Genomic DNA, 57671 nt, shown 5'->3' on the forward strand with positions numbered 1-57671 from the left:
TATTACGTGGAACGCCTTTTATTTATCAAGGGCAAGAATTAGGCGCAACAAACTATCCATTTCAAACAATTTCAGAAGTGGATGCCAAAGATACCCTTTCTTTTTATCATCGGCTGCTAGCTGAAAATAAAAGTGAAGCAGAAGCATTGCAGCTTGCCACTTCTTGGAGTCGTGATCATGCTCGTACCCCAATGCAATGGGATGATAGCAAAAACGCTGGCTTTACTACAGGTACACCTTGGCTGAAAGTCAATCCCAATTATGTCAAAATCAATGTTGCGGCTGAAAAGGAAGATCCTGACTCGGTCTTGAATTTTTATCGTCAATTGATTCAAATACGTAGACAAGAGGAGACTTTTGCAACTGGGACCTTTGAATTATTGGCTCAAAATGACCCTGATATTTTTGCATATTTAAGAAAAGGGGAAAAGCAGTTTTTAATTATTACCAATATCAGCCAAAAAACTAGAAAACTAACGTTGCCCAAAAAAATCTGGCAGAAAAATTGGCAGTCCTATATTGCAAACGACAAAACCGCCCCTAAAAAATTAACAAAAGAAATGACATTTGCTCCTTACGATGCTTTGTTATTCGTGGAGCAATCAAATAGCTGATAATTTATAATCTAGCAAAAAAGCGAGCCGACCTTAGTGGGGCTCGCTTTTTTTGCGAATACTAGAACTTTTGCTACACTTAACTTACCAAATTCAGTGGAAGAGGGAAAAGAGAGTGAAAGAAAAATGGGAAAGAAAAGATTTATTTGGTTTAATTGTTTTGCCTTTGGAGTTATTAATCGGCAATAATCTGATAGGGCTGCCTTTTTTTAAGGAGAATCCCTTTTATTTTTTAATAGGGGGAATCAGCGTTAATATCTTAGCCTTTGTCGTGTTGCTCATGTTATATAAATCCACTTTAAAAAAACAATGGCAGCAATATCGCCAGCATTTGTGGCGTAACTTGTTATTGGCGTTGGTTTTGGTTGTTGTCAGTCATTTATTGATTCAATTTATCAGAGGGGCGTTGCCAGAAAATCTGATCAAAATTCCAGCGGATACTGCCGATAGCGGTGTTTTGCAAACTGATTTTAAAGAAAATAGGCAGCTTGTCGCTTTGTTTTTGGCTGCATTGCCTTCGTTTATTGCACCATTTTCTGAAGAGTTGGTTTTTCGCTATTTATTAGTTGGAAAAGCACCTAATCATTTTATTCGTGGCATTATGCTGTTTATTCAAGCTATTTTATTTGGTTTAATACATTACGCAAATTTTAACGGTAATCTCTATGCCACCATTCCTTATATGACGGTAGGTTTTTTCTTTGGTCTAATTTATTTGGTCTATCGCAATATTTGGGGTTCACTAATGGTTCATTGGATTTTTAATACGGTTAATCAAATGATTCCAACCTTGTTTATCATCGTTTTAACTTTATTAGGTATAGCCAACTAAAACATAAAAATAATTGGAGGTAAGGGCTATGTTTCTGGCACTTATCTCTAATTATTTTACGTTCTTAAAAAAGTTGTTTTATTTAAATGAAGACCGTTACTTACATAGGGTCATATGGAGAAAAATTGCGAGTATTTGTAGAATATTTTGTTTTAAAAGCGCTATTGTTTTTGCTAAATTGCTAGTTTCTTTATAATAAAGAAGAGACTTCAATTAATTAAAAAAAGGGATGAGAAAAATGGAAAAAGAAACAAATCAAGGGATGATGGCCGTAATTGCTGCTTTAGTCGCCAATATATTAGTGGCGATTAGTAAATTTGTCGGCTACTTGTTAAGCGGAAGTGCCGCAATGTTAAACGAGAGTATTCATAGTGTCGTCGATTGTAGCAATCAAGCGCTATTGCTAATCGGGGATAAGTGGGCGGCACGTCCGGTCAGCCAGTTGCATCAGTTTGGTGAGGGGCGAGCAAAGTATTTTTTTAGTACCATTGTAGCGATGATGCTTTTCTTTGGTGGTGGTGCTTTAGGTGTGATGGAAGCAATGGAAAAGCTTTTTCATCCGGCTCACGAAGTTGGTAACCAATGGCTTGTGATTATCATTTTAATTTTTGGGATGGCAGTAGAAGGGAGCTCACTACGCATTGCCTTTAAAGAAATTAAGGAATTGAATGAAGAGAAGTTACCGTTATTTCGCTTTTTAAGAGAAAGCCGTCACAGCGAAATTTTAATTATTTTTACCGAAGATTTTTGTGCAGTGATTGGTTTAGTAATAGCTTTAATGGGAACTATTTTAACCATGGTAACCGGCAATGCACTATTTGATGCTTTAAGCGGGTTATTAATCGGTCTATTGTTAATGTTCGCTGCAATTTTTCTAGCACGGGAATTTTATAGTCTAATTATTGGCGAAAGCGTTACTGCTAGTGATTTGAAAAAGATTAAAGCAGCCTTTTCGCGCACAGAAGTAAAACGTCTGATTGATATTAAGACTGTGCATTTGGGGCCAACAGAAATTATGATTGCCGCAAAAATTGACATCGTTGATGAAGCAGAAGCCCATAGTTATAGGGTTGTAAATGAGATCGAGCGCCAAATTCGTCAAAGTCTGCCAGATAAAAAAGCCTATATTTATATCGAAACAGACGAATACGATCCCAACTACGTTAGAAAATAAAAAGAGGCTAAATGAGAATTTTGGCTAAAACTAGCATAAATGCGTCTTGTTTGCTACAATGAAAAAGAATTTTATAACAAGAAAGAAGGATTTAGACAATGATTGCAGCAAGCGACTTACGGGCAGGGATGACATTTGTCCAAGACGGTAAATTGATCAAAGTTTTAGATGCGAGTCATCATAAACCAGGTAAAGGAAACACGGTAATGCGAATGAAACTTCGCGACGTTCGAACTGGTGCGACGTATGACACAACTTTACGTCCTGATGAAAAATTTGAAAAAGCACACATCGATACAAAACCTGTGCAATATTTATATACAATGGATGATACAGCCTTCTTCATGGATTTGGAAACATATGAACAATATGAAATTCCAGTTGAAACAATTGCAGAAGAAATGAAATACTTGTTGGAAAATATGGAAGTTAAAATTCAATTCTTCGGTTCTGAAGTAATTGGGGTGCAATTACCAACAACTGTTCACAACCTTCAATTAAAGGTGCAACTGTAACTGGCTCTGGTAAACCGGCAACAATGGAAACAGGCTTAGTTGTTAACGTACCAGATTTTATTGAAGCCGGTGAAAGCTTAGAAATTAACACGGCTGAAGGTACGTATATCAAACGTGCAAAATAATTGAAATGAAAACCAAGAGGTGCAACTTTTACTCTTGGTTTTTTTGTGCTACTTTTTTAATAGCAAAACTTTTTTTGAAGAGGGGGCATTTGAGTGGATTACATAATTGTAGCTTTTTTTGCGTTTTTTGGTGGCAATGCACGCTATTTATTGGGTTTAAGTTTACCTGTAGTCAATGGCTTTCCACTAGGAACCTTGGTGACCAATTTATTGGGCTGTTTTTTGTTTAGCTGGTTAGTAAAACACATTATGGCCGATCAAGATGTCAACGGCCGGTTAATTCTAGGCGTGGGTACTGGCTTTTTTGGTGCCTTTACAACATTTTCTTCCTTTGCTTTAGATACGGTAAAACTTTTTGAAACAAACGTTTTATTGGCGGGACTTTATTTAACTGTATCCATTTTTGGTGGAATTTTAATGGCCTATCTAGGAGAAAAAGTATGGCGCCCAAAGCCTCATAAGGAGGACTTAGAATGAATATGCTACTGGTTGGTTTGGGAGCTGCGTTAGGTGCTATGGCACGCTTTTTTATTAATCGTTTTTTTGAAAAGCGACCCCATCCTTATCCGTGGGCGACCCAAATTATTAATTTAACAGGTGCTTTTATCTTAGGAGTATTTTCTGGCTTGCATTTAAGTGATGCCGCATATTTGTTTTTGGGAACGGGTATGATGGGCGGGTACACGACTTTTTCTACCTTTAATTTTGAATTATTAACTTTGTGGCAGGCAAAACCTAAATTTTTTTATCGCTATTTTGCTATTTCTTATGGTGGCGGCTTATTTTTAAGCTTTCTGGGGGTTTTCGTAGGAAGTTTGGGACAATAAAATACCCAAAGGATATTTAGTTAAAAGACGGTATTTTGTCTTTGCTAAAGTCCTTTGGGTATTTTCTATTTCATGATTTGATAGACATCTTTTGAAATACGCGAGATAATTTCATAGCCGGTACCTTGTGTCATTACACTAATAACATAAGGTTCTTTTGTATAGACAATGCCACAATCGTGAGCATAGCCGCCGAGATCACCAATTTTATGAGCCACCCGCACTGGCAAATATTTTGGCAAACGCTGACTATCATAGGTTGTATGGGAAAGATAAGTCAGCACCTTGCCTCCTTCAAAATACATAGCTTTTAAAAGACGCGTATTTTCTTTGGCATTAATCACACTAAAACGCGTCCATTTGCGGCCAATGATACTACTAATTTCATTTTTCATTTTTTGACTATATTTATCAGCCCCATAATAGCCTAAGAAATTAGCACCTTGATTATCCGAATGCTTACAAGTCCAGTTCATAATTGTATCTAAAGAATAATAGTTACCAAAACGTTTGGATTGTAAAATGCCAGCCCCGCCCCGCATATAAGATAAAGACATTTTATTGATCGCATCGGTGTAACGATATTTTTTATAAGGATTTAACTTTTTGGCATTGATTTGCTTTTGCGTATAATACAAAGCCGGTAATTTGCCGGTGCTGGCCGCATGAAAATTTTTATTTCCATTTATTTGGGCCACGCTACCGTCGGTTAAACTCATCACATAAATGCCTAAATTTTTATTTTTATATTTACGATTGAGTAATTGTTGCACCTGTTTTAATTTTTGGGCTTTGGAAGTTGCTTGTTTTGTGGCACCAGCATTAATGTATCCTTGCCATTTGCCAGATTGAGTATAAAGACTTAAATAGCGAGCTCCATTTGCGTGCTCGTAGTAGCCTTTAGCAACATACAGACTGCCCATTAGCTTTTGACTTGTATTTTTCTTTTGCCATTTAAAATTTTGCCATAATGGTTGATTTTTGTTGGTTAAAACAACGCTCTTCCCCCACTTTTGATAAATGCCTTGAGGACCGGCGGCTGCTTTTGTGGCGGCACTATTTAAATAGCCAATCCAGTTGCCTTTTTGATTATAAAGTGTGTAATAAGTTGCGCCATTAACATGGCGATAAAGACCGCGAGCCAAAAATGTTTTGCCGTAAAGATTTCTAGTTTTATTGCGATATTTCCAGTTGAAATTTTGATGAATTTGATAATTTTTATTGGTAATAGTAACGTATTTGCCTAATTTTTGGTAAACTCCTTGTCCACCGGGGGCAGTTGTGGTTGCTTTGACATTGGTAAATCCGACTCGTACTTGCTTGCCGCCTTTAAGTTGGTAAAGGCTGTAATAATCATTGCCGTCAAAATGGTGGTATAACTCTTTTACTAAAAAGGACTGCTGATAATATTTTTTAGTCGTTTGTGTGGTACTCTGAATCCAAGATTGCAAAAATGGATAATTTGTAGCGGTTAAGGTTACATATTTTTGCTGTTTAATCGCAGTTCCTGCAATTGAGGTGATATTGGTACTACTGGCTTTAATAAAGCCAACGAAATTTCCTTTATTTGAATATAAATCAAAATATTGCTCACCGTCGGCATGAAGGTAAGTATTGCGACTTTGCCAAGTTTTCAGTGTCAAAGGATTGGTTGACTGTCCATTTTGTAAGGTGTTATCTCCCCAATATGTTGTGGCATTTTTGAAGGTGAGATACTGAATTTTAGGTTGAGGCAATCCCAGTGGACTATCACTTAGGACACCGCTAGTAGCTAAGACATAAAATATGGTTTGACCTTGCAATTTGTAATAGACTTTATCATCAAAAGTGGTGATTTTACTTAAAATTTGGAAAGTCTGCTGGAAATAATTTTTTGTTATTCCTGCTGGTGTTGCTGTGAAATCTGTCCAAAAGTTATCATTTGGCGTTGTAATGGTAAAGTATTTCTTTTCACTGGCTGTTGTATAAAACGCAGGGGCGGTGTTCTTTTTTTGCAGTTGTGCTTCATCTTTTCTGTCTGTTGTTGCGATAGTTTCATTATGTAACGAGGTACTTGTCTCTTTTGTGATGCTAGTGATTGTTTCTGTTACTTCTTCTTGCATACTCGTGTTTGTTGTTGCTGCTAAAGCGCTGGACGAAAAAGAAATCACTAACGCCAAACCAACGAATATCAACCCGACCTTTTTCATAGTTATCCTCCTTTTTTTGTTTCCGCTTTCATTTTTGATGGTACCATAAAAGGGTCCCCCAGCAAAAAGAGAACCCTTTTTTAGACGATTTAGTTAAAGTTGATTTTGCTTTTGATGGGCTTTTAAATAGGCTTCTTTTTGTAGTCGGCTTAACTTTTTAAAGGCAGCTTCAGCTTTAGTTGCACTACTGCGATCAAAAAAGACTTCTGCATGCACCATTTGTAGTGGTCGTCTTTTTTTTAGCCGAGTATACTTGGAACCAACGCCGTCATTATGTTCTTTTAAGCGGCGGGTCAAATCTGTCGTATAGCCGGCATAAAAAGTATTATCTCGGCATAAGAGAACATAAAAATAATGCTTATTGGCCATAAAGCATCGCCTTAATAGTTGGGGTATATTCATTTGTTTTGGAATATACGGTTAGTGGTGGCAAAATTTTAAATCCGTCTTTTTTACCATTTTTTATTCCTTCAACTAAAACAATATTTGCATCTTTATTGGCTTTAGGGTAGACAAATTGAACGCGCTTTGGCGCGATGCGATAGGCCTGCATCAATTCTAAAATTTCTAAAAAACGATCAGGTCGATGGACTAAAGCCAAGCGTCCATTCATCTTTAGCATTTGGCTGGAGACGTCAATGACGTCTTCTAGTGTCGCGTGGATTTCATGGCGGGCAATGGCCAAATGGGGATTAGGATTTTTTTCATTTGTCGCTAGGTTTTTAAAATAAGGAGGATTGCACAAGACCAGTTCTACCGAATCTTTTTTTATAACCGATAAGCTATCTTTTAAATTTAGTTCATAGACTTTTAGCTGTTCTTCCAAATGGTTTAAAGCGATACTGCGTTGTGCCATATCCGCTAAGCGGGGTTGAATTTCGATTTGATCAATTTTGGCATTTGTTTTATGACTGACAAAAAGACCAACCGCCCCGTTGCCAGCACAGAGATCAACAATTTTACCTCGCTTGGGAATATTGGGAAAGTTTGCCAGTAAGACGGCATCGATGGAAAAAGAAAAGACGTCTTTACTTTGAATGATCTTAATTCCTTCTGCGTATAAAGCATCAATACGTTCATTTTTATTTAACACAATTTACACCTGCAATTTTTTTTAATTGAAAATCTCTACTCGTATTATACTCGACTGATAAAGTGGTGCAACTGTTGGTAAAAAAAGCTTGTCAAAAGATACTTTTTTTTGCATACTTAGACCGTGTTGTATTTGAAATAATTTGTGTAAGGGCAAAAATAGAAGGATTACTCCTTACCCATTAAAAACGCAACTTGCAGATAATGAGAGAAATAGAGAGGAAGATCAGATGTTTTTTACCATGATGCGGGGCATTGTCCGCTTTTTATTATTTGTACTAAACGGTAATTCTGAATTTCAAAATAAGATTGCATTACCACAGAATGAAAATTATATTTTAGTTGCACCTCATAGGACTTGGTGGGACCCATTGTACATGGCAGTCGGCGCGAGACCGAAAAAATTCAGTTTTATGGCGAAGGAAGAATTATTCAAAAATCCTATTTTGCGTTTCATTTTAATTCACGCCAATGCTTTTCCAGTTGACCGCAAAAAACCGGGTCCTTCTGCCATTAAAACTCCAGTAAAGTTGTTAAAAAATACTGATCTAAGTTTAATTATGTTCCCTAGTGGTACCCGGCATGCCACTGAGCTAAAAGGGGGCATGGCACTCATTGCTAAAATGGCTAAAGTTAAGATTGTGCCTTGTGTTTACCAAGGACCATTGACCTTTAAAGATTTGCTAAAACGAAAAAAAGTTACCATGCGTTTTGGTGAACCCATTGATATTAGCGATGTGAAAAAAATTGATAAAGAAGGCATGGCGGTGGTGGAAACGCGCATTCAAACGGCCTTTGATCAATTGGATCGCGCCATTGATCCTAATTTTAAATATATTGTTAAATAATTTTTTTACCAGCGTATTTTACGCTGGTTTTTTTATAGTCAAAAATGAAGGAATTATCTCATTTTTAAAGTTTGCACGGGGATTTTAATTGTTCATAAATGAAGTGATGTTGTTGATAAAGTCTTTTTTTTTAGGCATTCTTACAAGCAGTAGCCGTGACTTTTTGAAAAGGGGTTGAAAGTGTTATAATGGTCTGAAGATGCTTTTTTAGAAAGGTTGGAGTACAAATTGCGTTTTTTACACACGGCAGATTGGCATATTGGCAAAAAATTAAACGGTTTTGATCTCTTAAAAGAACAAAGTGCCGCCATTGACCAAATTTTATCGTTGGCTTTAGCAGAAAAAGTTGATGCAGTGGTAGTGGCTGGAGATTTGTATGATCGGGCGGTGCCAGCAGTAGATGCTGTCAATTTATTTAATGAAAAAATTATCGCCTTTAACTTGCAAAATAAATTACCGCTGCTGGCCATATCTGGTAACCATGATAGTCATGAACGCCTAAATTTTGGGACGCCTTGGTTTAGTCATACCGATTTTTATTTACATACAGAGTTGGTGCAAGCTTTTGAACCGGTGGAACTAGCAGATACACAATTTTTTCTTTTGCCATACTTTGAGCCCTTTAATGCGCGCGTTTACTTTCAAGACGATAGCATTAAAACTTTAGCCGAGGCTATCAAAAGCGTAATAGCCGAAATGAAGCGCCGCTTTAAGCCGAATATGCGGCACGTATTAGTTGCGCATTTTTTTGCAGCTGGTAGCAGTAAAAGTGATTCTGAAACAAAAATCATGGTAGGCGGTTTGGATAGTGTACCGGTAGATTTGTTGCAGGATTTTGATTATGTTGCCTTGGGTCACTTGCATAATCATTCTGCGCTTAATCATTTGACAGTACAATACAGTGGTGCACCGTTAAAATATGCGATTTCAGAAGAAAAGCAAACAAAAGGAGTTTATATCGTTGATACCAGCGACTTATCCCGCACATTTTATCCTTTGTCTCCGTTACATGACTTACAAAGGCTTGTGGCCAGTTATGAAGAATTATTGACACCAGCTTTTTATCAAAAAATTGCAAGAGAAGATTTTTTACACATTCAATTAACTGACCGTGGGGTTATCCCTAATTTGATGAATCAATTACGCGTAATCTACCCCAGACTCTTGGGGATTGAGCGAGTAAATCCGCTTGAAAGTAAAGCGCAACTGACCCAACTAAAAAAAAGAGCAGATACGCCGAAAAAAGTCGTTAGCGATTTTTTTGCTGAAATGACCAATGAAGATTTAACTGCCAACCAAGAGAAATGGTTAGCAAAAGGGTTACAAGCAGTAGAAAAATTAACCAAAGAAGATTAAGGACAATTCATTAGATATATATGAAAGTTGTTTTAACAAGGAGGAAACCACCGCGATGCAGCCACGTACTTTACGCATGAAAAATTTTGGTCCATATCTGGATGAAACCGTTGAATTTGGGGCTTTTTTAGACCAGGGCTTATTTTTGGTCAGCGGGAAAACCGGTGCTGGAAAAACAACAATTTTTGATGGAATGACCTTTGCTTTATTCGGTCAAACCTCTGGCAAATTGCGTAGTGGTAAAGAAATGCGTTCCCTTTTTGCGCAGCCGACAGAAGAAACGGAAGTGACGTTTTCTTTTAGCCACGGCGGCTTACTTTACGAAGTGATGCGACGCCCCGAACAAGTGGTAGCTAAAAAGCGGGGGACTGGTACCACTATAAGAGCCGGCAAAACAACGCTGACTATTTATGACGAACTAGGAAACGAAAAGAAACAATACACTAAAAATGTCGATTATGAACTTTATCAACTACTACACTTAACCGCAGACCAGTTTTTCAAAATCATCATGTTACCACAAGGTGAATTTCGTAATTTTCTCGTTGCTTCAAGCACAGATAAAGAACAAGTTTTACGACGCTTGTTTGACACAGAAATTTACCAAAATTTGCAAACTTGGTTAAAAGAACAAGCAGCCGCTAAAAATCAAAGTATTGCAGAAAAACAAACACAAGCCGCAGCTTTAGTCGATAGTTTTAAATGGTTTAAAAATGCTGCTGTTTTTTCGACCTTGACTGAAACCCTAACTGCTTGGCAAGGTGATTTAGAAGAATTAGGCAGGGCGGTCGCCAACCAAACCGAAGTGGTTGCAAACTTAACTGCAAAAAAGAATAAGGCCGAAAAACAGTACTATCAAGCAGAAGAGTTAAAACGCAGCTTTGATGAACTAAAAAAAGTTTTGGAAGAAGAAAGCAACTTAGCTTTAGAAAAAACGGTGATAACACAAAAAAAAGATGAGCAAAATTGGCTCTTGTGGCTCCAACAACACCTGCCGCTGATCAATTCTGTTAAATTGGCTGCAAGTAAAGTCAATCTTCAAGCTGATAAATTAGCCATCGCAAAAAAAGAATCGCAAAAAAATGCAGAAGCACTGGAAATCTGGCAAGAGCAAAGAAAGACTGTAGCAGCGTGGACATCACAGTTAGAGGCAGCGCAAAAGTCGCTTCACAATTTAGAAGTGAAACTTCCCCAAGCCCAACTATTGGAACAACAACGACAAATACTTGCCACAAAAAAAATTACTAGTGAAAAAACGCAAGCTGAGCTGACAATACTGAATCAAGCTATTGCTACTTTACAGCTAAGTCTTAGTCAGCAAGAACAGCTCACAAAAAAAAGCAGCCAGTGGCAAAAAACGATGACTGCCTTAACAAAAATACAGCAAACAGTCCGTGATTATGAAAAATTAATTGAAACAAAAACTTCTCAAAACAAAGAGTTACAGTTGACCAAAAATACAATGACTAAGTTGCAAGTTACGATTCGTAACTTGCAAGCAGAGCTAAAGGATGCAGAAGAAAACTACCGTTTGCAAAAAAGCAATTACGCAAAAGCCATGATTGCCCGATTAAGTTTAGATCTAGTTTCTGGGGAGGCCTGTCCAGTTTGTGGGGCAACTGAGCATCCTATGGTAGCCCAGCATGATTTGACTTTAAAGACGGTTACAGAAAGTGAAGCCTTATTAAATGCAGCTGAAGAAAAAAGAGCAGATTTAGCTGAGGCGCTTGCCCGCAACTATACAAAACAAGAACAATTGACACAAGAAGCAGATAAATTTCAAAAGCTAATCCTCAAAACCCAAGCAGAAATGACCGACTTAAAAGAGCAGATTACTCGTGATTTTACCCTGTTACAGACAATAGGAGAAAAAGAGGATGTATTTACAGCAATCACGCGTTTTTTTGCACAACAAGAACAACTAGGCAATGAGATTCAAAAGGCAAGTGAAACACAAGCTGAAATAGCAGTGAAATTGGCCGAGAAAAATGAAGAACGCCAAACTTTGACAAGTCGCTACCAAAAAGAAGTTAATCAACTAGAACGACTTAAAGGAGAAGTTGAAAGTTTACAAGGTCAAGTTGGTAAAAGTGACGCACCTGTTTTACGTCATCAGATTGAAGTTTTCACAACCGAAATCAAAAAACTAAATGCACAATTGCAAAAAGATCAAACCACAGGTGAAAATTTAAAAGCCGCGGCCAAAAGCTATTACGCACAAATTAAAGAGTTATCAGATTATCATCGCGAGGCGCAACTAGAAGTGGAAAAATTAGACGCACAACTTACAACAAGCTTAGCGTCTTCTCCACGAGAACTTTCTAAAAAGCAGCTGCTAGAGCAATTTGTAGACGAGAAAAAACTACATGAGGTATCAGAAGCAATAAAAACGTACGAAAATAAGCTATTGTTAATAAAAGAGCAAAAACAAAAGCTACAAGAACATTTGAAAGAACAAGAAATGCCGCAACTTGCCCAAATGGCGGTTTCTTATGAAAACGCGCAAGTACAATTGCGTGAAAGCCAACAACGGCTTTTACTTTTAAAAGAACAGCAAAAAGATAACGAGCAATTAGTGGCAAGGTTAAAAACATTGCTTGCTTCCCACGAAAAATCTTTGGCTAAATTGGCAGAAATAGAACAGTTAAGTCAAGTATTGAGTGGGAAAAATACGTATAAAACTAGTTTAGAACGCTATGTTTTACAAGCTTATTTAGCTGAAATTTTAACATTAGCCAATGTTCGCTTAGAACAGTTGACTAATGGTCGTTATCAATTTAGTTTAGCGGAAAAATCAGATGGTGGTCGTGGTCAAAAGGGACTAGATATCGATATATATGATGACAATGCAGGGCAAGTGAGACGCGTTCAAACATTATCAGGTGGTGAAAGCTTTATTGCGGCTTTAGCTTTGGCATTATCTTTAGCCGATGTCATTCAAAATAAGACCGGTGGCATTGCTCTTGATGCTTTGTTTATTGATGAAGGTTTTGGTTCGCTAGATGAAGAAGCGTTAGAAATGGCGTTAGAATCTTTAAGTACACTCGAAACACAAGGAAGGTTAATTGGGATTATTAGTCACGTACCAGCCTTAAAAGAAAAGATTGTAAGGCAGATAAATGTTAAAACTAATGGTGCCGGTCAAAGTAAGATTGCAGTGAAATTAGCTTAACAAATAACAGCTTATGCTGTTTGCAAATATTAGATGGGAGAGATTTGGGTGAAGTGGAGTATTCCTGAAAAAGTGATTGAACGAGGGCGCACATACCTCAATGAAGGAAGAGTACTATCAGTAACGCCGGATCCGGCCAATAAAGTTTGGCATGCTGTTGTATTAGGTAGTGAAGAATATTTGGTGGATTTGGATGCTACTGCCAAAGAAGAAGATTATTGTCAGTGCCCTTACTGGGAAGAACACCATTATTGTAAACATACAGTGGCAGTCGAATTATTTTTGCGTCAACAAGGCAAGACGCGTTTTATGAGCAGTATGGAAGTTCCAGTCAAAAGTAAATTTTCAACAGCAGAAATGTTTACCAACGGTTTTGCCAAATTAAAATTACCAGTAGCAGAAGGGCCGGCAGTACCGTTACGTTTACAGTTTAATATAGAAGCAATTGAGACGAATCCTTATCATAAAGAATTGGCAGTTTTTGGGATTAGTTTAAAGGTTGGCCAGCGGGGTGTTGCCCGCAATTATATTGTAAAAAATATTTATAAATTTCTCCAAGCTTATTCAGAGCATAAAAAAATCCTCATTAATAAACAGCATAGTTTTCTAATTGAACCAGCTGCTTTTAGCCCAGACGTTAATGAAGCATTAGATGTTTTGTGGGGAATGGCACAGACACAACAATTAATGGGGCAAACTGGAATTTTAGTCAATGGCAAATTAGACAAAAAATACTTATTGGTTCCAATTGGTTGGGGCCAAAAATTATTAACGATGCTAGGAAATTTAGGCGGAACATTTTCCTACGATGAAAAGAAACTAAATCCAATTGTCTTTTCTGACGTTACATTACCACTAGAATTTACCGTCAAAAAAGTTGAAGACCAATTCATTTTAGAAATTGAAAAAGACTACGATCAAGTATTTAACTATTATCATTGGGGCGTAATCGATGAACAAATTCACCCATTGTCTAGTTGCCAACAAGAAATTTATTTAACGTTGGATCAGTTATTAAAAAGAATAGAAAAAAAAGAAATTCCTTATGCCAAAAAGGAATTATCGGTTTTATTTAAGCAAGTCTTACCATTATTGCGTCAAATCGGGAATGTTACAATTGCAAAAGAAGTTTATCGCTATATTAGCGATGAAGATTTAGCAATCAGTTTTATCTTGCGCAAGAAAAAAGGTCAGGTTGCAGTTGAATTGCAATTTGCATATGGCAATGCGATCTTCTCCAGCGATGCTACGCATAATGTTGTTGAAGAAAATCAGCCCGAGGTACTAAGGGATTACCAAAAAGAAGATCGTGCACGTCATTTGTTGCAACAACAAGGCTACGTGGAAAATGATACCGGTTTTAGTAAAGATTTGCCGACTGGCAGTGGGCTGTATTATTTTTTCACGCGGGAACTGCCAACTTTACAACAACTAGGTACAGTTAAGCTGGGTAAAAAATTGCGAGAATTGTATTTGGATGCCCATAAGATTGAACCAGAAGTTAAAGTGGACAGTGATGGTTCTTGGTTAGATGTTCACTTTGATATCTCAGGTATTGGTGAAAAAGAAATTGATAATATTTTGCAAAGCTTATTAAATCAAGATGCTTTTTACACACTAACTAATGGGCAGATATTGTCACTGGAAACACCAGAATTTCAAGAAACCAGCGCGATTTTACAAAAATTGCGACAAACAAATAGTCAAGACGGCGTCATAAAAATGCCGTTAAACCAAGGTTTGGTTTTACAAGAGCAGCTAAAAACAGCGAATGTTGCGTTTAGTGATAACTTTACCCAAATGGCCAAAGATTTAACGCATCCTGAAAACTATCCTGTGGCTTTGCCTGAAGGTTTAAATGCGGACTTACGCCCTTATCAAGTAACGGGTTTTCGTTGGTTAAAAATGTTGTCTCATTACCAATTTGGCGGAATTTTGGCCGATGAAATGGGTTTAGGGAAAACATTACAGACCATTGCTTATCTTTTATCAGAAAAGCAAGAAAAAGCTAGTAGGAGAACGTTAATCGTGGCACCGGCTAGTTTAACTTTCAACTGGTTAGCGGAGTTAAAGAAATTTGCCCCAAGTTTGAAAGCAGTGGTGGTGGGTGGCAATAAGCATGAGCGGATGCAGTGTTTAAGTCAACCGGTGGATATTTACATCACCTCTTACGCTAGTTTGCGTCAAGATATTGCCCTTTATCAAGAATTAACTTTAGACCAATTAATCTTAGATGAAGCTCAAATGGTGAAAAACGCGGCTACAAAAACAGCAAAAGCCTTACGCTCTTTAGTTATTCCGAATCGGTTTGCTTTGAGTGGGACCCCAATTGAAAATAATTTAGAAGAATTGTGGTCGTTATTTGAAATGATCATGCCAGGCTTTTTCCCAAGTCAGCAACGTTACCGCCAATTATCAGCCGAACAAATTGCCCAAATGATTAAGCCTTTTGTTTTACGACGGGATAAAGCCACCGTCTTAAAAGACTTACCAGAAAAATTGGAAACCAATTATTACAGTGCCTTAACTGAAGATCAAAAGAAAATTTATTTGGCATATTTACGGCAAATGCGCGAAGAAATCAGTCAAATGGATGCGGCTGCCTTTAAGAAAAATCGAATCAGTATTTTGGCCGGCCTAACGCGCTTGCGGCAAATTTGTTGTGATCCGAAATTATTCATTGACGATTATACCGGAACGTCGGGTAAATTAGAGCAAGTAAAAGATCTAATTCAAGCGGCTCAAGAAAATGGCCGGCGGGTTTTATTGTTCTCGCAATTTACCGGTATGCTGACAATTATTGAAGAAGAGTTAGCTAAATTAGGTTATGATAGTTTTTATTTGCGGGGGAGTACACCACCAAAAAATCGGATTGAAATGGTAGATGCTTTTAACAAAGGGGAGAAGGATGTCTTTTTGATTTCTCTAAAGGCTGGTGGAACTGGCTTGAACTTGACCGGAGCAGATACGGTGATCCTTTACGACTTATGGTGGAATCCGGCTGTAGAAGAACAAGCGGCCGGGCGCGCTCATCGGATTGGTCAAGAAAAAGTAGTTGAAGTGTGGCGCATGATTGCAGAAGGAACTATTGAAGAGCGGATGAATGCCTTGCAACAAGACAAACGTGAATTGTTCCAAAAAGTTATCCAGGGCAATGAAACACAACTCCAACAACTGACAGAAGCAGATATTCGCATGATTTTAAGTGTGGGAGAATAAATGAACGACAGGTAAAATAAAAGGCAGTAGGACCACTAAAAAGTAGTCTTACTGCCTTTTTTATAATAGGAAAAAGGATCAATTTTTTACCAAGCTGAATCGCTTTATGATAAGTTTATCCATGACTAGTTTTTCAAACTAAGCATCGTGATAGGCAGGTAAACTTTCTTGAAATCTTAGCTTAATATGTGAAAGTAAAAGTAGTTTGAACTGCTTTTCATAGCGCTGATTACTCAGCGAAAATTGCCTTAATTGTTGGGGTTAGTTGCGCAAATGAAGTCAGTTTAATATCTTGAACTGCTTGCTCTCCAGCTGGAATTTGACGGTTACGGTGATTAAACCATAAAGATTTCCAGCCAGCGCTTTTAGCGCCAACAACATCATTTTCAAAACTATCTCCGACATATAATGTATTTTCTGCAGTAAGATTAAACTCTTTTTCAGCGAGCTGGAAAATTTCGCGATCAGGTTTTTGAAAACCTGTTGCCTGTGAAATAATGACGTTATCTTCTTTAACCCAGTTTAAAAGATTTAGTTGGATAATTTTTTTGTATTGGTGGTCAGTCGGGCCGTTTGTGATGATACTGATTGGAATATTTTGGGCCTTTAAAAAGTTTAATGTTTCAAAAACAGCATCGTGCATGACGATATTGTCCAACTCTTCTTCATAAATTTTTTGAAATTCTAAAGCTGTGGCCTCTGTGATTTGTGGATAGTCCAAATCCTTCAAAGACTCCATGATGCGTAAGTTACGCATATACGTTAATGTCCATTCCCCTTTGGCAACTTTGCAAAATGTTTCGTCGCTATGAAAACGAAAACGAATGTAAAGGTCGTGCATGTCGTTATCTGTTACTAAAGGAATAATACGGTGGACAGCGTTGCGAAAAGGTTGCTGTTGGTCATAAATTGTGTCATCGACGTCAAAAACAATTGCGTTAATCAAAAAAGGCCATTCCCTTCAAATTTTCTGCAAATTTCATAATATCCTGATTCATTCTAACGAAAAGGATAGCAGTTTTAAAGAGTAAAAAGTTGATTTATAAAGGTTTTCTTTACCTAATTAAGAACAAACCTTTTGATAATAGGCAAAATTATATTACAGTTCTTTTTACTTAAAAAACAATTGTGATAATCACAAAGGAAGGAATTATAAAAAAACGAAGGTCATTTTAGTTAATGCTAAATACTCAAAAATTAAGTTAATTTAAAAGAAATAAGACAAAAAAAATTATTTAAAGGGCAATATCATTTTGTTTCTGAATTTTCTGAAAAAGAGATTTTTTCAAAGAATAATTAAAAAAACTTTTTTTTCAAATGATATTTTCACAATCTCACTACTGATTTTTTGTTAGTAATTTATTACAGATTACCGCTAAAAAAAAGAAAGAAAATAACGCGATTTCTATTTGAGACTATCTTTTTTCAGGTATTTGCAAAAAACAGGGATAAAAAGGGCGATAAATGCCGATAAATTTGTCTAGACAATTTTATTGTTGTGAATGCAACAAAATTTAAAAAACGAAATTACAGAAATTATATAACAAATTTTCTGTTTGTGTTACAGTGTTTTTTTCATTTTTAAACTGTGCTATATATAAGCAAGTAAATGGCATTTAAATTTGATAATTCTAATCTTTCTAACGTGAAAATCGATGAAAACGTATGTAAGTTAGGAATGTGTCATTAAGATAACTTTAATTTTTTAAAACTTTTTTTGAGAAAAGGGTAGTATTTTTTTTTTCAATTAGGTATAATGAACTCAGATGAAATTATAAGTGATGTCACAAAGAGATTACTTATATAATAAAAAAGGAGTGATACACGTTGTTGACACTTTATACTTCCCCTAGCTGTACATCGTGCAGAAAAGCTCGCGCGTGGTTGCAAGAGCACGAAATTCCCTTTGTAGAACGCAACATTTTTTCAGAACCTTTGAATATCACTGAATTAAAAGCGATTTTACAAATGACTGAAGATGGTACCGAAGAAATTATTTCTACTCGGTCAAAAGTCTTCCAAAAATTGAATATTGATTTAGATGAATTACCATTAAAAGAATTGCTAGATTTGGTACAAAACAACCCTGGTTTATTACGTCGTCCAATTATGATCGACGAAAAACGTCTACAAGTTGGTTTTAATGAAGATGAAATCAGACGTTTCTTACCACGCGAAGTACGCCAATTAGAATTACGGCATGCACAATTAATGGCTGGATTATAAAAGTTTTGACTGCTACATATTTTGTGGCAGTCTTTTTTTACGCTATTTTAGCCGTTAGTGAGTTTTAGCGGTTCTAAAAAAAATTTTAAAGACAGCGTTTTTTTGAACTACTTTAAGATTTACTAAATCACGAGGTTTTTCTTTACATTTGATAAGGTTCCGTTACAATGTAGCTATAATGTTAGAAAAGCGAGGTGTAGCTAAGATGGAAATGGAACATATTAACGAAAATACAATTCGTGTTCTCATTAAAAGCGAAGATTTAGCTGCCCGGGGAATTACCTTTTTAGATTTATTAGGTAACCACAATGAAATTGAGAACTTCTTTTATAGTATTTTAGAAGAAGTTGATGTCAACGAAGAATTCAAAGGCAGTGAAGCTGTCACTTTCCAAGTTTTGCCAAAAGGTGATGGTTTGGAATTATTTATCAGTAAGAATATTCCGAATGAAGAATTTAATAATTTGGAACAAATTGCTGACGGCAGTGCTGAAGAGGTGAGTGATTTCTTGAAAAAGCATATTGCAGAACAATTACAAGAAGTCGAAGAGACAGAAGAAGAAACAACGGATATCAAACGCGATTACGTCTTTGAAATGATAGATTTTGAGCAAATGATTCAATTGGCCCATGAATTTGAGGGCGAAGGAATTGTAAGTAATCTTTATGAGTTGAATCATTTTTATTTCTTGGAAATTCGTTTCACAGATGAATACTTATTAAAAAATCAAATTGACGATTACTTAGCGTACTTAAGTGAATTTGCTCGTTTGAGTCAAGTAACGCCAGAAGTGCTAGCCGAACACGGTAAGCTTTTGATGGAACTTGATGCTCTAGGAATTACCCGTCGTTACTTTTGATAAAAAAGATCTGGATTTTTCCAGGTCTTTTTTTGTTGCCCCTAGCTAAATAGTGCGTAAGTTCTTATGGGGGAGATAAATGCTAATTGCCAGAAATAAAGCAGACGAGCTTGTTGCCGCTTTAAAAGCAAAAAAACAAGAAGAATATCATTGTCCCGTGTGTCAAAAGGCCGTCTGTTTAAAACAAGGACAAAAACAGCGCACACACTTTGCGCATCAGAGAGAACACTGCTGCAAAATAGTGACAGAAGGTGAGACAAATGAGCATATTGCCGGCAAAAATTGGTTGCATCAACGACTAGAAAATAGTCAATTAGAAGTTTATTTGCCACAATTAAAACAGCGACCAGACCTGTTAGTTAATAAAACAACCGTAGAATTTCAGTGCTCTGTTTTAGACTTAAGTCATTTAAAAGCTCGTACAAAAAATTATCAGTCTTTTCACTATCAACCCTGGTGGATTGTAGGACAACGGTTTATTCCGCAACAACAGTTGAGTCAGTTGCAAAAAGCTTTCTGTTATTGGCAACAGAAAGCCTATTTATGGCATTTGGATACAGCGGCAAAGCAACTTCGGCTTTATTATTTGGCCAACTGGGATTTTAACCGCGGGTATCAGTGGCAATGTCAAAATGTTGCAGAAAATACGAACTTGACTTCCTATACGTCCCATGTTTCATCTTTAACAAGTAATAAGTTTTATTGGCGTAATGCCGCGTATAAACGTTTTTTGCGCCAACGCTTATTCCAACGCCAGCCGCGCTTTTTACGTTTGCAACATTTTTTTTATCAACGCTATAGCCATATATTGGATTTACCTTTTTGGTGTTATAGTAGCAGTCGTTATCATTTTTTCTTTGAACATGAGCTGTTGTTATTGCGTTTTTTATATTTGCGTAACAACAATTGCCAACAATGGATAAAAGACCTAAGCCAACTCAAATGGCAATGGGATTTTCCCTTAGTTTCGCAAAAAATAATTTTAAAAGAAATCTATTTGGAATGCCAGCGCTTATCTGGTCGGGAAAAAGAAAGTTTTTTGCCACCAAAAAAAGGCAGTTGTGATAGTATAGAAAGTAATCGAAGAGGATAACTTTTCGTTTAAGTAACTATCAGGAGGTTTCAATTATGGCGACAAAACAATTACCAACAAGAGAAAGCTTACCGACAGAACTGACCTGGGATTTAACTCCAATTTTTGCTGACGACCAAGCTTTTGACACAGCCTTTGCTGATTTGAAAGAAGAATTAAAACAAGCGGATAAATACAAAGGAACACTAGCAACGAATGCTACGGCTTTCTTAGCGGCTTTGGAGTTTTGCTTGGCTATTTATCGCAAATTAGAAACGTTATATGTGTACAGTCACTTAAAAAATGATCAAGATACCGCAAATACCACTTATCAAGGATTATATGCGCGGGCTAGCAGTTTATTAGCAGAAGCAAGTGCGGCTATTTCTTGGTTTGAGCCAGAAGTTTTGACACTGTCAGATGATCAGATTTGGTCTTATTTTGAAGAAGAACCAAAATTGGCAGTTTATCGCCATTATGTAGCGCAAATGGTCGACAATCGTGCCCATGTTTTGCCGGCGGACCAAGAAGAATTATTGGCTGGGGCAAGTGAAATTTTTAATGCAGCAGATGATATTTTCTCTGTGTTAAATAATGCAGATCTCGTGTTTCCTACGATTGAAGGCAGTGATGGAGAAAAAATTCAATTGTCCCACGGTGTGTACGGCCAATTAATGGAAGCAACGGATCGCAGCGTGCGAGAAGCTGCTTTTAAAGGATTGTACAGTGTGTATGGCCAATTTCGTAATACGTTTGCCCAAACGTTAAGCTCTCATGTCAAAGGACATAATTTTAAAGCAAAAGCACGAAAATACACGTCAGCTAGAGAAGCTTCTTTAAGTAATAATCATATTCCAGAAAGTGTTTATGATACCTTAGTTGAAGTTGTGAATAAACATTTACCACTACTACATCGTTATGTAGCATTGCGAAAAAAATTACTCGCAACTGATGAATTGCACATGTATGATATGTACACACCTGTTTTAGGAGAAGCGCCAATTCGCTATACTTATGAAGAAGCGGTTGAAAAGGCTAAAGAAGCTTTACATGTGATGGGACCAGAATACAATAAAATCGTAGAACAAGCTTTTTCAAGTCGTTGGATTGACGTGGTTGAAAATAAAGGCAAACGTAGTGGTGCTTATTCTTCCGGTGCTTATGATACAGCTCCTTATATTTTAATGAATTGGCATGATACCTTAGACCAACTATTTACTTTAGTGCACGAAATGGGTCATAGTGTCCACAGCTATTTTACTCGTAATAATCAACCTTTTGTTTACGGGGATTACTCTATTTTCTTAGCAGAAATCGCCTCTACAACCAATGAAAATATTTTGACAGAACATTTGTTAGAGACTGAAAAAGACCCGAAAGTACGGGCATATATCTTAAATCACTATTTAGATGGCTTTAAGGGAACTATTTTCCGCCAAACGCAATTTGCTGAATTTGAGCACTTTATCCATACTGAGGATGCAAAAGGTACGCCTTTAACAAGTGAGTATTTAAATGACTATTACGGGGATTTAAATGCGAAATATTATGGACCTGATGTAACAAAAGATGAAGAGATTAAATTGGAATGGGCGCGAATTCCACATTTTTACTACAACTATTACGTTTATCAATATGCGACGGGCTTTTCTGCCGCTTCTGCCTTGGCGAAGAAAATTTTAACCAAAGAAGAGGGCGCGTTGGAACATTATTTGAATTATTTGAAGGCTGGTAATAGTGATTATCCAATTGAAGTAATGAAAAAAGCCGGTGTGGATATGACAAAAGCTGATTATATTGAAGATGCCATGAAGATGTTTGAAGAACGTTTGAGTGAATTGGAAACATTAGTAGCTCAATTATAAAATAAAAACAGAGCAGACAGTTGCTCAATTGTCTGCTCTGTTTATTTTAAGCAATAAAAAAAGCTGGGACAAACGTCAACCTAACGTTTGTCGCAACTTTTTTTGTTACATTAATTTTAAATGCTTGGTATCGTGAGTAACGCGACGTTCATTTTTACGCTGTAAGTAACCATCAATGTGAAAAATTTGATAATTTTCTTGATCGACTTGGCACAGGCGCGGGATATCAGTTAAGGCGTCTTCGCCTTCTAATAAAACACCATAATCGCGTTCGCAAGCATAATTGTAAACAACTGCAGACGGATGCGTGGTAATTCCCATCTCACGAGCGGTATTTTGATCTTCTTGGAATAATGTTTTGACTAAGTCGCTCTGTCGATCTTCTGTAAACATTTCTACGTCGCCACCAACAGCTTCAACCAATGAAATGACCAGTTCATGATTATATTCTTTGCCATTACAAGCTACTTCTTCTTGCATTTGCATCAAAAATTCTCGTGCTTTCTTTTTGCCTTGCAGTTGGAGTGCTTTGGCATCTAAAGCAGCTGAATAAGTATTTTCAAAAAGTTGATTTCTAGCATGAATGTCGTGTTTTGGTGTACCGCGACGTGTTAAAACAGCATCAATTGTCTGCATATTCACTAAAGGCATCAGCCTGAATTGGATTTTTTGCTCCGATGTTTGTACAAAGTTCCAAAGATGCTTTTCTGATCCTAAACAGATAGCACCCAATGGATTGACAAACAAATAAATTTCAATCACTTAAATCTCCTCCAACAAATTGAGTCGTTTCTGGCTATTTCAACTTAGCAGAAACGTAGAAAAAATGAAAATAAATAGTTTTTAGCTTTGTTTTTTTTTAAGACTCCGACTAATTTTATTTTCCGCTGGAATATAAGAAACTGCCAATGTCTTTAATAATTGCGTGAAAGCTTCTTGTCCTAATTTAGCATCTTTTACTTCTAATTCTAATTCAAAGTCATGGCCTGCTGGTAGATAGAAACTTTCATCTAATGCCAACAAACCAGCGTCAATTTCAAATTCAGCTCGTTTAGTAGTTAGCTGACTGATGATATGTAATTCCTTTAATGTAACATGTAACGTTTTTAATTTTTCTTCAACCGGTCCATTTGCTGGAACTTGTTGTAATGTTAAGTATTTTTGCGCCTCTGCTAGCGTCAACTTTTCCGTGGTTTCTAGTAGACCTTCTTGTTGTGGTGTTTTTAAAGTCACTTCAGCAAAAGAAGGGAGTAAACGAATTCTTAAACCGGCATTGGCATTTTTTAACTTATTGTCAAAGGTATCAAAGTAACAATTTGTCTGTTCTACGACCATCTCATCTGTAACGTGATAGTACGTCATAATGCGCTTGAAGTCAGTTGCGCTTAACATTGTTTTAAATTCGATCTCAGTCGATTGGCTCATAATAATCCCTCACTAGTTTACGTGTTCAGGTGTGAAACTGCAAGCTAAAGCATTGAAAAAATGACAATCCTCTAAGAAAGTAGAAAATAAAAAAGCAGTAAGTGGATTGTAAAAATTCTGAAAATAAGATTTAGAAGATACAAATTTTCTTTTAAAGGGGAACCATTCCGAACTTTTGTTTCGAATGTGCTAGCTTTGTTCACATCTATCAATTCATTGAATTTATATTCTGACATAAAATGACAAGATACGCAATTGATACGATTAAATTGTGTGAATATTTTTTCAATTTGAAGGGATAAAGATTTAAGGCGGTTTGTGGTAAAATATAACTTGTATGTATTAAAGAAAATTGAGGGATAATTATGGATCGAGATTGGGATAAATTTTTAGCACCATATGAACAAACCGTATCAGAATTGAAAGTAAAGTTGCGGGGGATTCGCAAACAATTTCGCGAACAAAATCAACATGTGCCGATTGAATTTGTCACTGGACGAGTTAAACCAGTGGAAAGCATCATCACAAAAAGCCAGATTCGCCATATTCCCATGGAACGTCTGGAAGAAGAGATGTCAGATATCGCGGGGCTTAGAATTATGTGTCAGTTTGTGGAAGATATTCACCAAGTTGTCCAATTACTACGCAACCGCAAAGATATGAAAGTTATTATTGAAAGAGATTATATCACCAATAAAAAAGCTAGCGGGTATCGTTCTTACCATTTGGTCATTGAATATCCTGTCCAGTTAGTAAATGGCGAAAAAATTATTTTGGCAGAAATTCAAATTCGGACATTGGCGATGAATTTTTGGGCGACGATTGAGCATTCTTTGAATTATAAATATCAAGGGGCATTTCCAGAAGAGATGAAAATTCGCCTGCAAAGAGCGGCCGAAGCAGCCTATCAATTAGATGAAGAGATGTCGACGATTCGGGAAGAAATTCAAGAAGCGCAGCGTCTATTTTCCCACGGCAGAGGCAAGTCAGACGATAGTTATTATCAGGCTTCAATTGATCGGGAGGAGACATAATGACCTTAAAAGTGGCCATCGTTTCAAATCATGGTCTGCAATCGGAAAAAACAGAGCGGCAATTACGAAAACTTTTAGCAGAAAATGAAATTGTCATTGATCAACAACGACCAGAAATTGTCATTTCTGTTGGTGGTGATGGTACTTTGCTTTCAGCATTTCATCGTTACAGCCATATTTTAGATAAAGTCAGTTTTCTTGGTGTTCACACTGGTCATTTAGGGTTTTATACGGACTGGCGTGACTATGAAATACCAGAGTTGGTTACGAGCTTGAAAAAAAATCGCGGTGAAAGTATTAGTTATCCGCTGTTAGATATCCGCATTGAATATCAAAACGGTAAAGCTGCCAAACACTTTTTAGCTTTAAATGAGTCGACCATCAAACGCGGGAATCGAACGATGGTAGCAGACGTTTATTTAAAGGGGGAACTTTTTGAACGATTTCGTGGGGATGGTTTATCTATTTCAACGCCAACTGGTTCAACTGCTTATAATAAAAGTGTTGGCGGGGCGGTGTTACATCCCAGTATTAATGCGATCCAACTAGCAGAAATTGCTTCGTTGAATAATCGCGTCTTCCGAACGTTGGGATCTCCGTTAGTTATTGCTGCAGATGAATGGATGGAAATTCGATTGCAAGATAGTAATGATTACATGATTACCGTCGATCAATTAGATATTCAAAAAGATCACATTGCAGCCGTCTATTATAAAATTGCCACAGAACGGATTCATTTTGCTTCATTTCGGCATATGGATTTTTGGCATCGGGTTAAAGACGCTTTTATTGGAGAAGATTAGGCAATTATGAAGTTTACGTATCATTATCAGAAAAACTCAGAGCAGCAGTTAAAATACTTCTTAAAAGAACAAGGCATTTCCAAAGGTTTGCTGGCGAAAATTAAATTCCAAGGGGGCTTGATTTTAGTCAATGATAAACGTGAAAATGTCTTGTATTCTTTGCGCCCTAATGATAGGGTTACTATTGTCGTGCCCGATGAAAAGGAGCATGAAACAATGCTTTTGGATGAGACGCCAATTGCGATTGTTTATGAAGATGAACATTTATTGATTGTCAATAAACCAGCAGGAGTTGCTTCGATTCCGGCGCAATATCATCCTAATGGTACAATGGCCAATCGTGTGAAAAATTATTATAAAATGCAAAATTATAAAGATCAGGTAATTCACGTGGTTACGCGGTTGGATCGTGATACAACTGGCCTGATGTTATTTGCCAAACATGGTTTTGCCCATGCGCAACTCGATCGTCAATTACGTGAAAAGCAAGTGGAAAAAAGATATCAAGCTTTGGTGGCTGGCGCTATTCAAACGTTAGCACCCCATGCAGTAATTGATTTACCGATTGCTAGAGATTTAAGCTCGTTGTTAAAACGTAAAGTAGATGACACCGGACAAAAAGCACAAACAGAATATTGGGTCCAAAAAGAAAACGACCAAATCGCATTAGTGGATATTAAACTTCATACGGGTCGGACGCATCAAATCAGAGTCCATTTTAGTGGGATTTCTTGTCCACTACTAGGTGATGATCTCTATGGTGGGCTTATGACAGCTGGAATTATGCGGCAGGCCCTTCATTGTTACAAACTTTCTTTTAATCATCCTTTTAGTGGTGAAAAATTAACTTTTACATTGGCTTTACCAGAAGATATGGCACAGGTTGCCCAAAATATATAAGAACGCGTGGTGAGTGTGAGTGGATGAAAATTTAGAACTGGAAGAACGTTTTGCTGAATTGAAACAAGCGTTGCTTGAAGACGATATGCAAGGGTTTAGAGAACCTTTCTTAGAAATGCACATATACGAACAGGGGCAGTTCTACCAGTCCCTCACCAGCCAAGAGCGCCATCGGATGTACGGTTATCTGTCACCTAAAGAATTAGCAGACATGTTTGACGTAATCGAAGAAGACGATGAACATATGACAGATTATCTTTCTGAAATGCGTCCGGGCTATGCTGCGGCCATGTTAGCTGAAATGTATACAGATAATGCCGTTGACTTATTAAATACTTTGGATAAAAAAGCTGTCAACAAATATTTAAGCTTGATGGACAAAGAAGACGCAAGTGAAATTAAAGAACTACTGCATTACGAAGATGATACTGCCGGTTCAATTATGACCACAGAGTTTGTCTCAATTGTGGCTAATCAAACGGTTCGTTCGGCGATGTATGTTTTAAAAAACGAAGCCGACGTAGCCGAAACAATTTATTATATTTACGTAGTAGATCAAGAGAATCATTTGGTGGGGGTTATTTCTTTAAGAGATTTAATCGTCAATGAAGATGATACGATGATTCAAGATATTATGAGCGAGCGGGTCATCTCAGTTCATGTGGGAGATGATCAAGAAGATGTCGCTCAAACTTTCCGGGATTATGACTTTTTGGCATTACCAGTCACAGATTATGATGATCATTTATTAGGGATTGTCACAGTCGATGATATTATTGACGTTATCGACGATGAGGCTGCAAGTGACTACTCTGGTTTAGCCGGTGTCAACGTTGAAGAAGTTTCAGAAAATCCTGTCAAGGCTGCTAGTAGACGACTCCCTTGGTTGATTACGTTGCTATTTTTAGGAATGGCGACGGCGACTTTAATTTCTCATTATGAGAAACTTGTAAGTGAAGCGAGTATTTTAGCTGTTTTCATTTCCTTGATTACAGGGACGGCTGGTAATGCTGGGACGCAATCTTTGGCTGTGGCAGTACGGCGACTCGCAATCAATGATGACAAAGAAAGTAGTTTTGTTAAAACAGTTATTAGTGAAGTTTTGACCGGTTTAGTGACCGGGTTCATTACCGGTCTAACCATTTTCATTATTGTTGCGGTTTGGAAACACAATCCAATTTTAGGCTTTGTAATTGGAATGGCTATGATGTGTGCTATTACGGTGGCTAATTTGGCGGGGAGCTTTATTCCAATGTTAATGGACAAACTTGGTTTTGATCCTGCTGTGGCCAGTGGCCCATTTATTACCACCTTGAGTGATTTGACCAGTGTGTTAATTTATTTTAATATTGCGAGTCTTTTCATGCAGTACTTCATTTCTTAATTAAAAAAATAAAATGAGCAATCCATAAAAAAGGCTGTGACAGATTTTTGTCACAGCCTTTTTATCGATAAACGGTGGTCTGAAAATAGCTTCTTTTGTGAAAAGCTGAAACTTCACAAAAAATTTGAGTAACAGCCATTCCAGTAGGGACATGTAATAAAATTGATACAAGTAAGGTGTTTCTAGTCTTTAAAAAAATTATTTTTTACTGCTGCAAGACACAGCGATTGTTGCAGTAGAGCTGTGTCTTACAGCACCTGCTTGGCTCTTGCGGCTGAAACTTTTGTTCCAACATTATTTTGATCGGTAGTTTTTATTGTAAAAAGCGTTGCTTATATTCTTCATATTCTGCTGGGGTAATTAAGCCAGCATCTAGTGCTTTTTTACGTTCTTTCAACTTTTCAAAATTTGTTTCTGTCGTAAGTTGGGATTTAGACAACTTCGCTTTTTCCTGTATTTGTTGGGCACGTTTGGCAGAAGTAATGCCATCCATAATGCCGTCTTGCATATCGCTTTTACTATCTTCTAGCAATTTGGCAATAGCAAAGACCGTTTTTTTCGTCCAAAAAATACTAAAGACTTCGCGAAAACTTTCAATTCGTAAAAAACCCCAAAAAATTCGCGTATTGGGATTAATGGTGTTGATATTATGCAACGGAATACTTTTATAATCGTGGTTAAAAGGAACCCAGCGGGCAAAAATCAGGCGCCCAGCGTCAGTAATAGCATAGGCGTGGAATCCTTTACAGTCAAAGTAACGCACTTTGCCGGTTTGTGTTGCGCGCATTCGTTCTTCAAAGTCTGCGCGGTCTTCACCTTCAAATGGCGTGAAATTTTCATTATCTTCGGGATGATGGCGTCCGATGAAACTTGCAATGACCTCTTCATCTTTACCTAAAGCAGCCTCAATTAAACCAAAGTGTTTTCGTTGGAGCCAGCCGCCGAAAATTGGTGTGATATTTTGGCCTAATTTATGGTTACGGGCATAAGCATACATGGCATCTGCTTTTTTCATGGCATCTCCTTTTAATCGGTTATTTTTACAATTTTAGTTCCGTGAGCTTCATTGACCCCTAAGGCAGTTACAATTTCAGCCACATTTTCAGCGTTAATTCCAGCTCCAGGTAAAATAATCAAGCGGTTCTTGGCATAAGCAATCAATTCTTTTAATCGAGCGATGTTTGCTGAAATTGGCGTACCACTCGGGCCGCCATGGGTTAAAATGCGTGTAACGCCGTGGTCTGCTAACCAATCAATAGCTTCAAACTGACGACTTGGTAAGATGGCATCAAAGGCCATATGAAACGTAATTTGTAGCCCTTCTGCGGTTTCAATTAAAAGTTCCAAAGCTTCTTCATCTAACCAACCACTAGGTGTTAGACAACCAAAAACCACACCGTCTGTTCCTATTTTTTTAGCTTCGATTAAGTCGGTATGCATGATTTTTAGTTCTGTATCATTGTAGATAAAATCACCACCGCGAGGGCGGATCATGGTCATAACGGGAATACCTTTTTCACCGGCATAATTTAATGTTTCTTCAATGACACCTGTACTAGGTGTCGTTCCGCCTACAGCTAAGTTATCACACAGTTCAATGCGTTTTGCTCCTGCGTGAATGGCTCGTGGAATATCAGTGAAATTTTCGGCACAAAATTCTTTAATCATAATAGTCTCCTTTAGTATCTCATTAAAACTGTTAGATAGCTTACTTTCATGTAGTATTTTATCACAGCCTTGTGTTAAAGTAGAGTAACTAAAAAGTACCGCTGATTTCGCCGTATTTAAGGGGAAGTGAGGAAATAAAATGTTAAAAAAAATTGATTGGGGCAAACAATTTGTGACTGCAAATCACCCATTGTTTTTATGTCCTTTGTGTCAAAGTGAAATGGGGGCAGTTAAAGCGGGGCTTGTCTGCCAAAAGGGACATCACTTTGATGTCTCAAAAAAAGGAACGCTATATTTTTTACAAAAAAATATTAGCAGCGGCTATGATCGCCGGTTGTTTACCGCAAGACGTCAGCTGATTCAAGCCGGAATGTATAACGGGCTACTGGAAAAAATTCGAGAATATATACCGGAAAAGTCGACAGTCTTAGATGTAGGCTGTGGCGAAGGTAGTTTTTTTAATAAAATAGCAGCGGGCAAAAACATTACGGGAATTGGCTTTGATATCGCAAAAGATGGTGTCTACATGGCAACGCAGCAAAGTGAACCCTTATTTTGGTGTGTCGCAGATTTGACACGACTGCCTTTTGCCCCACAAGTTTTTGATAGTGTATTAAATTTATTCACACCATCTAATTATAAAGAGTTTAAACGCGTTTTAAAGCCGACGGGAACATTAGTGAAAGTTGTCCCAAGAAGCGGTTATTTACAAGAATTACGGCAAGCTTTTTATCCCGCGGATAAAAAGAAACAGCATTATGAAAATCATGAAGTAATTCAACATTTTAAAGAACAATTTAAATTAGTAAATCATCATGAAATAACGTATACATTTGATGTTTCCAAGGAAAATCAAGCTGCTTTATTGGAGATGTCTCCCTTAGAGTGGGGCGTTTCTTCTGAGCAAAAAGAAATTGTAGCAAAGAGTGCGTTAAATAAAATTACAATCGATTTGGATGTTTTAATTGGAAAAGAGAAATGAAATTTTTGTGACTTTTTTCGGTTAAAACTGTTGCATTATTTAAGTAAGAGTGATATATTACAAACAAGTCATTTTTCATTGGTTTTTATCAGGTTCCTGTTCTGATAAAAGTTAGTGAAAAGAACTTCACTAACGTAGCGACTCGCAGTGATTAACACCGAGCCGATACGTTCTTTTTTTTGCACTTTTTTTAAAAAAGTAGCTATGAAGTGATATAGTAGGAGAGAATATTTACTTTTAAATACAATTCATAAAAATCACAGAATTTTTTATCAAAAGGAGTAATGAAGTTGAATCATATTGTTCTATTTGAACCACAAATCCCAGCCAATACAGGTAACATTGCCCGTACTTGTGCGGCGACGAACACACCGCTACATTTAATTGAACCATTGGGATTTTCAACCGATGACAAACATTTAAAAAGAGCAGGCCTAGATTATTGGCATGATGTGAATATCACGTATCATAAAGATTTGGCAGCCTTTTTAGCATACTTGGGTCAGCGACGCCTTTATTTGATTACAAAGTTTGCCAACCAAACTTACAGTGAAGTGGATTATACCGCCGACGAAGAAGTATTTTTAATGTTTGGAAAAGAAACAACCGGATTACCAGAAACATTCATGCGGGAAAATCCAGAAAAGTGTTTGCGTATTCCTATGAATGATGAACACGTTCGTTCGTTAAATTTATCCAATACGGCGGCGTTAGTAATATATGAGGCGTTGCGCCAACAAGGATTTCCTAATTTGGAACTACGTCATCACTATGAAAATGATAAATTAGACTAGTTTTTATCTACTAAACTAAAGGAGCATTTGTAATGGAGTTATATTTTACCCGCCATGGTAAGACCCAGTGGAACAATGAACGCCGCTTTCAAGGAGCCAAAGGCGATTCGCCACTTCTTGCAGAAAGTTTAGCTGAAATCAAATTATTGGGTCAGCACCTAAAAGATATCCCCTTTGAAAAAATTTATGCCAGTACAGCGCCTCGTGCCATGAAAACGGCACAAGGAATTTTAGCTGAACTAAACTATCAATCAGAAATTATTTACAATGCTGGTTTAAGAGAACTGGGTTTGGGGAAACTAGAAGGTCAACTAATCGATGAAATGACAGAACGCTATCCAACTGAACTACACAATTTACGCTATGCTTTAGATCAGTATGATCCAAGTGTTTTTAACGGTGAAAAAATTGAAGCAGCACTAGCACGGATTGAAACAGTTGTAAGTGACGCTGTTATGCAAAATAAAGGGCCACTTTTATTTGTGGGGCACGGCGCTTCCCTAACTGCTGCTATCCAGTGGTTAGCGGGCAAAGAGTTGGGGCAATTACGGGAAATGGGTGGCTTAGTGAACAACAGCTTAAGTGTTATGACTACCAGTGAACCGGAAAATTTAACACCATTTAAATTAACAAAATGGAATGATGCCAGTTTTTTAGGTGATCAAAGTAGTTTAGACGCCTTATTGTAGAAAGGAGCCGGTTTTTGATGGAAGAACGAAAATTTGTCAGCGGTACAGTCGCGGCAATCTTTTTTGAAAACCCCGGCAATTTTTATAAGGTGATGTTGATTGATATTGCAGAAACCAATACCGCTTATCGTGAACCGCAAATTGTCGTGACGGGTTCTTTTGGAGATATCAACGATGATACTTTATATCAATTTTATGGTGAGCTAATTGAACACGCACGATACGGGCTACAGTTTCAAGTAGAAAGTTATGCCCAAGATCAACCAACTTCTGAAAATGGTTTGATTAACTATTTTGCTAGTGAAAAATTTCCTGGTATTGGACCCAAGACGGCAGAAAAGATTGTAGATATACTAGGGGTTGATGCAATTAAAAAAATCGTTGAAGATGATTCAGTGTTAGAAGCAGTTGAAGGGTTAAACGAAAAAAAACGACAGCAGATAGCAGAAATTGTGCGAGCCAACCAAGGTATGGACGAAATTGTTGTCGGCTTGTCTCAATATGGTTTTGGCAGCCAGTTATCTTTTGCCATTTATCAAATGTACCGAGGACAGGCATTAAGTATTATTGCAGAAAATCCTTATCAATTGGTAGAAGATATTGAAGGTATCGGGTTTAAAAAAGCCGATCAATTAGCCGAACAGTTAGGGATTGCGGCCACTAGCGACAAACGTTTGCGGGCAGCGGTCTTGCATCAAGTTTTTCAAAGTGCGCTGCAAAGTGGGGATACGTATGTCAAAGCGGATACCTTGTTAGACGATACCTTAACCCTACTGGAAAAAAGTCGTCCGGTAGAAATTAACCCCGAACAGTTAGCCGATGTGATTATCGCGTTAACTGAGGAAGATAAAATTCAGCAAGAAGCTACGCGTATTTACGAAAACAGTCTATATTTTGCCGAGATTGGAATTGCTGGGTCGATTCAGCGAATGTTGCAGCGCAAAAAAGAAATTAAGTACCCAGAAAAAACGATTGAAAAAAAATTAGCCAGTTTGGAAAAACGACTCAAGATTAAATATGGGACATCACAAGCTGAAGCGATTAAAGCAGCGTTGGCTTCACCATTATTTATTTTGACTGGCGGTCCTGGTACCGGTAAGACGACGGTTATTAACGGAATCGTACAATTATTTGCTGAATTAAATGATTTAAGTTTGGAGCCATTGGATTATACACAAGAGGTTTTTCCAATTCTTTTAGCCGCACCAACTGGCCGTGCGGCAAAGCGTATGAACGAGACAACAGGATTGCCCAGTGGTACGATTCACCGCTTACTGGGTTTAACGGGTAGAGAAAAAGTTGGTGAGACAGAAATCAATGAATTAGCAGGAGGGTTGTTAATTGTCGATGAAATGTCGATGTTAGACACATGGTTAGCTAATTCTTTGCTAAAAGCAATTCCGAGTAATATGCAAGTTATTTTTGTTGGTGATAAAGATCAATTACCTTCTGTCGGTCCAGGTCAAGTATTACATGATCTGCTGCAGATAAAAGCAATTCCCCAGCGCGAGTTAACTGACATTTATCGCCAAGGGGACGGTTCGACGATTATTTCATTGGCCCATGAGATTAAAAACGGCCGCTTACCAGCCGATTTCACTAAAAACCAAGCGGATCGCTCTTTTTTTCCTTGTCATGCGCAACAAATTGAACCTTTAATTGCACAAATTGTTAAAAAGGCAAAAGCCAAAGGGTTTAGCGCCCAAGATATTCAATTGTTAGCCCCTATGTATCGTGGTCCTGCTGGGATTGATGCGTTAAACAAGATGATGCAAGAAATTTTTAACCCCAATGATGGGACAAAAAAAGAAGTAACCTTTCACGAGCACGTTTATCGCATTGGGGATAAAGTTTTACAGCTAGTTAATTCACCAGAAGAAAATGTTTTTAATGGTGATATGGGTCAAATCGTGGGAATTATTTACGCCAAAGACAGTGAAGATAAAGTCGACGAGTTGGTTATTCAATTTGACGCCAATGAAGTAACCTATAAGCGCAATGACTGGCAAAAAATTACTTTATCTTATTGTTGTTCGATTCATAAAGCACAAGGTAGCGAGTTTGAGATGGTAATTTTGCCGATGGTTTACCAATATCAACGTATGTTGCAAAGAAACCTGCTTTATACAGCCGTAACCAGAAGTAAAGATAAATTAATTTTGCTTGGAGAGACACAGGCTTTTGAAACGTGTGTTACGAATCAATCCGCCAATCGTTTAACGACGCTAAAAGAGCGCATAAGCGCATTTGTCGGTTTGACAGACGAAGAATTAACCAAAGCGGATCAAAAAAAGACAACTGAGGCTAACGAGCTACAAAAACAACAGCAAGCTGTTACCTATGAAGAAGTGCAACTAACAGAAGATAGTCACCAAAAAGAGGCTGGGCATTTACAAAATAATAATGAAGTGAATGAATCGGCAGAAGTGAGCCCTGTTCACGTTATATTAACGGGAAAATTGGTTCGAGAAAATGCCATAGATCCTTTAATTGGTATGAACGGACTGACCCCGTTGGACTTTATGTAGGCAAAAAAAGACTTAAATGATTTTTAGTTTCGGAAGGCTAAAAAACATTTAAGTCTTTTTGTAAATTATCAGTAAAAATTTCACAGAAATATACGTTGCAGTCAAAATATACAGGTAAAATGTTATAACTAATACGCTACGTGCAGTGGTAATAAGTAGAAATTTTTAAATTTGAGTAGCAATTTAGCAATATGTTGCTCTTATTTGCAAAAGCTATGGGAATTGACGAAGTCTTCTTTATTTATTCTGGATAATACCAAATTAATTGTGGCCGGGTGGAAAAGGTGATATCAAAAGGGCGCAAGCCCATTACTTCACCATCTGCTTGACCGTATTCTGGAACAGTGGAGACAATTCTAAGTTTATGTCCGGTAAAATGGTGGTAATGTTTTGATGTTGTTAGTTTGTTGGTAATCAGACGAATAATCAACCCGAAAATTTTAATCATCGAAATTCTTTCTACTACAACCAAGTCAATATCTGAGACAGTAGCTTTTGCCATGGGCGCAATCGCCACGCCGCCACCAAAATAGGGATGATTGGTCGTAGTACATAAAAATGCTTTTTTAAACGTAAACTCTTCACCGTTGACCTCAAGTAAAATAGGGAAGCCCTTTTGTGTAAATAAAACTTTGACAATAGAGGCGATATAAGCAAAGGAACCAAGATTATATTTGTTTAACGTTTTTTTAGTCATGGAATCATTCGTAGCCGCCACAATTGCTGCATCCAAACCAATACCGATATTGTTAATTGCCAGCCCTGTTTCCGTTTGAATTTTTTCTTCATAAGTCAACGTGTTAATAATTTGTGGCTCTTTTGCCCGCTGAATTGCCCAAAAGGCTTTTTGTGGATCTTTTGGTAAGTTTATTCCCCGCGCAAAGTCATTGCCAGAGCCACCCGGGATATAGCTGACGGGAATTTCTTTGTCCATCCGGTAAAATTGATTTAAAACTTGGTGTAAAGTGCCATCACCACCAATTACGACCAGCAAAGGATAAAGTTTATCTGCATAATCTGCTTTTATTTCCGCATTCCAACCAATTAGTTTAGAATTAGCAAGTTCTTTGGCTAATTCAGCTTCATGGCCTGCATATTCGGTATAATAACTTTCGTAACTCATTTTTTGTTCATCTAATAAATTTTGAATAATCGCACCGGTTTTCTTTCCATTGCCGTTGCCTGAAACCTGATTAATCAAGAGTATGTAATGGAATTTCACAATGTTTGCTCCTCTTTTACACTTAATGCTCCATATTTTAACAGAAAAAATAGAGGAGGGAAAAGAAAAAAGCACACAAAAAAAGATCTAGTGAGTTTTTTTGTAATGTGTTACTCTTCTTGCTGCCTTTTTGTCCTTTTTATTAAGGTTCTGATGTCCACTTAATAAATGATAAACTCACTAGACCTATTCAATTAGTAAGGAGTAACTCAAATTCCCACATCCTTTAACAATTTTTTAAGTCTCATAACAATTCTTCGTTTTGTAGAACCTACATCGTCTACGTTACTGGGAATTCCTATGACCCCTTACACTTATTTTATACCATATACGAGCACTTTTTGCAAGCGTTTACAACAGAGGCTACAATTTTTTTCGCTTTTATCTGATAACTCGTGTTTTCTTTTAGCGTTAATTTTGCTATACTCCACAGGGGAGGAAAACGATGAAATATTATCATTTAGTTGGATTTTCAGCAGTCTTATTTTTACTACAATGGGGTTGTGAAAATTTGTTAGGTTTAACTTACACCAAAGAGGCCAATTTATTTTTTGTCAGCTGTCAGATTATGGCGTTAAGCATTTATAGTCTATTTTTTTGTGTTTATTTCATTGCCAGTAAAAAACAAAGAACTAGTAAAAAGATAGCTGCTGTAGTTAAAATGGATCAAGACATCAAAAAACTTAAAAAGGCCAGTTAACCTCCCGCGGTTCATCAACCATCCCGCGTCATCAAAACTCGGAGAAAGAAGGAATAATTTGTGCAAATGAGTAAACGTAGCAGTAATGTTAAAGTTTTGGCGGTAAATGCAATTGTTGCGGCTTTATATGTCGCCCTTTCGCTTATTACGCCCTTTTCTGCGGGACCTATTCAATTTCGGGTCTCAGAAAGTTTGAATCATTTAGTTGTTTTTAATCGTAAATATTTGTGGGGAGTCTTTTTAGGCGTCGTCATTTATAATGCCTTATTTGGTTATGGTATTTTAGATGTGCTCTTTGGTGGCGCGCAGACACTATTGGCTTTAAGTCTCACGAGCTTTTTACAAAATAAAGTCAAAGACAAAAAAGTATTGTTAGGTCTAAATATTGCCTTTTTCACTTTTAGTATGTTCTTAATTGCTATCATGCTAATGATTACGGCTAATTTACCATTTTGGCCAACGTACTTCACTACAGCTTTAAGTGAACTGATTATTATGAGTATTTCCGCACCATTGATGTACTGGTTAAATAATAGCGTGAATTTTGATAAACAATTTTAAACGTATAGCATAAATGGACTTAGCAATTTTTTGCCAAGTCCATTTTTTTAGCTTCTGTTTTAATTTTAATCAGTAAATAGCCAAGACCTTAGCCCATATTTTCAAAAATCAGCTATGATTTTTTTATTCTGAAAGAGTTAGATCTTCAACTTCAACAACTTTGAAATTCTTACTTTCTAAATGACTAATAATTTTATCGCACAACGCTTTGTCAGTTTTGGCTGGCAGTGTAATTAATGTGCGACGAATAAATTCATCTTTACCGATATCTAAGGTAATACAGCTGGCGATGCTACTGTATTTTGCGATGATTTTACTAATAGCAGCTAAATCACCTTGTTTACCTGTTGAGGCAATTGTTAAAACGTAACTTCCCTGATCAATACTCCACGATTGGGATAACATATTTAATAAGGAACTATGAGTTAAAATACCATAAAATTCATTATTCTCGTTTAAAACCGCAATATAAGGAAGTTCTTTAATCGTAAAGAATACTTTAAAGAAAGAAGAATTTACATAAATAAATTTTGTTGCATTTTTCAATAAATGAGTAACAGGTAAATTCATATCACCGCCGTTAGCTTTGTGGCGGTAAATGTGCATTTTATAAATGTTGCCGCGGAAAATTTTTTCACTTTCATCTAGAATCGGTACACAGCGGAAACCAGAATCTTCTAGAATTTCCAATGCTTCAGCCAGTGTTGCTGTTTCTTTGACCGTAGTCAAATCTCTTTTTTTATACACCATGGTTTTAAGTAACATAACAAACCCTCCATTGTCTCCAATTTAACAAATTAATCATATCATATTCTCTATAAAAAGACATAACCGACTACCTTCATTGACAGTCCGAAAAAAACATGCTAAGTTAAAGTGTACTTTTGTGAAGAAATTAACCGAAACTCGAGTAATTTTAAAAGTGTGATAAATTTGAAGGAGGCCATAAAGATGGGTGCGAAAAAAGCCGCTTTAGCCTGCTCCGTTTGCGGATCTCGTAACTACACTAAATCAGTGAGTGAAGGGAAAAAAGGCGAACGTTTGGAGATTAATAAATTTTGTAAATATTGCAATCAATATACATTGCATCGAGAAACCAAATAGGAGGCAGCAGGCATGAAATTTTTACGTAGTGTAATAGACGAAATGAAAAATGTAACATGGCCCACCAAAGCTCAGTTACGCAAAGATACATTGGTTGTCATTGAAACATCTTTGATTTTTGCTGCAATGTTTTTTGTGATGGACACTGTGATTAAGAGTGTCTTTGGCTGGATTTTAAAATAAATTAACTAGCTGAATAATACAAAAAATGCTATAATAGCCAAGAAGAAAAAACTTCGGGTAACTGAGGTTTTTTTATTTTAGACAAAAGGAGCCAAACAAATGGAATCATTTGAAAGAAACTGGTATGTGCTGCACACGTATTCTGGTTATGAAAACAAAGTTAAAGCAAACATTGAATCACGGGCGCAAAGTATGGGTATGGGAGATTTTATTTTTCGCGTTGTCGTCCCAGAAGAAACTGAAAAAGAGCTAAAGAACGGTAAAGAAAAAGAAGTCGTTCATAAAACTTTTCCAGGTTATGTTTTAGTGGAAATGGTCATGACGGATGAATCGTGGTATGTAGTGCGGAATACGCCTGGTGTTACCGGTTTTGTCGGCTCACACGGTGCTGGTAGTAAACCTGCGCCTTTATTACAAGAAGAAATCAATCATATCTTACGCTCCATCGGTATGAGTACAAGAACTAGTGATTTAGAAGTCAACGTTGGTGATACAGTTAAAATCATTGAAGGTGCATTTGCTGGTTTGGAAGGGCAAGTTGCTGAAATTGATGAAGAAAAACAAAAACTAAAAGTCAACATTGATATGTTCGGCCGCGAAACAAGTACGGAATTAGATTTTGAACAAGTAGATAGCCTATAAAATAGGTTGTAATAAACTTGTCTTACATTTTTATAAAAATACCTAAGGAAGAAATGTTCAGGCTAATTGCCTGGCATACTGCAAAGTGTAAATTGGCAGTATATATTTTGGACTTAGGTATTTTTTTGTTGATCTTGAAAAATACAAGCTTATAAGACAAGTATAATTTTTTTAGATATATTGTGCTAATTATTAAAAAAATTATCAGGTTACAACCAGTTATGTATTTCCTTTACTTTTCTAAATAAGTGAAGCTGTTAGTTCTTTTTTAGTTGAAATTACTTTAAAAAACAGGATTTTTCTGATTAAGCGTGCTATTTTATTTGTTAAACTTTTTCTTGACAGATAATGTTAGCGCTTTTATAATTGGTCTGTGGTTACTACCAGATAGAGTAACAAAAGATTCAAGGAGGGGATAAGATGATTGGTTGTATATTAACTGGTCACGGTTCGTTTGCGCCGGGAGTTTACGGGGCATTAACAATGATTGCCGGAGAACAAGATTTTTTTGATGTAATTGCCTTTGAGGATGGTCAAAATGTCGATGATTTTGAAGAAAAAATGAAACAAGCGGTAAAACAATTAGATCAAACCTGTGAAGGTGTTTTAATCTTTAGCGATTTATTGGGAGGTTCACCTTTTAAAACAGCAATGATTGCAGCACAAGATTTTGATGCAGTAGAAGTTATTGCAGGTGCCAATTTACCCATGCTTATTGAAACAATTGGTTTGCGTTATGCCAATACAGACTTAGAACAATTAACACAACAAGCAATAACAGCCGGACAAACCGGTGTCGTTCATCCCAAGCTGGTTATTAAAGAAGACGATGAATTCGGGGAAGAAGGAATTTAATTATGAGCATTTGGAACAGTATTCTGGGTGCTTCGATTGTGGTATTAATTTTTGTAATCGCTTTTGCTATTATTTATTATTTTGTGGGCGCCCGTGGCATGAAGTCACAAAAAGAGCATTTCAAAAAATTACATCAATCTCTTGCGCCAGGACAACAAGTGAAGTTTGCAAATGGGCTTTATGGCACTGTGAAAGTTATTAACCAAAAGAAAGAAACAGTGGATATTGAAGTCAAGTCAGGAACTATTATTGAAGTTTCTCGGTACGCAATTTCAGAAATCGTTAAATAAAAAACATTTAATTTAGGGGGAATTCTCATGTCAGAACCAAATATTTTATTAACACGTATTGATAATCGTTTAATTCACGGACAAGTAGCAACACAATGGAATGGTACTTTAGGAGCTAATTTGATTTTAGTAGCCAACGATAAAGTAGCAGGAGACAAAGTGCGCCAAGGATTAATGGATATGGCTGCGCCAACTGGAGTTCAAACACGGTATTTCTCGATCCAAAAGACGATCGATATCATCCACAAAGCATCACCAAAACAAAAGATCTTCATTATTGCGGAAAATCCTGAAGACGTTTTGAAATTAGTTGAAGGAGGAGTGCCAATTAAAAAATTGAATATTGGAAACATGCATATGGCAGAAGGAAAACGCCAAGTTGCGACAACGGTAGCCGTGGATGATGCAGACGTTGCAGCCTTTAAAAAATTGCAAGATTTAGGGGTGGAACTTGAAATACGCCGCGTACCAACTACAGCAGTAGAAGACAGTAGCAAACTATTCAACTAAGCGTGTGCTTAAGGAGGGAGTTTAAGAATGGATTATAATTTCATTCAGATTTTATTGGTCTTTATCGTGACGTTTGTCGCTGCAATTGACCAATTCAGTTTCTTGGAATCATTATATCAACCAATTGTTACGGGTATGGTAATTGGTCTTATTTTAGGGGATTTACAAACAGGTTTAATCGTTGGTGGTACGTATCAATTAATGACCATCGGCAATATGCCCGTTGGGGGAGCACAGCCGCCTAACGCCGTTATCGGTGGGATTATGGCCGCTATTTTATCGATTACATTGAAATTAGAACCAACTGCAGCTGTTGCAACAGCAATTCCATTTTCTTTATTAGGTCAATATGCAGTTACTTTAATTTTCTCTGCAATGTCACCAGTGATGTCTGTTGCAGATAACTACGCTCACGAAGCCAACACAAAAGGAATTGACCGCATTAACTATTTAGCGATGGCTGCAATTGGTGCTATCTTTGGTTTAATCGTTGTCTTATTCTTTATCGGTGGTGCAACTTTTGGTGAACAAGTCGTTAGTGCCATTCCTGAATGGTTAATGAAAGGTTTATCAGCTGCCGGCGGTATGATGCGTTATGTCGGTTTTGCAATTTTATTAAAAGTTATGGTTTCGCGCGATATGTGGGGCTTTTACTTTATGGGCTTTGGTCTAGCAACAATCGTAATGGCAGCTCCAAGTCTATCAGGTCCAGCCTTGATTATCTTGGCATTTATCGGTTTTGCGTTAGCCTTCTGGGATTACCAAATTCAATCTAAATTCAAAACAGCAACAGCCAATGCAAATGACTTCGGAGGTGACGAAGATGGCATATAATATTCCAGATACGTATCAAGATCAATCAGTCGGCGAAACACTGGATAAGAAAACGTTAAATAAAATGGTTTGGCGTTCATTGTTCTTACAAGCATCTTTTAACTATGAACGGATGCAAGCAGGTGGCTGGTTATATGGTATTTTACCAGGCTTGAAAAAAATTCATAAAAACAAAGATGACTTGGCAGCTTCCATGAGTCACAACCTTGAATTTTTCAACACCCATCCATTTTTAGTAACTTTTGTTATGGGGATTGTTTTATCACTAGAACAAAATAAAGCAGATATTCCAACGATTCGTGCCGTTCGTGTCGCTGCGATGGGACCTTTAGGTGGGATTGGGGATGCCTTATTCTGGTTTACCTTAGTACCGATTACTGCTGGTATTACTTCAAACATGGCTATCAGTGGTAATATTGCCGCACCATTTATTTTCTTACTTGTTTTCAATATTGCCCAATTTGCGTTACGTTTCTTCTTGATGAACTGGTCTTATAAACTAGGAACAGATGCTATTGGTGTCTTAACCGAAAATGCCAAAGAATTTACGCGGGCAGCAAGTATTTTAGGTATCTTCGTCGTAGGTTCACTAACTTGTGTTTACGGTGCTACAAAAGTAAACGTTCAAATTCCAAACGGCGAAACAAATGCTGTTCATTCTGTAACAACAGTTGTCCCTGCTGGGGAAGAACACAAATATGATGAATATATCTTCAAAAAAGATGACAGTGGTAAATTGACAGAAGAAGTGCAAGCGGCAGCTGAAGGTGAAAAAGCCTTAGGCGTAGTTAAATTGCCTTCAGGGGATTTTGAAGTAACCTTCAACCGTAATGAAACAACTCCGGTTACGATTGATATTCAAAAAATCTTAGACGGTATTTTACCACAAATGATTCCATTAGCTATGACTTTACTTTTATACTTCTTATTATCAAAACGTGGCTGGACACCATTGAAATGTATTTTGTTACTATTGGTAATTGGTTTAGTAGGCTCAGGCTTTGGTATTTGGCCTAATATTTGGCCTTAAAAAAACTTTGACAGATTATACCACTTATCCGTAGTTGATAAGTGGTATTTTTTTAGGTAGTGGTCTAGATCAAGTTTTAAAATAAAGCGTTTTATTTACTATTTCTATTGACTTTATAGGCCTTAGAAGATAAACTCATACTGTGGTAGTAACCAGTTAGAGGAGGTGTCATATGACCCGAACAAAAAAACAACCTTTGTACGATCAATTAGTCGAATTATTAAAAGAAAAAATTGAAAATGAATACGAAGCCAATATGATGCTACCTTCTGAACGGGAATTATCAGATGTGTATGGTTTAAGTCGCACAACGGTTCGCTTGGCATTACAAGAATTAGAAAAAATTGGCTATATTTATCGGCAACACGGCAAAGGAACTTTTGTATCTGACTTAAAAGAGTCCAGTTTCAATTTGCAGAGTATGTATAGTTTTACCGAGCAAATGAAATCTTTGGGGCGACATCCAGAAACGAGAGTTTTGGATTTTGAAACAATCGAAGCCAACAAATTTTTAGCTACGAAATTTAATGTCAAATTAGGAACGAAATTAATAAAAATGAAGCGTCTCAGAAGTGCTGATGGCGAACCATTAATGCTAGAACGCACCTATTTACCGCTAAATAAATTTTTATCCTTAACCAAAGAAGATTTAGATCAAAAAGCCTTATACGATATTTTTCGCGAAGATTATAATGAGATTGTCAAAGTAGCCGAAGAAGAGCTATTTGCCAATATTGCACGGCCAAAAGATGCGCCTTTTTTAGATATTAGAGAAGGGGCGCCGGTGTTGACTTTAATGCGCAAAACTTATAATCAAGCCAATGAAATAATCGAGTTCACCTATAGTGTTGCCCGTGCGGATCACTTTCGCTATAAAATCGTACATCACAATGGCAATTAAAGAGCAAATAAGATCACGTTTGTAAATTAAAGGAGGATTACAATGTTTCAACTGACAGCAGCAGAATTAACTAAAATGGGAGCAGAAATTACCACCCGTGAAATTAAGCAACAACCAGAATTATGGCAAGAAGCATTTTCTTATTATAAAGAAAATCAAAAAAGAATTAACAATTTTTTATCAGAAGTAAAAGATGCCGCACATGGTAAAATCCGCGTTGTTTTCACTGGTGCGGGGACTTCTCAATATGTAGGCGATACAGTAAAACCTTATTTAAGTAAAGTAGGAGATAACCGTAAATTTATCTTTGAAAGTATTGGGACAACAGATATCGTGGCTTCTCCGGCTGAATATTTACATCCAGATGATTGGACTATTTTAGTATCATTTGCCCGCAGTGGAAATTCACCAGAAAGTGTGGCCGCTGTGGATGTGGCCAATAAATTCGTGAAAAATTTACGTCATATTACCATTACTTGTGCTCCAGAAGGACAATTGGCAAAAGCGGCTACCGATGATGCCCACAATTTATTGTTAATGATGCCCGCTCGTGCCAATGACCAAGGTTTTGCTATGACTGGAAGTTTTTCTTGTATGGCGCTAAGCGCATTATTAGTCTTTGATGAAACTAACGACTTCACTCAAAAAGAAGATTACGTCAATGCAATGACGACCTTAGGCAATGAAGCAATCGCTAGAGAAGCTGAGGTACAAAAAATTATCGATTTAGACTTTGAACGTATCGTCTATCTTGGTTCTGGCAGTCTATCTGGTTTAACTCGGGAAGCTTCCTTGAAAGTATTGGAATTAACTGCTGGGAAAATGGCTACGATCTTTGATTCTTCAATGGGATTTCGTCATGGTCCAAAATCATTTATCAACGATAAAACAATTATGTTTGTTTTTGTGAACAACGATGAATATACGCGTCAATACGATGTTGATATTTTAGAAGAGGTGCATGCAGATAAAATTGCGCCATCTGTTTTAGGAATTACTCAAAAGGCAGCAGAATCAAACTTTAGTGGTGATAACTTTGTTTTTGAAACAAGTGATGTGAAATTACCAGACGGATACGCAGCGTTGCCATTTTTAATTGTAGCCCAAACAGTTTCGCTGTTAGCCTCTATTAAAGTTGGGAATACACCAGATACACCGTCTCCTACTGGCACGGTTAACCGGGTTGTTAAAGGAGTAACGATTCACCCTTTTGAAGCATAAGTTGAATACAAAGTCTGACTCCCGTGTTTTTTACGGGGGTCTTTTTTTAGACGAGAAGCACAATGGGATAGGCAAAGAATTCCTTAAAAATAGCTATAATTTTCGTCAGCAGGTTATTGTAGCGTATAATTAGGCGAAAGGAAGTGAAGACATGAAGAAGATACTCACAGTACTTATTTTATTGTTGGCTTTAGCTGGCTGTGGTGGAAATGAAAAAAAAGCCAATCCTACTGCTAAAGCGCAAATAAAACCAAAGACGAGTGTAATTCTTAAAAAAAGTGCGGTACCCACGCTATTTATCCACGGCTATAGCGGTACTAAAAATTCTTTTGGCGGTATGTTGCAACGTCTAGAAACAAGTAACTTAGCCAAAAAAGAGTTGATTATGACCGTCTCTAAAGAAGGTTCAATCACAACAACAGGGACACTGAGTGGTAAAAAAGATAATCCGATGATTCAAGTCATCTTTCAAGATAATAAAAATACGGAATGGTCACAATCTGAATGGTTGTATAATTGTTTGGCTGATTTAAAAAAAATGGGGGTTGAAGCGGTCAATTTGGTAGGACATTCGATGGGTGGCGTTTCGGGATTGCGGTATATGATGAGTTATCCTAACGATCCGTCACAGCCTGAAATTTTAAAATTTGTGGCGATCGGTGCACCTTTCAATGATTTTTTAGACACTAGTAGCAATCAAGATATGGCCGACTTATTAAAAAATGGGCCTACTGAAGTTTCTAGTCGTTACCAAGATTACCAAAAATTAGCAGCCAATTTAGCTAAAAATACGAAAATTTTACTTTTAGCTGGACAGTTAGATGAAAATACGTTTAATGATGAAATGGTCCCAACTACGAGTGCTCTAGCAGTGAACGCCTTACTAAAACAAACCAACAGCGTGACAACCCAAATTTTTTATGGTCCCAACGCACAGCATAGTCAACTGCACGAAAATAAGGAAGTCGATAAAAAAGTTTCAGACTTCTTATGGCAAAAGAGCTGACTTGCAAAGCCAGACAACCAGAAAAGCTTTTTGGACTTGGCCAGCGCTCGAAAAATAAGCGTGGAATTGCTAGAAATTGTTGCTCAAATTTCTTGAAATTTCGCCTTATTTCTTAGAGGGCTAGTGCGTGAAGCCAGACAACCAGAAAAGCTTTTCGGACTTGGTCAGCGCTCGAAAAATAAGCGTGGAATTGCCAGAAATTGTTGCTCAAATTTCTTGGAATTTCACCTTATGATCACAGCGGGTTAGTTGAAAGAGCCAGACAGTGCTAAGCGGTCAAATCACTATTTATCTTTTGAAAAATTTATCTCTTCTTTATAGTGAAGATAGTGAAGAAAATAAACGAGCCAATCACGCCTTGTGCGACGTGATTGGCTCGTTTATTTTTCTGGTGCTAAGCCTTTTAGTAAAACTTCGCTCCACTGTGCAATGTAAGGCAATGCACGAGTATAAATTGCTGGTTCGGCAATGCCTGCGATCATTGATTCAGTGTAAATAAAGAGAAATTCATCGGTATACTTCGGATCAATAAATCCTTCTTTTCGCCCTTGTTGAAATAAGGTGAGGAGTGTTTCATTGCTTTTTTTTGCATAGCCGTTCATGAATTCAGCTAATTCTTTATCTTCTGTTTGCGAATAATAAGCCATAAGATCAAGATAAAATTGTTGACTAACATGGTCTAAGCGGTTGATTTTTAGCTGTGTTAAGGCGGTAAAAGTATCTGGAAAAGATCTTTTTTCTTGCAAAGTTTTTTCTGCGTCATAAGCCATTTCGGCCATAAAGTTTTTAAACACCATTTTAATTAAATTATCCTTGGATTGAAAATATTTAAAAATCGTAGCTTTTGAAATATTGGTTGCAGCAGTTACTTTGTCAATGGTTAGAGCTTTGCTTCCTTCAGGTCCATTCATTATTTCCGCTGCTGCCTTTAAGATGGCGTGCTTTTTTTGGGCACTTCTTTTTTCAAAACCGTTCAATTTTGTGCCTCCTTTTTAATCCATTACTACTTATATTATAGTAAAATAATTTTAAACTGCAAATTAAAAATAAGTTCAAAAGTAGGTGGTTTTTGATTGACATTTTCAACTGAGATGCATAATATTGAACTCGTATTAAGTAAATAGTTCAAAAATATTTTTTGAAAAAGGGAGACTTAAAAATGACGCAGTTAATTGAAATCAATAACTTGCAAAAAAGTTTTGGGAAATTTCAAGCATTAAAAGATGTAAGTTTTGCGGTTGCTCCAGGAGAAGTAGTGGGATTCATTGGCCCCAATGGTGCTGGGAAATCGACAACGATTCGAACGATTTTGGGCATCTTAAAAAAAGATGCGGGCCATGTTCAAGTATTTGGCAAAGATGCTTGGCAAGATAGTATCGAAATTCATAAACGACTATCCTATGTTCCAGGGGATGTCGCCTTGTGGGGAAATTTAACTGGTGGGGAAATTATCGACTTATTTATGAAGTTACATGGAGGCGGTAATTTACAAAAACGAGATGAATTAATTCAAAAATTTGAATTAGATCCACGAAAGAAGGCCAAAAGCTATTCAAAAGGGAACAGGCAAAAAGTCGGGTTGATTGCTGCGTTGTCGGTTGATTCCGATCTTTATATTTTAGATGAACCAACATCTGGTTTAGACCCCCTAATGGAGGCTGTTTTCCAAGATGAGGTAGAAAAAATAAAGAATGCTGGTAAATCTATTTTATTATCTTCTCATATTTTAAGTGAAGTAGAGCGCTTAGCCGATAAAGTTGTTATTATTCGTGAAGGCAAAATAGTAGAAACCGGCACACTCCAAGAATTGCGACATTTGACGCGCTCTACGGTTTCACTCGTAGCAAAAGGCGATGTGGCAAGTTTAGCTGATGTTACTGGTGTTTACGATTTCAGTCAAAAAGGAACAGAAGTAAAATTTGCGATCGATAATAAAGCGTTAAATACTATTTTAGCCGCGGTAGCAAAATTTGAAGTTGAAAAATTTGAAGTTGTACCGCCGACACTGGAAGATTTGTTTATCAGACATTATGAAGGGTGATGGCAGCAATGGCAGAGAAATTTTCACAATGGAATTTATTATTTTTTCAATTTCTAAAACGCGATTGGAAGAAAATTGTTGTTTGGTTACTGGGTTTAGGGTTATTTAGCGGTGGCTTTGTCTCCGCCTTTGAGGAACTTTCAAAAGGACAAGGGTTAGTGGGAATGTATCACACGATGCAAAATCCAGCCATGATTGCGATGATTGGCACAACACCCGTCTCTGATGCAAAAGCATATACGATTGGTGCAATGTATGCCAATGAAATGCTGCTGTTTTGCGGTTTATTTGCTATGGTAGTGGCCGCTTTACATGTTATTAGTCATACTAGAAAAGAAGAAGAACAAGGTTTAACAGAATTAATTCGTTCATTTCGTGTCGGACGACAAGCCAATTTGCTAGCTGTTTTACTTGAAACTTTTCTAATTAATGTTGTCTTGGGATTATTTATCGGTATTTTAATGGCATCATTTCATGCTACAAGTATCGACCTAAAAGGAAGTTTATTGTTTGGGGCATCAGTAGCATTAGCCGGTATATTGGGTGCTGTAATTGGATTGTTATTCGCACAAATTATGCCTTCATCAGCAGGTGCAACAGGCGCCAGCCTCGGATTTATTGGTCTGTTGTACATGGTGCGGGCTGTAACGGATATCAGTAATGGTGATTTATCAAAATTAAATCCTCTTTCCTGGACGTATCTTACGTACCCATTTACGAAGAATAATTGGTCTTATCTGATAATTGGCTTGATTTTTAGTCTGATCATAATGTTATGTAGCTTCTATCTAGAAGGAAAACGAGATTATAATGCAGGCTTTTTACCAGAAAAAGAAGGGCGCAAAAATGCTAGCAGGGCACTTTTGTCTATACCAGGTTGGTATTGGCGTATTAATGCTGGCATGATCATCAGTTGGCTTGTTGGTTTTGCAGTGATGGGAGCAGCCTATGGTTCTGTTTATCAGGATATGCAAAGCTTCATGGAAGGTAATGAATTAATAAAACAAATGTTTGTGCATACGGGTGGAAGTTTAGCTGAATCCTTTACTGGCACGATCATGATGGTAATGGTAGCGTTAGTGGTGATTTTACCTGTTGCGATTTTAAACAAATTATTCACCGAAGAAAGCAGTGGGCGTATGAGTCAGTTGTTTTCGACTAAAGTTTCTCGTTTAAAACTTTATGGTAATAGTGTTTTATTAGCTATAATCAGTGGTGTGGCTGGCGTTTTCATTAGCTCAGCTTGTCTAGGAGCAACAGCCGTTAGCGTTATGAAAGAAAATGCAACAATGCCGATACAAGAATTTTTTGAAGCTGGTTTTAATTTATTACCAGTCGTCTTGTTCTTTGCTAGTTTAGCGGCATTATGTTTGGGCTTTGCACCAAAAATTAGCAAAGTTATTTACGCATATCTGGGTTATTCCTTTGCGCTAAGTTATTTTGGTGGTATTTTAGATTTACCAGGTTGGTTTAGTAATACTTCTGCTTTAAAATGGTTGCCACAGTTGCCTGTAGCAGATTTTGATTTTACCCGTTTTGTTGTGATTAGCTTAATTAGTTGTGGTTTATTTATAGTTGGATTTATTGGTTATAATCGTCGCGACTTACAAGAATCGGCTTAACAAAAAGCATTATGAAGGCGTCTGCTTTCATAATGCTTTTTTTAGTCTAACTATAAGGAGAACCGTTACTCATTTATTCTTGTTTCGCAAAAATTTCTTTTTGCAATCGTTGGGCCGTAGGGGTCATGGCTAAACCGCCTTCTGCTGTTTCTTTAAAGATAGAAGGCATTTTACGTCCGACTTGATACATTGCAACTACCACTTCATCTGGTGGGATGACACTTTCAATTCCGGCTAAGGCCATATCAGCGGAAATAAAAGCTTGAGAAGAACCTAATGCATTACGCTTCACACAAGGCACCTCGACTAAACCAGCAATTGGATCACAAATTAAACCCATCATATTTTTTAAAGTAATCGCCACTGCTTGGGCTGCTTGATGGGCACTGCCTCCGTTAGCACAAACTAAAGCCGCTGCGGCCATTGCACTAGCAGACCCGATTTCTGCCTGGCAACCACCTTCAGCTCCAGAAATCGAAGCGTTATTGGCAATCACTAAACCAAATGCGCCAGCAGTAAAAAGAAAGTCCACTTGTTCTTTGTGACTTAAATTTAAACGCTCACGTACCGCCAGTAAAACCCCAGCTACGACCCCAGCACTACCAGCAGTAGGGGTAGCGCAGATTAAGCCCATTTTGGCATTGACCTCGTTGACGGCGATGCCGTTTCTGACAGCCGTTAAAATTGTATCACCACTTAAAAAATTCCCACTGTTTAAGTAATCATCCATCTTTTTAGCATCACCGCCAGTTAAACCTGTAACAGAGGTAACTCCCGCAACACCTTCGGCAACGGAATTTTCCATAACGGTTAAGTTACGTTCCATTAATGCGATAATCTGTTCTTTTTTTCGTCCTGTGACAGCTATTTCAGTAGCAATCATTAAATCTGCAACAGAAGGATAATTTTTAGCTTGTTCTACTAAATCTGCAATTGTATAAAACATCAGATAATGCTCCTTAATCAAAATAATTAACAGTATACATGTGATCCAAAGCTTTTAACTGCTCACAAATACCTGGTTGCGGCTCATCAACTTCAATAATCATAATCGCTTTTTCACCTTTTGACTCCCGCGTGACAGTCATGGTACCGATATTTGCCCCACGTTTTGATAAGATATTGGTAACTTTAGCAATCATACCTGGCACATCTTGATGAACTGTAATAAAGGTTGGTGTTCCCATAGATAAAGAAATTTTAAAACCATTTAACTCGGAAATTTGAATATTGCCACCGCCAATTGATTTGCCGGTTACAGATAATGTTCGCTCACCTTTATGCAGGACCATTTTGACTGAGTTGGGATGTTCCGCCTTTTCACTTTTAGGAATGAAGTATACTTCCATACCATTTTCGTAAGCGATTTTTAAAGAGTCTGCCAAACGGGCATCATCTGGCTCCATCCCCAACAAACCACCAACTAATGCGATGTCTGTTCCGTGACCGCGATAAGTTTTGGCAAACGATTCATATAAATAAATATCAACACTATCAGGCTGCTCGCCAAAAATACTGCGAATAACTTTCCCAATTCGAGCCGCACCGGCAGTATGAGAACTGCTAGGGCCGACCATGACAGGTCCGATAATGTCGAAAACGCTGCGATATTTCAGCTGTTCCATTGAAGGCACCTCGTTTCGTTTTATGCACTTGTAGTCTAACACAAAAATAACAATTTTTAAGCTTGTTTTTCTTATAAAAAAGATAAGTTTTTTGAAATTTTAATTCAATTCAACTGCGCAATAATAGCAAAAAAATCAGATACCACAATATATTTACACGAAAGCATTCTTTTACGATATAATTATTTTATAAAACGTTTTCAAAAATGGAGGAGCGATATTAATGAAACTAATTATTGAAAAAGATTATGAAGCCATGAGCCAAGTAGCCGCCAATATTTTACTAGGTTTAATGAGTGAAAGTCGTCGTGTTAATTTGGCGATTACTGCGGGCAATACACCCAAACGACTATACGAGATCATGGTGCCTCAAGTAAAAGGGCGCCCTTATTTTGAAAATGTTCATTATTATAATTTTGACGAAATTCCAATTGTCGGTAGCCAAGGTTATGGCATTACCATGCGCAATTTAAATGACCTGTACTTTGGACCAGCTAATATAAAAAAAGAGCAGTTGCATCCATTAGATGAAACAAATTGGCAAACACAAGATGCGCGTCTAAAGGAAGCTGGTGGCTTGGATCTAATTTTAATGGGCATTGGTGCAGATGGCCATTTTTGTGGAAATATGCCTGGTTGGACAAAATTTGGCTCTGAGACATATGCTGTGGATATTTCTGATGCCGATGAAGCCAGAGAGTCATTGGCCGCAGAAGTTGATGGCAATTTAAGTAAAGTTCCCAATGAGTTTTACACGATGGGACCAAAAAGCGTAATGGCGGCAAAACACTTAGTCATGTTTGCCAACGGTAAGAAAAAAGCAGCAATCGTCAAAAAAGCATTTTTTGGTGAAGTAACAGAAGATATACCATCTTCAATTTTACAATTACACCCGAATTTAACGCTAATTTTAGATCAAGAAGCAGCCAGCGAATTAACTAATCAGAACTAGAGGACCTGCTAGATTCTCTAGTTTACCAACTCAACTTTCAAAGACAATAAGTCAAAAGCTCGCAAAATTAGAAGAGCAATTTATCAAGCTTCTGTCTTATTGCAAGAGAGTAAAGCGGGTCTGTTAAACTTTTCTTGTTGTCTAGTTTACCAACCCAACTTTCAAAGACAATAAGTCAAAAGCTCGCGAAATTAGAAGAGCAATTTATCAAGCTTCTGTCTTATTGCAAGAGAGTAAAGCAGGTTTGTTAAACTTTTCTTGTTGCAATTTTTGCGAATTTTGCTATAATATTTCAGTGTGCGTAAACTCACGCTTATTTTGAGGCACGCATTTTTAATTGTGTTTTTACTATTTAGTAGCAGCACAAGTACGTGGGAGGAGAAATATGCATCTCCAATTAACCACATCACGGACTCAAGGAGGTATGTCTCGTGGCAAAGAAAGTTGAAAAAATCGTTAAATTGCAAATTCCTGCAGGTAAAGCAACACCAGCTCCACCAGTAGGTCCTGCGCTAGGTCAAGCGGGTATCAACATCATGGGCTTCACAAAAGAATTTAACGCCCGTACTGCTGATCAAGCAGGTTTAATCATTCCAGTTGTGATCTCTGTATATGAAGACCGTTCATTTACATTCGTCACAAAAACACCACCAGCTGCAGTATTATTGAAAAAAGCTGCCGGTGTTGAAAAAGGTTCAGGCGAACCAAACAAAACTAAAGTTGCAAAAGTTACGCGTGATCAAGTTAAAGAAATCGCTGAAACTAAAATGGCTGACCTAAACGCTGCTGATGTAGAAGCTGCTATGCGCATGGTCGAAGGTACTGCACGAAGCATGGGGATCACTGTAGAATAATTCTACACCCTGAGGAAGTAGCTTCTCAGTTTACTCGCTATTGAAAAATACGAGACACGTGGGAGGTTCTACCGTTATAACCACATCAAGGAGGAAACAAAATGGCTAAAAAGAGCAAAAAAATGCAAGAAGCATTAAAAAAAGTTGACGCAACTAAAGCTTACTCTGTTGAAGAAGCTGTTGCTTTGGCAAAAGAAACAAATATCGCAAAATTCGACGCAACGGTTGAAGTTGCATACAAATTAAATGTTGACCCTAAAAAAGCGGATCAACAAATCCGTGGTGCTGTTGTATTACCAAACGGTACTGGTAAAACACAAACTGTTTTAGTTTTTGCTAAAGGCGAAAAAGCTAAAGAAGCAGAAGCAGCAGGCGCTGACTTTGTTGGCGACGACGACATGGTTCAAAAAATCCAAGGTGGATGGTTTGACTTTGACGTAGTTGTGGCAACACCAGATATGATGGCTACTGTCGGTAAATTAGGTCGTGTTTTAGGCCCTAAAGGTTTAATGCCTAACCCTAAAACTGGTACAGTTACAATGGACGTTACAAAAGCTGTTAACGAAGTAAAAGCTGGTAAAGTTACTTACCGTGTTGACAAAGCTGGTAACGTGCACGTGCCAATCGGTAAAGTTTCATTTGAAGATGACAAATTAGTTGAAAACTTCAAAACAATTAACGATGTGTTAGTGAAAGCTAAACCATCAGCTGCAAAAGGTCAATATATCAAAAACATTTCAGTGACTACAACATTTGGTCCTGGTGTTCACGTTGACCAAGCTTCATTTTAATTAAACGTAATTAAAACATTGACTTGACTACCTTATCTATGGTAAGGTAGTCAAGGTTAATAATTAACTGTACCGAAGACAGTAGGTGACGTATGTCTTAATTTCCTACCGAGGACGTTTATTGGAGAACATTCAATAGTCCCTCTATGTCTACGGTGACAAGGAGAGGCTTTTTTCTTTGCCTAAAATCCTTGTTCATCAAAATCAGGAGGTGAAATACAAGTGAGTGAAGCAGCAATCGCTAAAAAAGCGCAAATCGTTGACGAAGTTGCTGAAAAATTCAATGCAGCTGCATCTGTTGTAATCGCTGATTACCGTGGATTAACTGTTGAAGAAGTAACAACTTTACGTAAACAATTGCGTGAAGCAGGCGTTGAAATGAAAGTTATCAAAAACTCTATCCTTTCTCGCGCTGCAAAACAAGCCGGCTTAGAAGGTTTGGACGAAGTTTTCACAGGTCCTACTGCCGTTGCATTTAGTAACGACGACGTAGTTGCACCAGCGAAAATCATGGACGAATTTTCAAAAGACGCAAAAGCATTAGAATTAAAAGGCGGTATCATTGAAGGTAAAGTGGCTTCTTTAGAAGAAATCACAGCTTTGGCAAAATTACCAAACCGCGAAGGACTACTTTCTATGTTGCTATCTGTACTACAAGCGCCAGTCCGCAACGTGGCTTACGCTGTCAACGCAGTGGCAGAAAGCAAAGATGGAGATGCAGCCTAAGCGCCGCATAATCTAAATAAAAAAAACAAAACCTAAATTGGAGGAAAATCAATCATGGCATTGAATATCGAAAACATTGTCGAAGAGCTAAAAGGCGCGACAATCTTAGAATTAAACGACTTAGTTAAAGCTATCGAAGAAGAATTTGGCGTATCTGCAGCAGCTCCTGTAGCTGTAGCTGCAGCTGGTGCTGCTGGTGCAGCAGAAGAACAAACAGAATTTACTGTTGAATTAACTTCAGCTGGCGACCAAAAAGTTAAAGTTATCAAAGCAGTTCGTGAAGCAACTGGCTTAGGCTTGAAAGAAGCTAAAGCATTAGTTGATGGCGCTCCTGCACCAATCAAAGAAGCAGTTTCTAAAGAAGAAGCTGAAGAATTGAAAGGCAAACTTGAAGAAGTTGGCGCATCTGTAACAGTTAAATAATCACTGATTATTTCAAAAGTCGGGATCCTTTGGGGTCTCGGCTTTTTTTTTAATTGCTATTCAAAATGAATTAATAAGTTTATGTAATCTGACACATTTGAAGCTCTTTCATTGGGCAGTTGACCATATTTTTGCTACACTTGAAGAGTAGTAAAGAATAAGGAGGCTATATCAATGGATAAAGATCAAGTTAAAGGTAAAGTAAATGAAACAGCAGGTAAAGCAACAGGTGATGATTCAAAAGAATTAAAAGGTAAGCTACAACAAGAAGCTGGCAAAATCAAAGAAAAAGCTGAAGATTTAAAAGATGATGTAGCTGGTGAAATCAACAAATTATTTGATAAAAAAGATAAAGAAAAATAAATTTTTGACTTACAGGCTGCATGCAGTCTGTAAGTTTTTTTTTTACATTTTACCTCGGATTGTTAAGAAAAACTCTGCTACTTTTAAAATTTGTAAGCATAATTTTATAGCTAATACATGTTTTTGTACGCATACTCGCAATATTTAAGAGAAAATTTTATCTAGTCATACGTTTATGAATTTCTTAAAAAAGGTGGAATTTGGTCTAGACTTTTGTTGCCTACACAAAAAAATGGTGCTATAATTGGGCTATACCAAACAAGCGTAGAAAGAGGTTATCAAAATGGAAATTATCCGCGTAAAAGATGCCGCTGCTGGCGGAAAAAAAGCCTTTGAAATTATTCAACAAGCCATGAAAGATGGTATCCATACATTAGGTTTAGCAACTGGAAGTACACCGATTACTTTGTATCAAGAAATGATGGCAAGTGATTTAGATTTTTCAGAGATGACTTCTGTTAATTTAGATGAGTATGTCGGTTTAGGCGGAGAAGATAAACAAAGTTACCGCTACTTCATGAATGAAAATTTATTTAATCAAAAACCATTCAAAGAAACGTTTGTTCCAAATGGTAAAGCAGAAGACTTGGACGCTGAATGCAAACGTTATGATGACGTAATTGCAACGCATCCAATTGATATCCAAATTTTAGGTATTGGTCGCAACGGTCATATCGGTTTTAACGAACCAGGGACACCACTAGATAGTAAAACATCAGTGGTTGATTTAACGGAGTCAACAATTGAAGCGAATAAACGTTTCTTCGATAAAATTGAAGATGTACCAACAAAAGCTGTTTCAATGGGAATTGGTTCTATTTTACAAGGTAAAAAAATGGTCTTAATGGCCTATGGTGAAGACAAAGCAGATGCGATTGCCGGCATGGTAAATGGTCCGGTTACAACAGATCTTCCTGCTTCTGCGCTACAAAATCACGCAGATGTGGTCGTAATCGTCGATGATGCAGCTGCCAGCAAATTATAATAAAAGCTAATTAAATAAAAGCACTTCATTAACTGTAAGGTACGTCATTGTGACGAATGCTTACTTAATGAAGTGCTTTTTTGTTAAAAGAATTATAAATTTTATGACTTATAAATGTTCGAGATGGAGCTTTGTGCACCAGCTCTTTGCACACTAAGTCAAAATCTTGAGAAATTTGAAGGACAATTTATCAAGATTCCATCTTAGTGCTTGAGAGCTAAGACGGTGCTCGCAGCTTTTCTAGAGATGGAGCTTTGTGCACCAGCTCTTTGCGGCACTAAGTCAAAATCTTGAGAAATTTGAAGGACAATTTATCAAGATTCCATCTTAGTGCTTGAGAGCTAAGACGGTGCTCGCAGCTTTTCTAGTGATGGAGCTTTGTGCACCAGCTCTTTGCGACACTAAGTCAAAATCTTGAGAAATTTGAAGGGCAATTTAGCATAATTTCATTTTCCTGCTATTCTTATTAAATAAACATGGTTATAACTAAGACTGTAAAACCGGTAAGCAAATTAACAATATCGTTATCAATAAATTTTAGTCCATGGACAAGCTGGCCGGGTTTATTGTGATGATATTCCTGCTCAGTTATTTGATGGCAAACAACGCAGCGGTATTTACTTTGTAAAGCTGAACCCAAAAGACTATCGACAAACATTCCCAATACACCAAGTAAAAATGGCTGCCAAAAAGTAGCAGGCTGGTAGCTGATTGGGGTAAATAGAAAAATGCCGCCAGCGTAAGTTGCCGCAATTAAAAAGCTGCCACCAATTGCCGCAAAAGTTCCCAGCAAACTCACACCCCCTGATAAACCAGTCGCAACTTTTTTTAACGTTAGAATATTGTAAGGATCCCCTTTAGCTAACATGCCAATTTCAGAAGCCCAAGTGTCTGCAGAACTGACTGCGATCAGAGCTGTCATAATTTCTGACCAGTTAAAAGTCGCGGGAAAAAATTGTGCTAATAAGCCAGCAACAAGAACGGGCAGGCTATTAGCCAAAAGCTGTTCAGCATCTCGCTGGGCTCCTTTTTTGCCAATTGTATCGAATTGGTTACTAGCAACTTTTTTAATCGCATGGATGAAAATCGCACTGCCAAAGAATAGCCCTAATAAAAGCCAAACAAATGGAGGCGTTAGCGCAGCTAAAAAAGTACCTAAAAAAATAAAAGCAAGATAACCTGAGAAAGTTAGATAATGGGCGATAAAAAGTACAAAACCAAGGAGCGCTGTGAAAATTAAGCCACCACAGGCTAAATACACTGTAATCATTTGACACCTCTTTTGTTAACGGAATTTACACCCTTTTAGTGTAACATAAGAGAAGTTAAAGGAATGATTCACTCCAGAGATAGAAGACCAAAATCCTGATACATAGCGGTTCCATTTTTTCAAATTTTGGCTTATTGTCGCAACGAGTTAGTTCAAAAAGCTAGACAGGGCTAAAGCCGTTAGATCAATCTTTTTCTGGTGGACAACTTATACTTCCTATAATAGACGAAAAAGCACCGCCAAATTATTTTCATTACATAATTGCCGTGAAATTCTGGCAATTGTAATAATCATAATTGTAGCGGTGCTTTTTTGAACTAATTTGTTATGACACTAGTAGTAGTCAAAAGAAAATGGAATTTGCGAAGTCTTTTTTTTACTTAAAGACCAAAGTTATAGTCGTCATCTTCCATTGCTTCAACTTGACCTAATAAATAACCATTGCCGACTTGGGAGAAGAAGTCGTGATTGCTTGTCCCAGTTGAAATTCCGTTCATAACAATCGGGTTAACATCATCGGCAGTATCTGGGAAAAGCGGATCTTGTCCTAAGTTCATCAATGCTTTATTGGCGTTGTAACGTAAGAAGGTTTTTACTTCTTCAGTCCAGCCGATTTCATCATATAATTCTTCGGTATAACGTTCTTCATTTTCATACAATTCATATAATAAATCATACATCCAATTTTTTAAGTCTTCTTGTTTGGTTTCATCCAGTTCGTTAAAACCCAATTGAAATTTATAGCCAATATACGTTCCGTGAACAGAT

At 37.3% G+C, this 57671-nt stretch carries 58 protein-coding genes, 1 pseudogene and 1 other annotated feature (2 of these 60 running past the window's edge); of the genes and pseudogenes, 44 read left to right on the top strand and 15 right to left on the bottom strand.

Annotated features, from left to right (window positions below):
* The 6 genes and pseudogenes from P3T75_RS02895 to P3T75_RS02920 form a co-directional block, all read left to right on the top strand.
* Positions 1-614 carry the 3' end of a glycoside hydrolase family 13 protein gene (locus P3T75_RS02895; RefSeq protein WP_282462167.1) on the top strand. It extends 1021 nt beyond the left edge of the window, so only the last 614 of its 1635 coding nucleotides appear in the window; the start codon falls outside the window, past its left edge; it ends in the stop codon at positions 612-614.
* A 115-nt stretch (positions 615-729) separates the two neighbouring features.
* On the top strand, positions 730-1446 hold the full coding sequence (locus tag P3T75_RS02900; protein WP_282462168.1) for a CPBP family intramembrane glutamic endopeptidase: 717 nt from the start codon (positions 730-732) through the stop codon (positions 1444-1446).
* Positions 1447-1684: 238 nt separating this feature from the next.
* Positions 1685-2620, top strand: a complete 936-nt coding sequence (locus P3T75_RS02905; protein WP_230709427.1) for a cation diffusion facilitator family transporter — start codon at positions 1685-1687, stop codon at positions 2618-2620.
* Between the two features lie 98 nt (positions 2621-2718).
* Positions 2719-3260: pseudogene (gene efp / locus P3T75_RS02910) on the top strand (elongation factor P).
* A 93-nt stretch (positions 3261-3353) separates the two neighbouring features.
* Positions 3354-3737: a fluoride efflux transporter FluC gene (locus P3T75_RS02915; RefSeq protein WP_282462169.1), complete on the top strand. Its 384-nt coding sequence runs from the start codon at positions 3354-3356 to the stop codon at positions 3735-3737.
* A complete protein-coding gene (locus P3T75_RS02920; RefSeq protein WP_282462170.1) occupies positions 3734-4087 on the top strand; it encodes a fluoride efflux transporter FluC in 354 nt (117 codons plus the stop codon). The genes P3T75_RS02915 and P3T75_RS02920 overlap by 4 nt, the downstream gene beginning before the upstream one ends.
* Positions 4088-4152: 65 nt before the next feature.
* Here P3T75_RS02920 and P3T75_RS02925 read toward each other — a convergent pair whose 3' ends face one another.
* The 3 genes from P3T75_RS02925 to P3T75_RS02935 form a co-directional block, all read right to left on the bottom strand.
* A complete protein-coding gene (locus tag P3T75_RS02925; protein WP_282462171.1) occupies positions 4153-6276 on the bottom strand; it encodes a serine hydrolase in 2124 nt (707 codons plus the stop codon).
* A 93-nt stretch (positions 6277-6369) separates the two neighbouring features.
* Positions 6370-6645 carry a GIY-YIG nuclease family protein gene (locus P3T75_RS02930; protein ID WP_282462172.1) on the bottom strand — a complete coding sequence of 92 codons (276 nt, stop codon included), beginning with the start codon at positions 6643-6645 and terminating at the stop codon, positions 6370-6372.
* Positions 6635-7369, bottom strand: coding sequence for a tRNA1(Val) (adenine(37)-N6)-methyltransferase (locus P3T75_RS02935; protein WP_282462173.1), 735 nt, complete (start codon positions 7367-7369; stop codon positions 6635-6637). The genes P3T75_RS02930 and P3T75_RS02935 overlap by 11 nt, the downstream gene beginning before the upstream one ends.
* Before the next feature lie 229 nt (positions 7370-7598).
* On the opposite strand from P3T75_RS02935, the gene P3T75_RS02940 reads away from it, so the two are divergent.
* The 4 genes from P3T75_RS02940 to P3T75_RS02955 all read left to right on the top strand — a co-directional run bounded on the left by P3T75_RS02940 (position 7599) and on the right by P3T75_RS02955 (position 15963).
* Complete coding sequence (locus tag P3T75_RS02940) at positions 7599-8216, top strand: lysophospholipid acyltransferase family protein (RefSeq protein WP_206904511.1); 618 nt, start codon at positions 7599-7601, stop codon at positions 8214-8216.
* A 228-nt stretch (positions 8217-8444) separates the two neighbouring features.
* Positions 8445-9572, top strand: a complete 1128-nt coding sequence (locus P3T75_RS02945; protein ID WP_282462174.1) for an exonuclease SbcCD subunit D — start codon at positions 8445-8447, stop codon at positions 9570-9572.
* Positions 9573-9627: 55 nt separating this feature from the next.
* Positions 9628-12744 carry an SbcC/MukB-like Walker B domain-containing protein gene (locus P3T75_RS02950; protein ID WP_282462175.1) on the top strand — a complete coding sequence of 1039 codons (3117 nt, stop codon included), beginning with the start codon at positions 9628-9630 and terminating at the stop codon, positions 12742-12744.
* 48 nt (positions 12745-12792) lie between these two features.
* A complete protein-coding gene (locus P3T75_RS02955) occupies positions 12793-15963 on the top strand; it encodes an SNF2 helicase associated domain-containing protein (protein WP_282462555.1) in 3171 nt (1056 codons plus the stop codon).
* Positions 15964-16192: 229 nt separating this feature from the next.
* Here P3T75_RS02955 and P3T75_RS02960 read toward each other — a convergent pair whose 3' ends face one another.
* A complete protein-coding gene (locus P3T75_RS02960) occupies positions 16193-16909 on the bottom strand; it encodes an HAD family hydrolase (protein ID WP_282462176.1) in 717 nt (238 codons plus the stop codon).
* Positions 16910-17790: 881 nt separating this feature from the next.
* On the opposite strand from P3T75_RS02960, the gene spxA reads away from it, so the two are divergent.
* The 4 genes from spxA to pepF all read left to right on the top strand — a co-directional run bounded on the left by spxA (position 17791) and on the right by pepF (position 21985).
* A complete protein-coding gene (gene spxA, locus P3T75_RS02965; protein WP_173103569.1) occupies positions 17791-18189 on the top strand; it encodes a transcriptional regulator SpxA in 399 nt (132 codons plus the stop codon).
* A gap of 205 nt (positions 18190-18394) precedes the next feature.
* Entirely contained in the window at positions 18395-19048 is a 654-nt protein-coding gene (locus P3T75_RS02970) for an adaptor protein MecA (protein ID WP_206904572.1), read from the top strand.
* Positions 19049-19127: 79 nt separating this feature from the next.
* The gene (locus P3T75_RS02975) at positions 19128-20141 is read left to right on the top strand and encodes a competence protein CoiA (RefSeq protein ID WP_282462177.1); all 1014 of its coding nucleotides are present in this window, start codon (positions 19128-19130) and stop codon (positions 20139-20141) included.
* Positions 20142-20173: 32 nt separating this feature from the next.
* Positions 20174-21985, top strand: coding sequence for an oligoendopeptidase F (gene pepF, locus P3T75_RS02980; protein ID WP_282462556.1), 1812 nt, complete (start codon positions 20174-20176; stop codon positions 21983-21985).
* 105 nt (positions 21986-22090) lie between these two features.
* Here pepF and P3T75_RS02985 read toward each other — a convergent pair whose 3' ends face one another.
* Entirely contained in the window at positions 22091-22747 is a 657-nt protein-coding gene (locus tag P3T75_RS02985; protein ID WP_282462178.1) for a DsbA family protein, read from the bottom strand.
* An 81-nt stretch (positions 22748-22828) separates the two neighbouring features.
* Positions 22829-23410 carry a CYTH domain-containing protein gene (locus P3T75_RS02990; protein ID WP_206904532.1) on the bottom strand — a complete coding sequence of 194 codons (582 nt, stop codon included), beginning with the start codon at positions 23408-23410 and terminating at the stop codon, positions 22829-22831.
* Positions 23411-23775: 365 nt separating this feature from the next.
* Between P3T75_RS02990 and P3T75_RS02995 the strand changes: the two genes are divergently transcribed.
* The 4 genes from P3T75_RS02995 to mgtE are packed head-to-tail and all read left to right on the top strand — an operon-like array spanning position 23776 to position 27531.
* The gene (locus P3T75_RS02995) at positions 23776-24444 is read left to right on the top strand and encodes a GTP pyrophosphokinase (protein ID WP_071864506.1); all 669 of its coding nucleotides are present in this window, start codon (positions 23776-23778) and stop codon (positions 24442-24444) included.
* On the top strand, positions 24444-25247 hold the full coding sequence (locus tag P3T75_RS03000) for an NAD kinase (RefSeq protein WP_206904541.1): 804 nt from the start codon (positions 24444-24446) through the stop codon (positions 25245-25247). Before P3T75_RS02995 ends, P3T75_RS03000 begins: the two co-directional genes overlap by 1 nt.
* Before the next feature lie 6 nt (positions 25248-25253).
* Positions 25254-26147, top strand: a complete 894-nt coding sequence (locus P3T75_RS03005) for an RluA family pseudouridine synthase (protein ID WP_206904542.1) — start codon at positions 25254-25256, stop codon at positions 26145-26147.
* Between the two features lie 19 nt (positions 26148-26166).
* Positions 26167-27531: a magnesium transporter gene (gene mgtE / locus P3T75_RS03010; protein ID WP_282462179.1), complete on the top strand. Its 1365-nt coding sequence runs from the start codon at positions 26167-26169 to the stop codon at positions 27529-27531.
* Positions 27532-27844: 313 nt separating this feature from the next.
* Here the strand turns inward: mgtE and P3T75_RS03015 are convergent, their stop codons facing one another.
* Together P3T75_RS03015 and P3T75_RS03020 are read right to left on the bottom strand one after the other, a co-directional pair.
* Entirely contained in the window at positions 27845-28546 is a 702-nt protein-coding gene (locus P3T75_RS03015) for a hypothetical protein (protein WP_282462180.1), read from the bottom strand.
* An 11-nt stretch (positions 28547-28557) separates the two neighbouring features.
* Complete coding sequence (locus P3T75_RS03020; protein WP_282462181.1) at positions 28558-29199, bottom strand: copper homeostasis protein CutC; 642 nt, start codon at positions 29197-29199, stop codon at positions 28558-28560.
* 139 nt (positions 29200-29338) lie between these two features.
* Here P3T75_RS03020 and P3T75_RS03025 point away from each other — a divergent pair, with 139 nt between their 5' ends.
* From P3T75_RS03025 to recD2, 4 genes are all read left to right on the top strand, one after another.
* Positions 29339-30181 (top strand): methyltransferase domain-containing protein, encoded by an 843-nt coding sequence (locus P3T75_RS03025; RefSeq protein ID WP_282462182.1) that lies wholly within the window; start codon positions 29339-29341, stop codon positions 30179-30181.
* Positions 30182-30465: 284 nt separating this feature from the next.
* On the top strand, positions 30466-30975 hold the full coding sequence (gene trmL / locus P3T75_RS03030) for a tRNA (uridine(34)/cytosine(34)/5-carboxymethylaminomethyluridine(34)-2'-O)-methyltransferase TrmL (protein WP_206904555.1): 510 nt from the start codon (positions 30466-30468) through the stop codon (positions 30973-30975).
* 32 nt (positions 30976-31007) lie between these two features.
* Complete coding sequence (locus P3T75_RS03035; protein WP_282462183.1) at positions 31008-31664, top strand: histidine phosphatase family protein; 657 nt, start codon at positions 31008-31010, stop codon at positions 31662-31664.
* Between the two features lie 14 nt (positions 31665-31678).
* On the top strand, positions 31679-34192 hold the full coding sequence (gene recD2 / locus P3T75_RS03040; RefSeq protein ID WP_282462184.1) for an SF1B family DNA helicase RecD2: 2514 nt from the start codon (positions 31679-31681) through the stop codon (positions 34190-34192).
* A 241-nt stretch (positions 34193-34433) separates the two neighbouring features.
* Here the strand turns inward: recD2 and P3T75_RS03045 are convergent, their stop codons facing one another.
* A complete protein-coding gene (locus P3T75_RS03045) occupies positions 34434-35414 on the bottom strand; it encodes a diacylglycerol/lipid kinase family protein (RefSeq protein ID WP_282462185.1) in 981 nt (326 codons plus the stop codon).
* A gap of 445 nt (positions 35415-35859) precedes the next feature.
* On the opposite strand from P3T75_RS03045, the gene P3T75_RS03050 reads away from it, so the two are divergent.
* Positions 35860-36114, top strand: coding sequence for a hypothetical protein (locus P3T75_RS03050; protein ID WP_206902424.1), 255 nt, complete (start codon positions 35860-35862; stop codon positions 36112-36114).
* Positions 36115-36174: 60 nt separating this feature from the next.
* A complete protein-coding gene (locus P3T75_RS03055; protein ID WP_396139697.1) occupies positions 36175-36675 on the top strand; it encodes a QueT transporter family protein in 501 nt (166 codons plus the stop codon).
* 123 nt (positions 36676-36798) lie between these two features.
* Here P3T75_RS03055 and cbpA read toward each other — a convergent pair whose 3' ends face one another.
* A complete protein-coding gene (gene cbpA, locus P3T75_RS03060) occupies positions 36799-37440 on the bottom strand; it encodes a cyclic di-AMP binding protein CbpA (protein WP_206902425.1) in 642 nt (213 codons plus the stop codon).
* Positions 37441-37626: 186 nt separating this feature from the next.
* Between cbpA and rpmG the strand changes: the two genes are divergently transcribed.
* The 11 genes from rpmG to P3T75_RS03115 all read left to right on the top strand — a co-directional run bounded on the left by rpmG (position 37627) and on the right by P3T75_RS03115 (position 45251).
* Positions 37627-37779: a 50S ribosomal protein L33 gene (gene rpmG, locus P3T75_RS03065; protein WP_016171295.1), complete on the top strand. Its 153-nt coding sequence runs from the start codon at positions 37627-37629 to the stop codon at positions 37777-37779.
* 12 nt (positions 37780-37791) lie between these two features.
* On the top strand, positions 37792-37962 hold the full coding sequence (gene secE / locus P3T75_RS03070) for a preprotein translocase subunit SecE (RefSeq protein WP_206902426.1): 171 nt from the start codon (positions 37792-37794) through the stop codon (positions 37960-37962).
* Positions 37963-38061: 99 nt separating this feature from the next.
* A complete protein-coding gene (gene nusG, locus P3T75_RS03075; RefSeq protein WP_173103550.1) occupies positions 38062-38604 on the top strand; it encodes a transcription termination/antitermination protein NusG in 543 nt (180 codons plus the stop codon).
* A 420-nt stretch (positions 38605-39024) separates the two neighbouring features.
* Positions 39025-39459, top strand: coding sequence for a PTS sugar transporter subunit IIA (locus P3T75_RS03080; protein WP_282462186.1), 435 nt, complete (start codon positions 39025-39027; stop codon positions 39457-39459).
* A 2-nt stretch (positions 39460-39461) separates the two neighbouring features.
* Positions 39462-39749, top strand: coding sequence for a preprotein translocase subunit YajC (yajC, locus tag P3T75_RS03085; protein WP_206902428.1), 288 nt, complete (start codon positions 39462-39464; stop codon positions 39747-39749).
* A gap of 27 nt (positions 39750-39776) precedes the next feature.
* Positions 39777-40259, top strand: a complete 483-nt coding sequence (gene agaV, locus P3T75_RS03090; RefSeq protein ID WP_206902429.1) for a PTS N-acetylgalactosamine transporter subunit IIB — start codon at positions 39777-39779, stop codon at positions 40257-40259.
* A gap of 27 nt (positions 40260-40286) precedes the next feature.
* The gene (locus P3T75_RS03095) at positions 40287-41093 is read left to right on the top strand and encodes a PTS mannose/fructose/sorbose/N-acetylgalactosamine transporter subunit IIC (RefSeq protein ID WP_206902430.1); all 807 of its coding nucleotides are present in this window, start codon (positions 40287-40289) and stop codon (positions 41091-41093) included.
* A complete protein-coding gene (locus P3T75_RS03100) occupies positions 41083-42123 on the top strand; it encodes a PTS system mannose/fructose/sorbose family transporter subunit IID (protein ID WP_206902431.1) in 1041 nt (346 codons plus the stop codon). The genes P3T75_RS03095 and P3T75_RS03100 overlap by 11 nt, the downstream gene beginning before the upstream one ends.
* Positions 42124-42295: 172 nt before the next feature.
* Positions 42296-43024, top strand: coding sequence for a GntR family transcriptional regulator (locus tag P3T75_RS03105; protein ID WP_282462187.1), 729 nt, complete (start codon positions 42296-42298; stop codon positions 43022-43024).
* Positions 43025-43066: 42 nt separating this feature from the next.
* Complete coding sequence (locus tag P3T75_RS03110) at positions 43067-44245, top strand: SIS domain-containing protein (protein WP_230709390.1); 1179 nt, start codon at positions 43067-43069, stop codon at positions 44243-44245.
* 151 nt (positions 44246-44396) lie between these two features.
* Positions 44397-45251, top strand: coding sequence for an alpha/beta fold hydrolase (locus P3T75_RS03115; protein WP_282462188.1), 855 nt, complete (start codon positions 44397-44399; stop codon positions 45249-45251).
* A 380-nt stretch (positions 45252-45631) separates the two neighbouring features.
* Here P3T75_RS03115 and P3T75_RS03120 read toward each other — a convergent pair whose 3' ends face one another.
* Positions 45632-46228 (bottom strand): TetR/AcrR family transcriptional regulator, encoded by a 597-nt coding sequence (locus P3T75_RS03120; RefSeq protein ID WP_282462189.1) that lies wholly within the window; start codon positions 46226-46228, stop codon positions 45632-45634.
* Positions 46229-46410: 182 nt separating this feature from the next.
* Between P3T75_RS03120 and P3T75_RS03125 the strand changes: the two genes are divergently transcribed.
* On the top strand, positions 46411-47292 hold the full coding sequence (locus P3T75_RS03125; RefSeq protein WP_282462190.1) for an ABC transporter ATP-binding protein: 882 nt from the start codon (positions 46411-46413) through the stop codon (positions 47290-47292).
* An 8-nt stretch (positions 47293-47300) separates the two neighbouring features.
* On the top strand, positions 47301-48914 hold the full coding sequence (locus tag P3T75_RS03130; RefSeq protein ID WP_282462557.1) for an ABC transporter permease: 1614 nt from the start codon (positions 47301-47303) through the stop codon (positions 48912-48914).
* Positions 48915-48987: 73 nt separating this feature from the next.
* On the opposite strand, the gene sdaAA is transcribed toward P3T75_RS03130, so the two are convergent.
* Positions 48988-49860, bottom strand: coding sequence for an L-serine ammonia-lyase, iron-sulfur-dependent, subunit alpha (sdaAA, locus tag P3T75_RS03135; protein ID WP_282462191.1), 873 nt, complete (start codon positions 49858-49860; stop codon positions 48988-48990).
* Positions 49861-49873: 13 nt separating this feature from the next.
* Complete coding sequence (gene sdaAB, locus P3T75_RS03140) at positions 49874-50539, bottom strand: L-serine ammonia-lyase, iron-sulfur-dependent subunit beta (RefSeq protein WP_282462192.1); 666 nt, start codon at positions 50537-50539, stop codon at positions 49874-49876.
* 223 nt (positions 50540-50762) lie between these two features.
* Here sdaAB and P3T75_RS03145 point away from each other — a divergent pair, with 223 nt between their 5' ends.
* From P3T75_RS03145 to nagB, 7 genes are all read left to right on the top strand, one after another.
* A complete protein-coding gene (locus P3T75_RS03145; protein ID WP_230709386.1) occupies positions 50763-51491 on the top strand; it encodes a glucosamine-6-phosphate deaminase in 729 nt (242 codons plus the stop codon).
* A 431-nt stretch (positions 51492-51922) separates the two neighbouring features.
* Positions 51923-52345 carry a 50S ribosomal protein L11 gene (gene rplK / locus P3T75_RS03150; protein WP_173103535.1) on the top strand — a complete coding sequence of 141 codons (423 nt, stop codon included), beginning with the start codon at positions 51923-51925 and terminating at the stop codon, positions 52343-52345.
* 101 nt (positions 52346-52446) lie between these two features.
* Positions 52447-53136 (top strand): 50S ribosomal protein L1, encoded by a 690-nt coding sequence (gene rplA / locus P3T75_RS03155; protein WP_206902441.1) that lies wholly within the window; start codon positions 52447-52449, stop codon positions 53134-53136.
* A 54-nt stretch (positions 53137-53190) separates the two neighbouring features.
* Positions 53191-53322 (top strand) — a sequence feature (ribosomal protein L10 leader region).
* Between the two features lie 36 nt (positions 53323-53358).
* Positions 53359-53862, top strand: coding sequence for a 50S ribosomal protein L10 (gene rplJ / locus P3T75_RS03160; protein WP_206902442.1), 504 nt, complete (start codon positions 53359-53361; stop codon positions 53860-53862).
* A 54-nt stretch (positions 53863-53916) separates the two neighbouring features.
* Entirely contained in the window at positions 53917-54285 is a 369-nt protein-coding gene (rplL, locus tag P3T75_RS03165; protein WP_206902443.1) for a 50S ribosomal protein L7/L12, read from the top strand.
* A 174-nt stretch (positions 54286-54459) separates the two neighbouring features.
* The gene (locus P3T75_RS03170) at positions 54460-54648 is read left to right on the top strand and encodes a CsbD family protein (protein WP_071865579.1); all 189 of its coding nucleotides are present in this window, start codon (positions 54460-54462) and stop codon (positions 54646-54648) included.
* 283 nt (positions 54649-54931) lie between these two features.
* Entirely contained in the window at positions 54932-55633 is a 702-nt protein-coding gene (gene nagB, locus P3T75_RS03175; RefSeq protein WP_282462193.1) for a glucosamine-6-phosphate deaminase, read from the top strand.
* 466 nt (positions 55634-56099) lie between these two features.
* On the opposite strand, the gene P3T75_RS03180 is transcribed toward nagB, so the two are convergent.
* Complete coding sequence (locus tag P3T75_RS03180) at positions 56100-56903, bottom strand: DUF92 domain-containing protein (RefSeq protein ID WP_282462194.1); 804 nt, start codon at positions 56901-56903, stop codon at positions 56100-56102.
* Positions 56904-57283: 380 nt separating this feature from the next.
* Positions 57284-57671, bottom strand: partial view of a class 1b ribonucleoside-diphosphate reductase subunit beta gene (gene nrdF, locus P3T75_RS03185; protein WP_282462558.1) — the final stretch only. Its footprint extends 575 nt past the window's final position; the window shows 388 of its 963 coding nt (coding positions 576-963); the start codon falls outside the window, past its right edge; its stop codon occupies positions 57284-57286.

Source organism: Enterococcus montenegrensis (genome assembly GCF_029983095.1).
GTDB classification, from domain to species: Bacteria; Bacillota; Bacilli; order Lactobacillales; family Enterococcaceae; genus Enterococcus_C; species Enterococcus_C montenegrensis.

Excerpts from the sequence above, each read along its gene's own strand:
- P3T75_RS03105 (WP_282462187.1), top strand. The coding sequence starts at position 42,296 with ATGACCCGAACAAAAAAACAACCTTTGTACGATCAATTAGTCGAATTA.
- yajC (WP_206902428.1), top strand. The coding sequence starts at position 39,462 with ATGAGCATTTGGAACAGTATTCTGGGTGCTTCGATTGTGGTATTAATT.
- P3T75_RS03180 (WP_282462194.1), bottom strand. The coding sequence starts at position 56,903 with ATGATTACAGTGTATTTAGCCTGTGGTGGCTTAATTTTCACAGCGCTC.
- nusG (WP_173103550.1), top strand. The coding sequence starts at position 38,062 with ATGGAATCATTTGAAAGAAACTGGTATGTGCTGCACACGTATTCTGGT.
- P3T75_RS02920 (WP_282462170.1), top strand. The coding sequence starts at position 3,734 with ATGAATATGCTACTGGTTGGTTTGGGAGCTGCGTTAGGTGCTATGGCA.
- P3T75_RS03035 (WP_282462183.1), top strand. The coding sequence starts at position 31,008 with ATGGAGTTATATTTTACCCGCCATGGTAAGACCCAGTGGAACAATGAA.
- P3T75_RS03110 (WP_230709390.1), top strand. The coding sequence starts at position 43,067 with ATGTTTCAACTGACAGCAGCAGAATTAACTAAAATGGGAGCAGAAATT.
- P3T75_RS03170 (WP_071865579.1), top strand. The coding sequence starts at position 54,460 with ATGGATAAAGATCAAGTTAAAGGTAAAGTAAATGAAACAGCAGGTAAA.
- P3T75_RS03020 (WP_282462181.1), bottom strand. The coding sequence starts at position 29,199 with ATGATTAAAGAATTTTGTGCCGAAAATTTCACTGATATTCCACGAGCC.
- P3T75_RS03125 (WP_282462190.1), top strand. The coding sequence starts at position 46,411 with ATGACGCAGTTAATTGAAATCAATAACTTGCAAAAAAGTTTTGGGAAA.
- P3T75_RS03130 (WP_282462557.1), top strand. The coding sequence starts at position 47,301 with ATGGCAGAGAAATTTTCACAATGGAATTTATTATTTTTTCAATTTCTA.
- agaV (WP_206902429.1), top strand. The coding sequence starts at position 39,777 with ATGTCAGAACCAAATATTTTATTAACACGTATTGATAATCGTTTAATT.
- P3T75_RS02990 (WP_206904532.1), bottom strand. The coding sequence starts at position 23,410 with ATGAGCCAATCGACTGAGATCGAATTTAAAACAATGTTAAGCGCAACT.
- rplL (WP_206902443.1), top strand. The coding sequence starts at position 53,917 with ATGGCATTGAATATCGAAAACATTGTCGAAGAGCTAAAAGGCGCGACA.
- P3T75_RS03080 (WP_282462186.1), top strand. The coding sequence starts at position 39,025 with ATGATTGGTTGTATATTAACTGGTCACGGTTCGTTTGCGCCGGGAGTT.
- P3T75_RS03000 (WP_206904541.1), top strand. The coding sequence starts at position 24,444 with ATGACCTTAAAAGTGGCCATCGTTTCAAATCATGGTCTGCAATCGGAA.
- P3T75_RS03050 (WP_206902424.1), top strand. The coding sequence starts at position 35,860 with ATGAAATATTATCATTTAGTTGGATTTTCAGCAGTCTTATTTTTACTA.
- P3T75_RS02995 (WP_071864506.1), top strand. The coding sequence starts at position 23,776 with ATGGATCGAGATTGGGATAAATTTTTAGCACCATATGAACAAACCGTA.
- cbpA (WP_206902425.1), bottom strand. The coding sequence starts at position 37,440 with ATGTTACTTAAAACCATGGTGTATAAAAAAAGAGATTTGACTACGGTC.
- P3T75_RS03115 (WP_282462188.1), top strand. The coding sequence starts at position 44,397 with ATGAAGAAGATACTCACAGTACTTATTTTATTGTTGGCTTTAGCTGGC.
- rpmG (WP_016171295.1), top strand. The coding sequence starts at position 37,627 with ATGGGTGCGAAAAAAGCCGCTTTAGCCTGCTCCGTTTGCGGATCTCGT.
- trmL (WP_206904555.1), top strand. The coding sequence starts at position 30,466 with ATGAAGTTGAATCATATTGTTCTATTTGAACCACAAATCCCAGCCAAT.
- P3T75_RS03145 (WP_230709386.1), top strand. The coding sequence starts at position 50,763 with ATGAAACTAATTATTGAAAAAGATTATGAAGCCATGAGCCAAGTAGCC.
- secE (WP_206902426.1), top strand. The coding sequence starts at position 37,792 with ATGAAATTTTTACGTAGTGTAATAGACGAAATGAAAAATGTAACATGG.
- P3T75_RS03025 (WP_282462182.1), top strand. The coding sequence starts at position 29,339 with ATGTTAAAAAAAATTGATTGGGGCAAACAATTTGTGACTGCAAATCAC.
- P3T75_RS02940 (WP_206904511.1), top strand. The coding sequence starts at position 7,599 with ATGTTTTTTACCATGATGCGGGGCATTGTCCGCTTTTTATTATTTGTA.
- P3T75_RS03005 (WP_206904542.1), top strand. The coding sequence starts at position 25,254 with ATGAAGTTTACGTATCATTATCAGAAAAACTCAGAGCAGCAGTTAAAA.
- P3T75_RS02970 (WP_206904572.1), top strand. The coding sequence starts at position 18,395 with ATGGAAATGGAACATATTAACGAAAATACAATTCGTGTTCTCATTAAA.
- sdaAA (WP_282462191.1), bottom strand. The coding sequence starts at position 49,860 with ATGTTTTATACAATTGCAGATTTAGTAGAACAAGCTAAAAATTATCCT.
- P3T75_RS02950 (WP_282462175.1), top strand. The coding sequence starts at position 9,628 with ATGCAGCCACGTACTTTACGCATGAAAAATTTTGGTCCATATCTGGAT.
- P3T75_RS02930 (WP_282462172.1), bottom strand. The coding sequence starts at position 6,645 with ATGGCCAATAAGCATTATTTTTATGTTCTCTTATGCCGAGATAATACT.
- rplA (WP_206902441.1), top strand. The coding sequence starts at position 52,447 with ATGGCTAAAAAGAGCAAAAAAATGCAAGAAGCATTAAAAAAAGTTGAC.
- P3T75_RS03100 (WP_206902431.1), top strand. The coding sequence starts at position 41,083 with ATGGCATATAATATTCCAGATACGTATCAAGATCAATCAGTCGGCGAA.
- P3T75_RS02975 (WP_282462177.1), top strand. The coding sequence starts at position 19,128 with ATGCTAATTGCCAGAAATAAAGCAGACGAGCTTGTTGCCGCTTTAAAA.
- sdaAB (WP_282462192.1), bottom strand. The coding sequence starts at position 50,539 with ATGGAACAGCTGAAATATCGCAGCGTTTTCGACATTATCGGACCTGTC.
- nagB (WP_282462193.1), top strand. The coding sequence starts at position 54,932 with ATGGAAATTATCCGCGTAAAAGATGCCGCTGCTGGCGGAAAAAAAGCC.
- P3T75_RS02925 (WP_282462171.1), bottom strand. The coding sequence starts at position 6,276 with ATGAAAAAGGTCGGGTTGATATTCGTTGGTTTGGCGTTAGTGATTTCT.
- P3T75_RS02905 (WP_230709427.1), top strand. The coding sequence starts at position 1,685 with ATGGAAAAAGAAACAAATCAAGGGATGATGGCCGTAATTGCTGCTTTA.
- P3T75_RS03015 (WP_282462180.1), bottom strand. The coding sequence starts at position 28,546 with ATGAAAAAAGCAGATGCCATGTATGCTTATGCCCGTAACCATAAATTA.
- P3T75_RS03095 (WP_206902430.1), top strand. The coding sequence starts at position 40,287 with ATGGATTATAATTTCATTCAGATTTTATTGGTCTTTATCGTGACGTTT.